Source organism: Caldimonas caldifontis, assembly GCF_002930615.1.
Classification (GTDB): Bacteria; Pseudomonadota; Gammaproteobacteria; order Burkholderiales; family Burkholderiaceae_C; genus Caldimonas; species Caldimonas caldifontis.
Genome location: NZ_PSNX01000001.1, coordinates 56,199 through 112,505 on the forward strand (window position 1 = coordinate 56,199; position 56,307 = coordinate 112,505).

Consider the following 56,307-nt stretch of genomic DNA (forward strand, 5'->3'; position numbering starts at 1 on the left):
CATCGACCGCGACGCCTTCGACCGCTTCACCGCGCAGCGCCCCAGCTGGCACTACGAGATCGTCGCGCCCGGCTTCAAGTACAACCTCACCGACATCGCCGCCGCCCTGGGGCTGCACCAGCTGAAACGCGCCGATGCCTTCCAGCAGCGCCGCGAGGCCCTGGCCGCGCGCTACGACGCCGCCCTGGCCGGCCTGCCGGTGATCCTGCCCCCCCGGGCCCCGGCCGGTGAGCGTCATGCCTGGCATTTGTACGTGCTGCGCCTGCACGACGATGCGCCGATCGGGCGCGACGCCCTGATCGAGCGGCTCTACGCCGCGGGCATCGGCTGCAGCGTGCACTACATCCCGCTGCACCTGCACCCCTACTGGCGCGAGCGCTACGATCTGCGCCCCGAGCGCTTCCCGCACAGCCAGCACGCCTTCGAGACCCTGCTCAGCCTGCCGCTGTACACCCGCATGTGCGAGGCCGACGTCGATCGCGTGGTGGCCGCCCTGCACGAGGCGCTCGGGGCGTGAGCATGCTCAAGCGCCTGTTCGACGTCACCGCGGCCCTGCTGGGCCTGGTGTTGCTGTCGCCGCTGCTGCTGGCCCTGGCGCTGTGGGTCAAGCTCGATTCTCCCGGGCCGGTCTTCTTCCGCCAGGAACGTGTGGGCCGTGGCGGGCGGCTCTTTCGCATCCACAAGTTCCGCACCATGGTGCATGAGCCTGGGGCGACGGGGCTGCCCCTCACGGTGGGTCAGGACGCCCGCATCACGCGCGCCGGCCAGGTCCTGCGCCGCCACAAGCTCGACGAACTGCCCCAGCTGCTCGACGTGCTGATCGGCGACATGAGCCTGGTGGGACCGCGTCCCGAGGTGCCGCGCTACGTGGCGCACTATCCGGATCACCTGCGCAAGAAGCTCCTGTCGGTGCGCCCTGGCCTCACCGACCCGGCCTCGCTCGCCCACCTCGACGAAGGCGAACGCCTGGGCCGCTCCAGCGACCCCGAACGCACCTATGTCGAAGAGATCCTGCCCGCCAAGCTGCGCCAGGCCGAGCACTACGTGGATCATGCTTCGCTGGCCCTGGACCTGCGCGTGCTGTGGCGCACCCTGCGCGCCCTCACGGTGAGGCGTTGAGCATGGACACCCGCGTCTGGCTCGCCATCGAACAAGGCCTCGCACGTGTGCGGCCCCACCGGCAGGGGCTGTCGCTCGCGATCGATGCCGTGGTGATCGCCGCGGCCTGGAATCTCACCTACCTCTTCCGCCTGGGCTTCGAACGCTGGATCAGCGCACGTGCCGATTACGACCCCTGGGTGATGGCGGGTGTGATCGGCCTGTACCTGCTGGCTCTCGTGCTGATGCGTGTGCCCCAGGCGATGTGGCGCTTTGCCGGCTTCGCCGAGGTGCGCCGCCTGGCCTGGGCCTGCGTTGGTGCGGGGCTTGTTGCGGCGGTGGTGGTGCTGATGGCGGGCTGGAGCAAGATCCCGCGCTCGGTGCTGGCCCTGCATCCCCTCGTGACGCTGATGGGCCTGATCGCGGTGCGCATCGCCTACCGCATGTTCTATGAGCACCTGCGCGAGCGTCTGTCGCTGGGCGGCCAGGCGCCGCGCCGGGCGCTGGTGCTGGGCGCCGGCCAGGCCGCGCGGTTGCTGCTGGCGGGCATCCAGCACCAGGGCTATGTGGTGCTGGGCCTGCTCGATGACGATCCGGCCAAGCAGGGTGCCCGACTCGGCGGTGTGCCGGTGTTGGGGCCGCTGGCGAGCCTGAACGAGCACGCCGCCCGCCTGGGCGCCACCCATGTCATTGTGGCGATGCCATCGCTGCGCCTGCCGCAGCGCCGCCGCGTCATCGAACTGGCCAGCGGCAGCGGACTGCCAGTGCTCACCGTGCCGACGATGCAGGAGCTCATCGAGGGTTCACAGGTGGGCCGGGTGCGCGAGATCGAGCCCGAAGACCTGCTGGGCCGTGAGCCTGTGCAGCTCGACGAGGCCGGCATCGCCGAGGCCCTGTCCGGTGCCACGGTGCTTGTCACCGGCGCCGGCGGCAGCATCGGCTCCGAGTTGTGCCGGCGCATTGCCCACTACGGCCCGTCACGCCTGGTGCTCCTGGAGCAGAACGAGTACGCGCTCTATGCGATCGAACAGGAGCTCGGCCAACGCTTCCCGCACATCCCGCTGGTGCGCCTGCTCGGCGACGTGCGCGATGCTGCGCAGTTGCGCCGCAGCGTCCTGGCCTGGCGACCCCAGATCGTCTTCCATGCGGCGGCCTACAAGCATGTGCCCCTCACCGAGGAGCACAACGCCTGGGCGGCCCTGCGCAACAACACCCTGGGCACGCTCAATGCCGCCCGCGCCGCCGCCGAGGCTGGCGCAGCGCGCTTCGTGCTCATCTCCACTGACAAGGCCGTCAATCCCACCAATGTGATGGGCGCCACCAAGCGCGCGGCGGAGATGGTGCTCTCCCAGCTTGCCGCCCAGGGGCATGCCACCCGCTTCATGGCCGTGCGCTTCGGCAACGTGCTGGGCTCCAGCGGCTCAGTGGTGCCTAAATTCCAGGCCCAGATCGCCCGGGGCGGGCCGGTCACCGTCACTCATCCGGAGATCACCCGCTACTTCATGACCATCCCCGAGGCCGCGCGTCTGGTCATCCAGGCGGCGGTGATCGGCGAATCGGGCCAGGTTTTCGTGCTCGACATGGGCGAGCCGGTGCGCATTGCCCAGCTCGCGCAGGACCTGATCCGTCTGTCGGGCCACAGCCTGGACGAGATTCCCATCGTCTACACCGGCCTGCGTCCCGGCGAGAAGCTCTACGAAGAACTGCTGGCCGACGCCGACACCACGCTGCCCACACGGTTCGAGCGCCTGCGCATCGCCCGTCTGGGCCGGCGTGACGACGCAGCCTGGGTGGCTGACCTGGCCCGCTCGGTGGAACTGCTGGCCGAAGGCGACGACCGCGAAGTGCGGGCCTGGCTCAGGCGTCACGTGCCCGAATACCAGCCTGCCGGCATGTGCACGCCAAGCGTCGATCCGGGGTCTTGTCAAGTCCCGAGGGCCGGCGTGCCGCCGCGTGGCGGATAATCGGGTTCATGACCGACCCTTCCACCGGAACCGCCGAGCCTGGCCAGTTCTCGCTTCTGCCCCTCGACCCGCTGCTCCAGAAAGCCATCGCGGACCAGGGCTACACCCGCATGACGCCCATCCAGGCCAAGGCGATCCCCATCGTCCTGTCCGGCCGCGATGTCATGGGCGCGGCCCAGACCGGCACCGGCAAGACGGCCGCCTTCTCGCTGCCGCTCTTGCAGAAGATGCTGCGCCACCAGAACGCGAGCATGTCGCCGGCCCGCCACCCCGTGCGGGCCCTGGTGCTGGCGCCCACGCGCGAACTTGCCGACCAGGTGGCCAACAACGTCAAGGCCTACGCCCGCCACACGCAGCTGCGTGTGGCCTGTGTCTTCGGTGGCATCGACATGAAGCCTCAGGAGGCCGAGCTCAAGGCCGGCGTCGAGGTGCTGATCGCCACACCCGGCCGCCTGCTCGACCACATCCAGGCCAAGAACTGCAACCTCAACCAGGTGGAGTACGTGGTGCTCGACGAGGCCGATCGCATGCTCGACATCGGCTTTTTGCCCGACCTGCAACGCATCCTGAGCTACCTGCCCAAGCAGCGCCAGACCCTGCTGTTCTCGGCCACCTTTTCGCCCGAAATCAAGAAGCTCGCTCAGAGTTACCTGCAGAATCCGGAGCTGGTGGAGGTGGCTCGCCCCAACGCCACGGCCACCACGGTGGAGCAGCGCTTCTACAGCGTCGATGACGACGACAAGCGCCGCGCCGTGCGCCAGTTGCTGCGCGAGCGCGCCATCACCCAGGCCATCGTCTTCGTGAATTCCAAGCTCGGGGCAGCCCGTCTGGCCCGCTCGCTCGAGCGCGACGGCCTGAAGACCACCGCCCTGCACGGCGACAAGTCCCAGGACGAGCGCCTCAAGGCCCTGGACGCCTTCAAGCGCGGCGAGGTCGAGCTGCTCGTGGCCACCGATGTGGCCGCACGCGGCTTGGACATCGCCGATCTGCCGGCTGTCTTCAACTTCGACATCCCCTTCAATGCCGAAGACTATGTGCACCGCATCGGCCGCACGGGCCGCGCCGGAGCATCGGGGCTGGCGATGTCCTTCGTGTCGCGCAGCGACCAGCGCCTCGTGGCCGAGCTCGAGAAGTTGCTCAAGAAGAAGATCGAGATCGAGCCGTTGGATCTGGAAGATGATCGTCCGCGCCGGCCCCGTCGTCGTGACGACGAAGACACCCCGGCGGCCGCTGCTCTCCGGGACGTCGCACCGCCCCGCCATGTGCCGTCGCGCGCAGCGCCGAACGATCCCATCTTCAGCAAACCCTACGAACCACCGGCCGCCGCCAACGAGCCTCCCGCCTGGGAGCGCGAACGCAGTGCCGCGCCCGTGCCCAGCCCGAAATCGCTCTCGGCCTACATCCGGCCCAAGCGCAAGGTGGCCACGCTGCTGGGCGGCACTGGCGGCAAGAAGCCCACGCCCTGAGGTCGTTCAACCGGCCAGCCACGCGAAGACCGCGGGTCGGTCGGCGGGCGGGCGCTGCCCGGCGCGGCCCTGTCCCGCGCGCCACTGCGCCACCGGTGCGCTGTGGTTCCAGCCCGTAGCCAGGGTGAGACCGCAAGCCACCGACAGCTGAGTCGTCGGCTGCAGGTGCTGCAGCAGCGCCTGGAAAAGGGCGGCATTGCGGTAGGGCGTCTCGATCACGAGCTGGGTTTGCCCCAGCCTGCGCGACAGGCCTTCCAGTTCGCGGATGCGTGCAGCCCGTGCGGCCTCGTCCACCGGCAGGTAACCCACGAAGGCAAAGCTTTGCCCGTTCATGCCGCTGGCCGCCAGTGCCAGCAACAAGGCTGACGGGCCGACCATGGGGACGACCGTCAGTCCCAGCGCATGGGCGCGGCGCACCAGCTCGGCGCCCGGATCGGCCACTGCCGGCATGCCGGCTTCCGACATCAAACCCACGTCCAGTCCCTGAAGCGCGGGCTGCAGCAGGGCATCGGGCAGGGCCGGCGCCGCTCCTCGCTGCCCCTTCGGTGCGCGAGGCAGTTCCTGGATCTGCAGCGATTGCAGCGGCTGGGCAAGTGGCACCACCGCCTGCACCCGCTTGAGGAAGGCGCGTGCGGTCTTGGCGTTTTCCACCACCCAGTGCGTCAGGCGGGCGGCCGCCTGCAGCGTGCCCATGGGCAGCACCTCGCGCAAGTCGGGCGCTTCGCCGGCCGTGTCCAGGGTCCCGAAGTCCAGCGGGGTGGGCACCAGCCACAGGGTGCCGGGCGTCGGTGCGCTCATGCCGCGCTCCCCAGCACCGGCACACCGGCCGCACGCAGCAGCTCACAGGTGCGGATCAGCGGCAGCCCGACCAATGCGGTGGGGTCGTCACTCTCCACCGATTGCAACAAAGCGATGCCCAGGCCTTCGACCTTCGCGCTGCCAGCGCAGTCGTAGGGCTGCTCGATCGACAGGTAGGCCGCGATCTCCGCTTCGCTCAAGGGGCGAAAACGCACCGTCACCGGCACCAGCACGGCCCGCTCGAAGCCGGTGGCCCGGCACACCACGGCCACCCCGGTGTGAAAGACCACGCGGCGCCCACTCATCTGGCGCAACTGGGCCCTGGCGCGCTCCGCGGTTCCGGGCTTGCCCAGTGGCTGGCCGTCCAGATCGGCCACCTGGTCCGAACCGATCACCACCGCCTCGGGGTGGCGCGCGGCCACCTCGTGGGCCTTGGTGAGTGACAGCCGCAGCGCCAGGGTGGCCGGCAGTTCATGGGGGCGAGGGGTTTCATCGACTTCGGGAGGGACGGCCTCGAAAGGCAGGTGCAGACGCTGCAGCAACTCGCGCCGGTAGGCCGAGGTCGAGCCGAGGATCAGAGGGCGGGGCAGGGCAGTCAGGGGCATGATCGGCATTGTCTCTCGCCCTCGGGCTACACTGCTCCCATGCGTGCCGCCAAGCCATTCGATCCCTTGCATCTCGATGTCGAGCGTTTCGCACGTGAGAGTGGCGCACTCCAAGGGGCTTGGCCGCTGGAGGCCTTCGAGCGTCTGACCGACAGCCAGGCCGAGCGCCAGGCTCCGGCGGGACGGCAAGTCCAGTGGCAGGCCGGGGGGCAGCGTTTCGAACGTGTCGGCGCTCCGGCCGAGGTGTGGCTGCATCTCGGTGCCCACGCCACCGTGCGCCTGGTGTGCCAGCGTTGCCTGCAGGCCATGGACGTGCCGCTGGAGATCGATCGCAGCTTCCGCTTCGTGCGCCACGAAAACGAGGCGGCCGAGCTCGACGCGCAAGTGGACGAGGACGTCCTTGTGCTCAGTCGCAGCCTCGACCTGCAGGAGCTGGTGGAGGACGAACTTCTGCTGGCCCTGCCGCTGGTCCCACGGCACGAGAATTGCCGGCATCCCGCGGCCGGGCTGGCCGAGACGCCGGCCGCGGACGAGGCCGTGGCCGAGCGGCCCCACCCCTTCGCCGCGCTGGCGGCCCTCAAGCGTGATCTCACCTGAGCACTGGCGGGGCTGATTCCGGCCGTGCTAGAATCGCGGGTTTTCCAAGGAGCGAGCCATGGCCGTTCAACAGAACAAGAAGTCGCCTTCCAAGCGTGGGATGCACCGTTCGCACAATGCCCTGACCACTCCGGGCACCGCGATCGAGCCCACCACGGGCGAAGTCCATCTGCGTCATCACATCAGCCCCAACGGCTTCTACCGCGGGCGCAAGGTCCTGAAGACCAAGGCAGACGCCTGAGTTCCTCGGGAGTCATGGCGGTGCCCGACGCTGCGCGCGCCATGGTGCGCTTGGCTGTCGATTGCATGGGCGGCGATCACGGTCCGTCCGTCACGCTGCCGGCCTGCCAGGCTTTTCTGGAGGCGCATCCGCACGCCGAACTGATCCTCGTCGGTCGCGCCGAGGCGCTCGCGCCTGCGCGCGGCTGGCCGCGCTGCACACTCGTCGAGGCCAGCGAGGTCGTGGAAATGGACGACCCCGTCGAGGTGGCGCTGCGCCGCAAGAAGGACTCGTCCATGCGCGTGGCCATCAGCCAGGTCAAGCCGGGCGAGGGCGGGCAGGCCGCCGCGGATGCCTGTGTGTCGGCCGGCAACACCGGCGCGCTGATGGCGGTGTCGCGCTACGTGCTCAAGACACTCCAGGGCATCGACCGCCCGGCCATCGCCACGGTAATGCCCAATCAGAAGGACGGCTACACCACGGTGCTCGATCTGGGCGCCAACGTCGATTGCGAGCCCGAACATCTGCTGCAGTTCGCGCTGATGGGCAGCGCCCTGGTGAGTGCGGTGGAGGGCAAGGCCCAGCCTAGCGTGGGTCTGCTCAACATCGGCGAGGAAGCCATCAAGGGCAGCGAAACCATCAAAAAGGCGGGTGAACTGCTGCGATCGGCGGCCAACGATGGTCATCTGAACTTCTACGGCAACGTGGAAGGCAACGACATCTTCACCGGCCGCACCGACATCGTCGTGTGTGACGGCTTCGTGGGCAACGTGGCCTTGAAAACCGCCGAAGGCCTGGCCTCGATGCTCTCCAGCTTCATCAAGCAGGAGTTCACCCGCAACATCTTCACCAAACTGGCGGCCATCGTCGCGCTTCCGGTGTTAAATCACTTCAAGAAGCGAGTCGATCACCGTCGCTACAACGGTGCGGCCCTGCTCGGCCTGCGTGGCCTGGTGTTCAAGAGCCACGGCTCGGCCGACGCCTTCGCGTTCGAGCAGGCCCTGAATCGGGCGTATGATGCGGCCCGAAACCGGTTGCTCGACCGGGTGCACGATCGGATCGTCGAAACCCTGCAGGCCCTGCCGTCCACGGACGAGGCTGCAGCGCCGGGGCCGGTCGCCAAGACGGCATGACCCTTTCTTCTCAACGCTATTCCCGCATCACCGGCACCGGCAGCTACCTGCCGCCGCGCCGTGTGAGCAATGCCGAGTTCGCCGCCGACCTGGCGGCTCAAGGCATCGAGACCTCGGACGAGTGGATCGTCGAACGCACTGGCATCCGTGCCCGCCATTTCGCCGCGCCCGAGGTCACCTCCAGCGACCTGGCCCTGCAGGCCGCGCGGCATGCGCTGGAAGCCGCCGGGCGCTCGGCTGCCGATGTCGACCTCATCATCGTCGCCACGTCCACGCCGGACATGGTCTTCCCGTCCACCGCTTGCCTGTTGCAGCACAAACTGGGTGTGGCGGGTTGCCCGGCCTTTGACGTGCAGGCCGTGTGCTCGGGCTTCGTCTACGCCCTCAGCGTGGCCGATGCCATGATCAAGGCAGGGTCTGCGCATTGCGCCCTGGTCGTGGGGGCGGAGGTCTTTTCCCGCATCCTCGACTTCAAGGACCGCACCACCTGCGTGCTTTTTGGCGACGGCGCCGGTGCCGTGGTGCTGGAAGCCAGCGATCAACCGGGCATCCTGGCCACCGAATTGCATGCCGACGGCAGTCACGCCGGAGTGTTGTGCACGCCGGGCACCGTCAGCGGCGGTCAGGTGCTGGGTGATCCCTTGCTGAAGATGGACGGCCAGGCGGTGTTCAAACTGGCCGTCAAGGTCCTGGACGAGGTGGCCCGCGCCGTGCTCGAAAAGGCGGGTCGCAAGGACACCGACATCGACTGGCTGATCCCGCACCAGGCCAACATCCGCATCATGCAGGGCACGGCCAAGAAGTTGAAGCTGCCGGCGGACAAGCTGGTGGTCACTGTGGACGAGCACGGCAACACCTCGGCGGCGTCTATTCCGCTCGCGCTGGACCACGCCGTGCGTCAGGGGCGCATCCGCCGCGGCGACACCCTCATGCTCGAAGGGGTGGGTGGGGGCTTCACCTGGGGCGCCGTGCTCCTGGATTTCTGAGCGCACCGCATCTGCACGCTGCGCCTGCCGCCTATATTGGATACAGGAACCTCGAACCTCATGAGCGCTTTTGCCTTTGTGTTTCCCGGTCAGGGCTCCCAGGCCGTGGGCATGCTCAATGCCTGGGGCGATCACGCCGCCGTGCGCCAGACGCTGGAAGAGGCCAGCGCGGCCCTGGGTGAGGATGTCGCCCGACTGATCGCCGACGGGCCCAAGGAGGCCCTGGACCTCACCACCAACACTCAGCCCGTGATGCTGGTGGCGGGCATCGCCTGCTACCGCGCCTGGCGGGCCGAAGGCGGCGCCGCACCGGCCCTGCTGGCCGGGCATTCGCTGGGGGAGTACACCGCTCTGGTGGCGGCTGGTGCCCTGAGCCTGGCCGAGGCCCTGCCGCTGGTGCGCTTCCGCGCCCAGGCGATGCAGGAGGCGGTGCCGGTGGGCACGGGCGGCATGGCTGCCATCCTGGGGATGGACGCCGACGACGTGCGTCGTCACTGCGCTGAAGTGGCCGCAGCCAGCGGCCAGGTGGTCGAGGCCGTGAACTTCAACGATCCCAAGCAGACCGTGATCGCCGGCAGCAAGACCGGCGTCGAGAAGGCCTGTGAGGTGCTCAAGGCGGCGGGCGCCAAACGGGCCCTGCCGCTGCCCGTGTCGGCGCCCTTCCATTCCAGTCTGATGAAGCCCGCGGCCGAGCGCCTGCGCGAGCGTTTGGCCCAGGTCAGCCTGGCGGCCCCTCAGATTCCCGTGGTCAACAACATCGACGTGGCCGTGCAGACCGAGCCCGACGCCATCCGCGAAGCGCTGTACCGCCAGGCCTTCGGGCCGGTGCGCTGGGTCGAGTGCGTGCAGGCGCTGAGGGCGCGCGGGGCCACGCGCGTGGTCGAATGCGGTCCGGGCAAGGTGCTGGCCGGCATGGTCAAGCGCATCGATGCCGAGATGGCCAGCGCAGCGCTCTACGACCCGGCCACGCTGGCCGAAGTGAAGGAATTCCTCGCATGAACGATATCGCCTTCAAGGGCCAGGTCGCCCTGGTCACGGGCGCCACCCGCGGCATCGGTCGCGCCATCGCGCTCGAGCTGGCCCAGCAGGGGCTCAAGGTCATCGGCACCGCCACCACCGATGCGGGCGCGGCCACGATCTCCGAGACCCTCGCGGCCTTCCCGGGCTGCCGCGGAGAGAAGCTCGATGTGAATGACGCCGCCGGGGTCGAAGCCCTGGTCGACGCCATCGTGAAGGAGCACGGCGCGCTGCACGTGCTGGTCAACAACGCCGGCATCACCCGCGATACCTTGTCCATGCGCATGAAGGACGACGACTGGGACGCCGTGCTGGACACCAACCTCAAGGCGGTGTTCCGCCTGAGCCGCGCGGTGATCCGCCCGATGATGAAGCAGCGCTACGGCCGCATCGTCAGCATCACTTCCGTGGTGGGGGCCAGCGGCAACGCCGGCCAGGCCAACTACGCGGCGGCCAAGGCCGGCGTGGCCGGCATGACCCGTTCGCTGGCCCGGGAACTGGGCAGCCGGGGCATCACGGTGAACTGCGTGGCTCCGGGCTTCATCGAGACGGACATGACCCGGGCCTTGTCGGAGCAGCAGACCCAGTCCCTGATGAGCCAGATCCCTCTGGGCCGCCTGGGCCGCCCCGAGGACATCGCCCATGCCGTGGCCTACCTCGCGTCGCCGCAGGCCGGCTATGTGACGGGTGCGGAATTGCACGTCAACGGCGGCATGTTCATGCATTGAGAGAGGTCTTGAGGCGCTGCCAAGGCGGCGCCGACCGGTTCGAGCCCGTCCGGGACCCGGTCGTCAGGGTGCTTAGAGTTGTCACCCTAACGGTCGTAGAATCACGGGCTGTTTTGGAAAACCCTCCTGGAGGAGTCATGAGCGATATCGAAGCACGCGTCAAGAAGATCATTGCCGAGCAACTCGGCGTGGCGGAAGCGGAGGTCACCAACGAGAAGGCTTTCGTCGCCGATCTGGGCGCTGATTCGCTGGACACCGTGGAACTGGTGATGGCCCTGGAAGATGAATTCGGCATCGAGATCCCCGACGAGGAAGCCGAAAAGATCACCACGGTGCAGCTCGCCATCGACTACGCCCTGAAGCACCAGAAGGCCTGATCGGCCTGTCTGGGTTCCTGTTCGCACTTCCCCGTCTCACATGACCCGTCGCCGCGTCGTCATCACCGGCCTGGGGCTCGTCACCCCCGTGGGCAACACGGTGGCCGAGTCCTGGAGCAACCTGGTTGCCGGAAAGTCCGGCATCGACACCATCACCCGGTTCGATGCTTCGAACTTCGCCTGCCGTTTTGCCGGTGAGGTCAAAGGCTTCAGCATCGAGGATTACATCCCGGCTAAGGAAGCCCGCCACATGGACACCTTCATCCACTACGGTCTGGCAGCCTCGCTGCAGGCCGTGCGGGATGCGGGCCTGCCCATGGGTGAGGCCTTGAGCGAGGAGATGGCCGAGCGGATCGGCTGCATGGTGGGTTCGGGCATCGGCGGCCTGCCGATGATCGAGGAGACGCAACAGGAACTCAGCGCCCGCGGCCCGCGCCGCATCTCCCCCTTCTTCGTGCCGGCCTCGATCATCAACATGATCTCCGGCCACGTGTCGATCCAGTGCGGCTTCAAGGGCCCGAACCTGGCCATCGTCACGGCGTGCACCACCGGCCTGCACTGCATCGGCGAGGCCGGCCGGCTCATCGAGTACGGCGATGCCGACGTGATGATCGCGGGTGGGGCGGAGTCCACCGTATCCCCGCTGGGCATCGGCGGCTTTGCAGCGGCACGTGCACTGTCCACACGCAATGACGATCCCAAGACGGCCTCGCGCCCCTGGGACAAGGACCGTGACGGCTTCGTGCTGGGTGAGGGTGCCGGGGTGATGGTGCTCGAGGAGTATGAGCACGCCAGGAAGCGCGGCGCAAAGATCTACGCCGAGCTGGCGGGTTTCGGCATGAGCGCCGATGCCTTCCACATGACGGCGCCCAACGTGGACGGCCCGCGCCGCTCCATGCAGGCTGCGATGCGCAACGCGGGCGTCAACCCCGACCAGGTGCACTACCTCAACGCCCACGGCACGTCCACGCCCCTGGGCGACGTGAACGAGACCAATGCCATCAAGCTGGCCTTCGGCGAACACGCCAAGGGCCTGGTGGTGAACTCCACCAAGTCCATGACCGGCCATCTGCTGGGCGGGGCGGGCGGCATCGAGTCGGTGTTCACGGCACTGGCCGTGCACCATCAGGTGTCGCCGCCGACCATCAACATCTTCAACCAGGATCCCGAGTGTGACCTGGACTACTGCGCGAACGTCGCACGCGACATGAAGATCGACGTGGCGCTGAAGAACAACTTCGGGTTCGGCGGCACCAACGGCTCCTTGGTGTTCAAGCGCGTCTGAGCGCGGCCCGTCACGCCAGCCCAACACCCTCACCTCATGCGCCGCCGGGCTGCGCCTGCGCTTGCCGTGGAGGTCCGCCGGGATTCACTGTGGCGGACGGGGCTGGCCCTGCTGGCTTCGGTGTGGGCGTTGACCTGGGCCGCATGGATGGCGGGCCACCATGGCGTCTGGGTCGCCGTCGCGACGGGTCTGGCCTGCGCTGCAGCATCTTGGTGGCTGTTGAGGGGCCACCTGCCGGCCCGCCCGACACGGCTGCGCTGGGACGGCCAGTGCTGGCATTGGCGGACACGTGAAATGCGTCACGAAACGCGCGGGCGCGCCGAGGTTCACGTGGATCTGGGGAGCTGGATGCTGCTGCGTCTGATACCCACAGAGTCCACCTCGCGCCCACTCTGGTTGCCCGTGCAGCGACGCGGCCTGGAGCGTCACTGGCACGATCTTCGCTGTGCGGTATATTCGCCCACTCCCGATGCCGCCGCCCCGGCCGACCCCACCTCTTCGACCGCATGAGCGCTGACGCCGATACCCTGCTGATTGAGCGTGTCAAGCGCGGCGACCAGAAGGCTTTCGACCTCCTGGTGATCAAGTACCAGCGCAAGATCGAGCGTCTGATCGCCCGGATGGTGCGCGATACCGACCTGATCCAGGACATTGCGCAGGAAACCTTCATCCGGGCCTACCGCGCGCTGCCCCAGTTCCGCGGCGAGAGCGCCTTCTACACCTGGCTGTACCGGATCGCCGTGAACACGGCCAAGAAGAGCCTGGTGGAGCTGAAACGTGACCCGCTGGTCACGGAATCCGCCCGGCTGTCGGCCGACGAGGAAGACGAAACTTCCCGGGTGGAAAACGAACTAACCGACGGCGAAACCCCCGATGCCGTGCTGGCCAGCAAGGAAGTGGCCGCCACCGTGAACGCGGCCATCGAGGCCTTGTCCGACGATCTGCGCCAGGCCATCACCTTGCGCGAGATCGAAGGGTTGAGCTACGAGGAAATCGCCGAAGTCATGAACTGCCCGATCGGCACGGTGCGATCGCGAATTTTCAGAGCGCGCGAAGCCATTGCGCAGCGGCTGCGTCCCCTGCTGGACACGCCCGATGGCAAACGTTGGTGATCAGGAGTGTTGTGATGTCTGCGGAACGGAAGAACAGCAGGGACGATGACGCCGCCTCGCGTGAGCGCCTGTCGGCCATCCTGGATGGCGAGGCCACGCCGTCCCAGTTTGATGAATGGCTGGCGTCCCAACTGGACGAACCCGAAGAGCGAAGCCGGGCCTGCGAGGCCTGGCACGTCTATCACCTGATCGGTGACGTGATGCGATCCGACGATCTGGCCCGGAGTTCGCGCTCGGATGACTTCGTGGCCGGCGTGCGTGAGCGACTGCGTGCCGAGCCGGTGGTGGTTGCTCCCGCCCCGGTAAGCCCCCGTGCTGGCGCCGCGCGTCGCCCGTGGCGTACCCCGCTGGCCACCGCGGCCGGCGTGGTGGCGGTGGCCGGCGCGCTGATCGTGTTGCGTTTGGGCGATGCGGGCCTCGAAGGCGCTGCGCCGGCGGCCACGCTGGCCCAGCAGCCCGCACCTGAGGCCACTCTCGCGGCGGTCCCGCCGTCGCCTGCGACGGAGTTGCGGGTGGTGAATGGGGACCAGACCCTGATCCGCGATGCCCGCCTGGATGACTATCTGGCCGCGCACAAACAGTTCGGCGGAGGCTCTGCCCTGGGCTCGGCGCCTTCGATGTTCCTGCGCAATGCGGCGCATGAGGGGCCGGGTCGTTGAGGGTGAGCACGCGCATGCAGATCCGTCGTTGGCTGGCACCCTGGATGGGGGTCGGAATGCTGGCGCTGGCCGGCTGGAGCGCAGCGCAGGCGCCGGCTGCGGAAATGCCGCTGGACAAGGCTGAAGTTCGGTCGTGGCTGCTGCGCATCCATGATGCGGCCCAGACCCGTAACTTCCAGGGGATCTTCGTCGTCACGACTGCCGGGCAGATGTCCAGCGCCCGCATTGCACACTACGCGGAAGGCAGCGACCAGTACGAACGCATCGAAACACTGGATGGCCAGGCCCGCAGCGTGCTGCGCCACAACGATGTCGTGGCCACGCTCTGGCCGGACAGCCGCGCGGCACTCATCGAGCGTCGCGAAGCTTCCAACAGCTTCCCGCGCCTCATCGATCACGATGGCGACCGCATCGTCGAGCATTACGACGTGCGTCGCAAGGGCGTGGATCGGGTGGCAGGCCATGAGGCGCACCTGCTGCTGCTGACCCCTCGCGACGCCATGCGCTACGGCTATCGCCTGTGGTCCGAAAAAGTCTCAGGTCTGCTGCTGCGGGCCGATGTGCTCAACGCTGCTGGCGAAGTGATCGAGTCGTCAGCTTTCTCGGAGGTGTCCATCGGCGTGAAGCCGCAGCCGGACACGGTCACGCGGCCCCTCAAGCGCTTGAAGGGCTACCGTGTCGAGCGACCGGTGATGACCCCCACTTACTACGAAAACGAGGGCTGGACCTACCAGCGCGTGGTGCCCGGCTTTCGCCATGTGAGCTGCGTCAAGCGCAGTCACAACGCCGTTGATGGAGCCCAGGTCACCGAGAACGCTGATCGCAGCATGCTGCAGACCATCTTCTCGGACGGCCTTGCGCATGTCTCCATCTTCGTGGAACCCTTTGATGCTGCGAGGCATCGCAGGGAAGTGGTGATGAGCATGGGGGCCACCCACACGCTCATGAAGCGCCACGGCGCCTGGTGGGTCACGGCTGTCGGAGAGGTTCCGGCGGCGACGCTGCACGAGTTCGTGCGCGGGCTGGAACGCAAGAAGCCTCAATGAAGCCTTGCGCTGGGCCTGCGTGTGTCCGCACCCGCCACCCTACGATCTTGAGGTGAAAACATGAAGGCAATGATCGCGATGGACACGGGGATCCTTTTGCGCGCCCGACGCATGATGCTGGGCCTGCTGCTCGCAGGCATCGCCTGGACCTGGGCGGCGCCCCCTGTGCAGGCCCAGACCACGTCGCTGCCCGACTTCGCCGAACTGGCCGAGCGAGTGGGCCCGTCGGTCGTCAACATCCGCACCACCGAGCGCAGGGCGTCCGGCCCTGCAACCGCCGGTCCGCAGATGGACGAGGACATGCAGGAGTTCTTCCGCCGCTTCTTCGGTGTTCCGCTGCCCGGGACGCCCGGTGGACCGGGGCCGCGCGGTGGGCCTCGCCAGGGGCAGCCGGAAGAGACACCTCGCGGGGTGGGTTCGGGCTTCGTGATCAGCGGCGATGGTTTCGTGATGACCAACGCCCATGTGGTGGAAGGTGCTGATGAAGTCTATGTCACCCTGACCGACAAGCGTGAATTCAAGGCGCGCATCATCGGCAGCGACCGCCGCACCGACGTGGCGGTGGTCAAGATCGATGCGACCGGGCTGCCGGCCGTGCGCGTCGGTGATGTCAACCGTCTGCGCGTGGGTGAGTGGGTGATGGCGATCGGCTCGCCCTTTGGCCTGGAAAACACGGTGACCGCAGGCATCGTCAGTGCCAAGGCGCGCGACACCGGCGACTACCTGCCCTTCATCCAGACCGATGTGGCCATCAACCCGGGGAACTCCGGCGGCCCGCTGATCAATCTGCGTGGCGAGGTGGTGGGCATCAACTCGCAGATCTACAGCCGCTCGGGCGGCTTCATGGGCATCTCCTTCGCCATCCCGATCGACGAGGCCATGCGCGTGGCCGATCAACTGCGCACCACGGGCCGCGTGATCCGCGGTCGCATCGGGGTGCAGATCGACCAGATCACCAAGGACGTGGCCGAGTCCATCGGGCTGGGTCAGCCCACGGGTGCACTGGTGCGCAGCGTCGAAGCGAACGGCCCGGCAGCCAAGGCGGGCATCGAGGCCGGCGACATCATCACGCGTTTCGATGGGCGCGTGATCGACAAGGCCGGGGAACTGCCGCGCATCGTGGGCAACACCAAGCCGGGCAGCAAGGCGACGGTCCAGGTGTTCCGCCGAGGCAGCTACCGCGACCTGAGTGTGGTGGTGGGGGAGTTCGAGCCTGAGCCGCCGCGCCGCGTCTCCAGTGCCGAGCCGCGCAGCAGCACCCCGTCCGGTGCTGCCCAGAGCCTCGGGCTGACCGTGGCCAACCTTTCAGAAGCCCAGAAGACCGAGTTCGGACTCAAAGGGGGCGTGCGGATCGAGGCGGTCGATGGCCCCGCGGCACGCGCCGGCCTGCGTGAAGGCGACATCATCCTGGCCATCGCCAACACCGAGGTGGCGGACGTGCGTCAGTTCGAAGCGGTGGTGACGAAGCTGGACAAGGCGCGCCCCTTCAATGTCTTTTTCCGTCGCGGGGAGTGGGCGCACTATACGATGATCCGTCCGGCGCGATGAGGGTGGCCTGATCGAGCAGGAAGATGGACCCGGCATCCGACAAGGGTGCCGGGTTTTTTCACATGGCAGGATTTCATGACGGGTCGGCTTCGCAAGTTGTTCACCGAGCTCTGTTGATAACCTGTGAGTGGTGTTTGTCAGTGCAGACTGACTTTTTGCCGACGCGAAGGATTGGGGTCCTGGGCCGGTAGAATCCGAAGCGGTTCGACGTGCTTTAGTTCCGACTGCAGAAAGAACCCCTGCCGACCCGAAACTGTCCCCAACTCGTCCACAAGATTCTGTGGATAACATGTTGATGGTTTGGTTGTTGGCCCCGTGCAACGTGCGCCATGACACGGCTGGCGCGGTTTCCAAGGGGGTGGATTTGGCTACAATGAAAGCCCAACAAAGCAGTTGCCAAGCCTTTTGTTGGAAGGCGCGTCGCCGATTCGACGCGCCTTTTTTTTGTTGGCTCTTCCGCTGTATCTGACGCATGGCGGCTCATTGGCGGGCCGCACATCCCGGGTTCCATGAAGCACATCCGCAACTTCTCCATCATTGCTCACATCGACCACGGCAAGTCCACGCTGGCCGATCGCATCATTCAGCGCTGCGGGGGGCTGAGCGATCGTGAGATGGAGGCGCAGGTGCTCGACTCGATGGACATCGAGAAGGAGCGCGGCATCACGATCAAGGCGCAGACAGCGGCCTTGCAGTACCAGGCCAGCGATGGGCAGATCTACAACCTCAACCTGATCGACACGCCCGGGCACGTCGACTTCTCCTACGAGGTCAGCCGCTCCCTGTCGGCCTGCGAAGGCGCCTTGCTGGTGGTCGATGCCAGCCAGGGGGTGGAAGCGCAGACGGTGGCCAACTGCTACACCGCGCTCGACCTGGGCGTCGAGGTGATCCCCGTGCTGAACAAGATGGACCTGCCGCAGGCCGATCCTGAGCGGGCAAAGGAGGAGATCGAGGACGTCATCGGCATCGATGCGTCGGACGCGATCCCCTGTTCGGCCAAGACCGGCATGGGGGTGGACGAGATTCTCGAGGCGGTGGTCCAGCGCATGCCGCCGCCGCGGGGGCAGCCCGACGGACCGCTGCGCGCGATGATCATCGACGCCTGGTTCGACAACTACGTGGGCGTGGTGATGCTGGTGCGGGTGGTCGATGGCAGCCTGAAGCGGGGCGAGCGCATCCGTCTGATGGCCACCAATGCGGTGTATCCGGTGGACCATCTCGGCGTCTTCACGCCCAAGTCAGTGGACCGGCCCGAGCTGAACGCAGGCGAGGTGGGCTTCGTGATCTGCGGCATCAAGGAGCTCGAGGCGGCCAAGGTGGGCGACACGATCACGGTCGAGAAGAAGCAGCCCAACAACGCCGGTCCGGCGAGCGAGCCGCTGCCGGGCTTCAAGCAGATCCAGCCGCAGGTGTTCGCCGGGTTGTACCCGAGCGAGTCGAGCGAGTACGACCAGTTGCGCGATGCGCTGGAGAAGCTCAAGCTCAACGACAGTTCCCTGCGCTTCGAGCCCGAGGTGTCGCAGGCGCTGGGCTTTGGTTTCCGCTGCGGCTTCCTGGGCCTGCTGCACATGGAGATCGTGCAGGAGCGCCTGGAGCGCGAGTTCGACCAGGATCTCGTGACCACGGCACCGAGCGTGGTCTATCAGGTGGAGCTCAACGACGGCACGGTGCTCGACGTGGAGAACCCCTCGAAGATGCCCGACGCTGGCCGCATCCGCGAGATCCGCGAGCCCATCGTCACGGTGCACCTGTACATGCCCCAGGAGTACGTGGGGCCGGTGATGACCCTGGCCAACCAGAAGCGCGGTGTGCAGCTGAACATGGCCTACCACGGGCGGCAGGTCATGCTCACCTACGACATGCCGCTGGCCGAGATCGTGCTCGACTTCTTCGACAAGCTCAAGTCCATTTCACGCGGCTATGCCTCGATGGACTATGAGTTCAAGGAGTACCGCCCTGCCGATGTGGTGAAGGTGGACTTGCTGATCAACGGCGACCGGGTCGATGCCTTGTCCATCATCGTGCACCGCTCCCAGGCCCAGTACCGCGGGCGGGCCGTGGCGGCCAAGATGCGTGAGCAGATCCCGCGCCAGATGTACGACGTGGCCATCCAGGCGGCGATCGGAGCCAACATCATCGCGCGCGAGAACATCAAGGCGCTGCGCAAGAACGTGCTGGCAAAATGCTACGGCGGTGACATCAGCCGCAAGCGCAAGCTGCTGGAAAAACAGAAGGCCGGCAAGAAGCGCATGAAGCAGATCGGCACGGTCGAGGTGCCGCAGGAGGCCTTCCTGGCCATCCTGCAGGTTGACGACTGAACGAACATCAATCGGCGGGAGAATCCTTTGTCACTGCTCACTGCAGTCCTGTACGCCTGCCTGGGGGTGTACCTCGGGGGCTGGTATCTCGGTCAATGGCACGGCAACTTCTCGCTCGTGCTGTTCTTGCTGACCATCGTCACGCTGGCCTATTGGCTGGCCGAGCGCTTTCACTTCAAGCCGCAGCGCGAGCGAGCCGCCGCACAGTTGGCCGAGCAGGATGCCCAGCGTCGCGCGGCACTTGCGGGCCAAGGCATTGCCCAGGTGGACGGCAACGTCGAGGAAGCCCGACAGAAGCTGCTGATGCAACCCTGGTGGCTGGACTGGACGGCAGGGCTCTTCCCGGTCATCTGTGCGGTCTTCCTGGTGCGCTCCTTCCTCTTCGAGCCCTTCAAGATCCCCTCAGGCTCGATGGTGCCCACGCTGCTGGTGGGCGATCTCATCCTGGTCAACAAGTACCACTATGGTGTGCGACTGCCGGTGATCAACACCAAGGTGATCGACAACCATTCGCCCCAGCGCGGCGACGTGATGGTCTTTCGCTACCCCCTGGACCCCCGCATTGACTACATCAAACGGGTGGTGGGGCTGCCGGGCGACGAGGTGGCCTACCTCAACAAGCGCCTGAGCATCAACGGGCAGCCCGTTTCGATGGAATCGCTGGGCGACTACTACGACGAGGACAGTCGTCGCTATGCCCAGCTCTACACCGAAAAGCTCGGTGACGTGGAGCACCGGGTGCTCACCAACAAGGAAGTTCCGCCCTTCATGCTGGCCATCGACAGCTTCCCCTTCCGCGACCAGTGCCGCTACAACGCAGAAGGTGTGGTGTGCACGGTGCCCGAGGGGCATTACTTCATGATGGGCGACAACCGTGACAATTCTCAGGATTCCCGCTACTGGGGCTTCGTGCCCGAGCAGAACATTGTCGGCAAGGCCTTTTTGATCTGGATGAATTTCGGTAATCTCGGCCGGATTGGCACCTTCTTCCAGTGACCCTTCGGCCCTCCAGAACATCGTCATCACACCGAGGAGCAGCTCGATGACCCTTTCCCTGCGGCAGCGCCAGCGTGGCGTGACCCTGATCGGCCTGTTGTTCTGGGCTGTCGTGATCGGCTTTGTCGCGCTGGTGGGTATGCGCGTCTTTCCCACGCTGAACGAGTACTGGACCATCCAGCGCACCATCAACAAGGTGGCCCAGGAAGGGGGCACGACCGTTCCCGAGATCCGCGCGGCCTTTGATCGCCAGAAGGACATCGAGTACTCGATCACCTCGATCAGCGGCAAGGATCTGGAGATCACCAAGGTCAATGAGAAGGTCGTGGTCAGCTTCGCCTACGACAAGGAAGTCCCGCTGTTCGAGCCGGTCTACCTGCTCATCAAGTACCGCGGCACCTCGCGTTGACACCCATGACTGACGGGATCCCGGCCCCGTGAGCGATCCGCTGGATGCCCTGCAACGGCGCCTGGGCCACCGCTTTGCCAACCCGGCGCTGCTGCGCAGCGCTCTGACGCACCGCAGCTTCGGCGCCGACCACAACGAACGACTGGAATTCCTGGGCGACGCCGTGCTGGGGCTGGCCATCTCCAGCCTGCTTTACGAGCGGATGGGTCGAAGCGACGAAGGCGACCTGTCGCGAGTGCGCGCTCACCTGGTGCGTCAGGACTCCCTGCACCGCATGGCCCTGATGCTGGAACTGCCGGGCTGCATGCGCCTGGGGGAGGGCGAAGCACGCAGCGGCGGCGCGCAAAGGCCCTCCATCCTGGCTGATGCCTTCGAAGCGGTGGTGGGGGCCATCTACCTTGACGCCGGGTTCGAGCGGGCTTGTGCCCTGGTGCATCGCCTGTTCGAGCCCGTGCTGGCCCGGGGTGACGTCCAAGGAGCGGCCAAGGACGCCAAGACCGAACTCCAGGAATGGCTGCAGGCCCGCCGCTTGCCGGTGCCGGCCTATGCCATCGTGGAAACGCGGGGACAGGCCCATCGCCAGGAATTTGTCGTACGCTGCACGGTGGCAGCGCTGCAGGTGGAGCGGGTGGGCGAAGGGGCATCGAGGCGTGCTGCCGAACAGGTCGCTGCCCAGGCCGTGCTGGCTCACCTGAAGTCCCTGGCGACCTGAATGTGGAACGGCGGCCCGCCCGTCGATACAACGTGAAACTCGAAGACCTGAACCAGCCTCCCGCCACCCCCGTGCCCGGCCAGCGTTGCGGCCTGGTGGCCATCGTCGGGCGGCCCAACGTGGGCAAGTCCACCCTGCTCAATGCCTTGGTCGGGCAGAAGGTGAGCATCACCTCGCGCAAGGCCCAGACCACGCGCCACCGCATCACGGGCATCCGCACCCTGGAGGACACGCAGTACATCTTCGTGGACACGCCGGGCTTCCAGACCCGGCACAGCAATGCCCTGAACCGCAACCTCAATCGCACGGTGCTGTCGTCGGTGGCCGATGTGGACGTGGTGCTCTTCGTGGTCGAGGCGGGCCGCTATGGCATGGACGACGCCAAGGTGCTGGCCTTGTTGCCCGAGGGCAAGCCCGTCATCCTGGTGGCCAACAAGCTGGACAAGCTGGTGCGACGTGCCGAGCTGGCGCCCTGGCTCAAGAGCATGCAGGAGCGCCACCCCTTTGCCGAGTTCGTACCCATGACGGCCAAGCGGCCCGAGGAGGTCAGGCGCCTGCTCGAGATCGTGCGGCCCTACCTGCCCGAGCAGGGCTGGTGGTACGACGAGGACACCCTGACCGATCGCAGCGAGCGCTTCCTCGTGAGCGAGATGATCCGCGAGAAGCTCTTCCGACTCACCGGCGACGAACTGCCTTACACCTCCACGGTGGTGATCGACAAGTATGAGGAGCAAGGTCGACTGCGCCGTATCGCGGCGACCATCATCGTCGAGCGCGACGCGCACAAGGGCATGGTGATCGGCGATGGCGGCGAGCGCCTCAAGCGCATTGGCACCGAAGCCCGCCAGGAGCTCGAAAAGCTGCTGGATGCGAAGATCTTCCTCGAACTGTGGGTGAAGGTGCGTTCGGGCTGGGCCGACGACGAGGAGCGGCTGCGCTCCTACGGCTACGAGTAGACCCCTCGCCGATCATGGCCACCGGCAAGTCGGGCGGGCGGCGGCATGCGCACCGCGTCACGGGCGAAAGCGCCTACGTGCTGCACCGCTACGACTGGAGCGAGTCCAGCCTGATCCTGGATCTCTTCACCCGCCACCACGGCCGGGTGGCGGTGGTGGCCAAGGGGGCCAAGCGTCCCTATTCGCAGCTGCGCCCGGTGCTGCTGCCGTTCCAGCGTCTGGTGGTGGCCTACAGCAGCCGTGACGAGGAGGGTGCCGAGGTGCACACCCTCAAGACGGCCGACTGGGCCGGGGGGGCGCCGATGCTGGGCGGCGCCGCGCTGCTGACAGGCTTCTACCTCAACGAACTGCTCATGAAGCTGCTGGCGCGCAGCGACCCGCACCCGACCTTGTTCGATCACTATGCCGCCACGCTGCCGGTGCTGACAGCGGGTGATGACGCCGGCGTTCAGGCTGCCCTGAGGGCCTTCGAACTGGTGCTGCTGCGCGACATGGGCGTCTTGCCGGAGCTCGGCGTGGACACGGTGACGTTGCAGGCCGTGCGCGAGGAAGGGCGTTATGCCCTGCATGCCGAGGCCGGGGTGGTGGAGGTGGCCACTGGCGAAGGTGGGTTGCGAGGGGCCTGGCTGCGGGAGGCCGAAAGGGCCCTGGAGGCCTCGGCGCAGCCTGAAGGCCTGGCGGGCCTGCAGCAGGTGTGCCGCCAGGCTTTGTCCGACCTCAAGCCGGCGCTGCGGGGCCTGCTTCACTATCATCTGGGCACGCCTGTGCTGCGCACCCGCCAGCTCCTGATGGAACTCCAGCAATCATGATCTTCTCCGGTCTCCCGAATGCGCCTTTGCTGGGCGTGAACATCGACCACGTGGCCACGCTGCGCAATGCGCGCGGCGGCCGCTTTCCGGACCCGGTGGCAGCGGCCGAGCTGGCGGTCGAGGCCGGGGCCGACATCATCACCTTCCACCTGCGCGAGGATCGGCGCCACATCCGCGATGACGACGTGCACCGGCTGAAGGCCGTCTTGCACGTGCCGCTGAACTTCGAGGCGGCCGTGACCGACGAGATGCTGGGCCTGATCGAACAGACCCGACCGGAGCACGTCTGCCTGGTGCCCGAGCGCCGCCAGGAGGTCACCACGGAAGGCGGCCTGGACGTGGTGGGGCAGTTCGGCCGTGTGCAGGAGGCCTGTGCGCGCCTGGCGGCGGCCGGTTGCCGTGTCTCACTCTTCATCGGCGCCGACCCGGCCCAGATCGAAGCCAGTGCACGAGCCGGTGCACCGTGCATCGAGATCCACACCGGCGCCTATGCCGAGGCCTGGTGGGCCCAGGAGGCAGGCGCCATGCAGGCCGAGCTCAAGCGCATCGAGCAGGGCCTGCGTCTGGGGCGGTCACTCGGGCTGCAGACCAACGCCGGGCACGGCCTGGCCGTGTGGGACCGGCCGCCACCGCATCCCGGGCCCAGCAGCACGGCAGCCATCGCTGCGCTGCCCGACGTGGCCGAGCTGCACATCGGCCATGCGCTGATCGGCCATGCCGTCTTCGTGGGGCTGCGCCAGGCCATCGCCGATTTCAAGGCCGAGGCCGTGCGGGCGAGGCAGCGCGCGTGATCTACGGCATCGGCACCGACATCTGTGACATCCGCCGCATCGAGGCAGCGTTGCAGCGCCATGGAGAACGCTTTGCGCTCAGGGTGCTGGGCCCGCACGAGATCGAGGTCTTTCGTCAGCGCCGTGCCAAGGTGCCGGCGCGTGGCGTGCGCTACCTGGCCACGCGCTTCTCGGCCAAGGAGGCCTTCTCCAAGGCCATCGGCCTGGGCCTGCGCCTGCCGATGACCTGGCGCGCCTGCGAGATCGTCAAGGCACCGAGTGGCAAACCCGAGATCCGCCTGCATGGCGAACTGGCCACCTGGTTCGAGGCCCGCAGCCTGCGGGCCCATGTGAGCGTGACCGATGAAACCGACTATGCCGCCAGTTTCGTGGTGGTGGAAACCAAGGAATGAGATGAGCCTGCTTCCCGAGCACGCCCCGGTGGTCCTCGACATCGCCGGCACCGCGCTGGACGACAACGACCGTCGCCGCCTGCAGCACCCGCTGACGGGTGGTCTGATCCTGTTTGCGCGCAACTGGGCCGACCGCCGCCAGCTCGTCGAGCTGACTGCGGAGGTGAAATCGCTGCGCCCCGATGTGCTGATCTGCGTGGACCACGAGGGCGGGCGTGTGCAGCGCTTCCGCACCGATGGCTTCACCCACCTGCCGCCGATGCGCCGCCTGGGCGAGCTGTGGATGGACGATGCCCTGCGCGCCACCGATGCGGCCACGGCCTGTGGCTACGTGCTGGCCTCGGAGCTGCGCGCCTGTGGCGTGGACTTCAGCTTCACGCCGGTGCTCGACCTCGACCATGGCCCCAGCGGCGTGATCGGCGACCGGGCTTTCCATCGCGATGCGCGCGTGGCCACCCTGCTGGCCAAGAGCGTGATGCATGGCCTGCTGCTGGCGGGCATGCAGGCCTGCGGCAAGCACTTCCCTGGCCATGGTTACGTGGCGGCCGATTCGCATGTGGACGTTCCCGTGGACCGCCGCTCGCTCAAGGCGATCCTGGCCGACGATGCCAGGCCCTATGAGTGGCTGAGCACCTCGCTGGCCTCGGTGATGCCGGCCCACGTGATCTATCCCAAGGTCGATGCCTTGCCGGCGGGCTTTTCCAGCCGCTGGCTGCAGGACATCCTGCGCGGTCAGCTGGGTTTCACCGGCGCGATCTTCAGCGACGACCTCAGCATGCAGGGCGCCAGCGTGATGGGCGACGCCGTGCAGGGGGCGGTGGCCGCCCTGCAGGCGGGCTGCGATCTGGTGCTGTTGTGCAACCAGTCGGTGGTGGACGGCGGCGCGCCGCTGGACGCCCTGCTGGACGGCCTGTGGGCGGCACGTGAGCAGGGCCGCTGGGAGCCCCAGGCCGACAGCGAAGCACGTCGCGTCGATCTGCTGCCCCAGGCCGCCCCGATGGCCTGGGACGACCTGATGCACCACGCGCCCTACCAGCAGGCGCTGTCGCGCCTGCCCTGAGTCATCGGCTCATTGCTGTTGCTGCTGGGCCGCCTGGGCCGCCGGGACTGTCCTGGCGGCCTCGAAAGGCAGCACGACCTGCGCGAGATCCTTGCGGGTTTCGACCAGCACCAGCGGGCCGTCGTCCAGTGCCACCACGGGCTTGCGCTCACGTGGCACATGGATGGGCTGGGGCGTGCTGGCGATCAGCTCCTGGGCGGCGCGCACCTTGTCTGCGTCTGAGTGCACCCACTCCAGGCCGGCAGAAGCGGCCAGCGCGCTGAGGCTGGACAGCGGCAGCTCATAGTGCGGCACCACCACCGGCTGGGGACGCACGGCGGCAGCCGCCGGGGCCTCTGCAGGAACTGCTTCCATTGCCGTGTCAGTCGGTGGCGCCACCGCGGCGTCAGCCTCGGTTGCTTCCACAGCCTCCTCGGTGCCTTCCTGGGGGCGACGCTCACGGCGGTAGCGGTCGCGGCCGCCGCGGCCGCGCCGACTTTCCCCTTCAGGCGCGTCGCCGGTGCGGACGCCTTCAGGCGAGACCTGGGCTTGCGCGGATTCGGCCGGGGCCTCGGTCTGCGTTGCGGCCTCGGGGCTCACGCTGTCCTGGTCGGACGCCAGGCCCTCCACACCGCCTTCGCGCTCGCGGCGGCCACGGCCCCCGCGGCGACGGCGGCGACCCCCTTCACGGACGGTTTCCGCAGGCGCATCTCCCGGGTCCTGGGGCACGGTATCGACGAAGGCGGTGTCTTCCACCGCTTCGGAGACCGCTGCAGCCATGACGGCATCGCGTTCAGGACGCGGGGCGTTGCGCCGGCCGTCGGGGCGGCCTTCACCGCGCGGCTCCCCGCGGCCCTCGCGGCGGTTCTCGGCGCGCGGCGCGCCCTCACCGACTTCGGCACGCGCTTCAGCGCCGCGTCCACGGCCCTCGCCGCGCCCTTCGGCGCGAGCGTCAGCACGGGCTTCGCTGCGGCCCTCGCCGCGATTGTCGCCACGCCCTTCACCACGTCCCTCACCACGCCCACCGCGGCCTTCGCGACGGTTCTCGCCACGCTCCCCACGTTCCCCATTGCGTCCGCCACGGCGGCCGTCGCCTCGACGGCCCTCACCGCGCTCGACTTTGCTTTCCTTGGAGGCGGGTTTCGACGCTCCAGGGGCAGCCACCGGCGCTGGCGCCTCGGGGCTGCCGGTGAAGAGCTTCTTGAGCCAGCCGAAGAAGCCGCCGCTGGCCGGCACCGGCGCAGTCACCGGCGGGGCGGCCACAGGCGCGGCGGCCGGCGCGGTCTCGGGCTTGGGCGCGGCCACCGGGGCCGGGGTCTCGGGCAGGATGCCCTTGATCACCGGCTCCTGCTTGGACCGCCCCTTTTCGTTCGCGTCCCGGCGACGGGTGATGCCCACCTCCTCGTCCGGCTCCTCGATCATCGTGTAGCTGGCCTGCAGGTTCTCCAGACGCGGATCGTCGTGGCGCAGGCGCTCGAGCTTGTAGTTGGGCGTCTCCAGGTGCTTGTTGGGCACCAGCAGCACGGTCACGCGCTGCTTGAGTTCGATCTTGGTGATCTCGGTGCGCTTCTCGTTGAGCAGGAAGCTGGTCACCTCCACCGGCACCTGCACGTGCACGGCGGCGGTGTTCTCCTTCATCGACTCCTCCTGCACCATGCGCAGGATCTGCAGGGCCGAGGATTCGGTGTCGCGGATGTGGCCCGTGCCGTTGCAGCGCGGGCAGGTGATGTGGCTGCCCTCACTCAGGGCCGGACGCAGGCGCTGGCGGCTGAGTTCGAGCAGGCCGAACTTGCTGATGGAGCTGAACTGCACGCGGGCGCGGTCCTGGCGCAGGGCATCGCGCAGGCGGGTCTCGACCTCACGGCGGTTCTTGGACTCCTCCATGTCGATGAAGTCCACGACGATCAGGCCGCCCAGGTCGCGCAGGCGCATCTGGCGGGCAATCTCATCAGCCGCTTCGAGGTTGGTGCGGGTGGCGGTTTCCTCGATGTCGCTGCCACGCGTGGAGCGGGCCGAGTTGACGTCGATGGACACCAGCGCCTCGGTGTGGTCGATCACGATGGCGCCACCCGAGGGCAGGTTCACGGTGCGCGAGAAGGCCGTCTCGATCTGGTGCTCGATCTGGAAGCGGCTGAACAGGGGCGCGTCGTCACGGTAGCGCTTCACGCGATTGGCCGTCTCGGGCATCACGTGGTTCATGAACTGGCTGGCCTGCTCGTAGATATCGTCGGTGTCGATCAGGATCTCGCCGATGTCCGCAGTGAAGTAGTCGCGGATGGCGCGGATGACGAGCGAAGACTCCTGGTAGATCAGGAAGGCGCCCTTGCCGGCTTTGGCTGCCTCGTCGATGGCAGCCCACAGCTTGAGCATGTAGTTGAGATCCCACTGCAGCTCGGCCACACTGCGGCCGATGCCGGCGGTGCGGGCGATCAGGCTCATCCCCTTGGGATAGTCGAGCTGGTCGAGGTTCTCTTTCAGCTCCTCCCGGTCTTCGCCCTCGATGCGGCGCGAGACGCCGCCGCCGCGCGGGTTGTTGGGCATCAGCACCAGGTAGCGGCCGGCCAGCGAGATGAAGGTGGTGAGCGCCGCCCCCTTGTTGCCGCGCTCTTCCTTTTCCACCTGGACCAGCAGTTCCTGGCCTTCCTTGATGACGTCCGAGATCTTGGCGTTGCGGACATCGGCGCCTTCCTTGAAGTACTGGCGCGAGATTTCCTTGAAGGGCAGGAAGCCGTGGCGGTCTTCGCCGTAGTCGACGAAGCAGGCTTCCAGCGAGGGTTCGACGCGGGTGACGACGGCCTTGTAAATGTTGCCCTTGCGCTGTTCGCGTCCTTCGATCTCGGTCTCGAAATCGAGCAGCTTCTGGCCGTCGACGATGGCCAGGCGACGCTCTTCCTGCTGCGTCGCGTTGATCAGCATGCGTTTCATGTGCACTCCTTCGCCCACCCGGCTGCAAGACGCGGGCGGACACAGCTTCATGCCATTGCCGGCCTCGGGGCCGGTCAGTTGGCTCAACGATGCATGAGGAACGCGAGCAGGAACCGGAAGGAATCGCCCTGGACGGCCGGCACGACGGAGAACTCCGTCGGGTCAGCCGCGTTGGCGCATGCGAGGAGTGAACGGAAACGCGGGCGCAAAGAGCAAAGCCGTTGAATGGCTGGCCTCGGAAGGCGACCTCCGATGCCGCTGCCTGCACGACAGCGGCAAGCAAGCCGATGTGGCGCATGGGGGGCAGGCGGGAGGGCTGGGAGGCATCGTCCGCATGGGATCACTGAACGCGGGCTGCAGGTGGTGCTTCCAAGATCGGGGCGCTTTGGCGCCGGGTTGTCTCGCAAGCGGTGCCGGCCTGCAGCCGGAAAACCTTGTTGTTGGGTTCTTGATTCTGCGTTGGCTCTGACGCAGGACGGGACGTGCTGTTGGCTCACCTTGGGAGACAACCCGCCGCCACGGGCCTGCGCTGCATCAACTCTTGGGGCCGGTTGCCTGCACAAACTGCCTGTACAGAGCCGCCGGCCGACCCGCTCACGTGCCGGTGTTTGAGAGCCTCTGACCTGTCTCGCGGGTGGCGAGGGGTAAACTCTTGCAAATCAAACACTTACAACGCAAACGTGGTGCAACAGATTATAGGGGCGAAACGGCCCGCAGCGCGCAAGGTGGCTGCGGCGGCGCCCGAAGTGCGTCACGTCGTGGTGGATGAGGCATCGGCCGGCCAGCGCCTGGACAACTTTCTGAGCAAGACGCTCAAGGGGGCACCGAAGTCCTTGATCTACCGCATCGTGCGCAGTGGCGAGGTGCGGGTGAACAAGGGGCGGGCCTCGGCGGACACCCGACTGGCGATGGGAGACGAGGTGCGTCTTCCGCCGGTGCGGGTCAGCGAAAAGAGTGAGTCCACGCTCACGCCGGCCCGTGAGTTCCCGGTGCTGTACGAAGACGACCATCTGCTGGCGGTGGACAAACCGGCCGGCGTGGCCGTGCATGGGGGCAGCGGCGTGAGCTTCGGGGTGATCGAGCAGCTGCGCCGCGCGCGCCCGCTGGCGAAGATGCTGGAACTCGTGCACCGGCTGGACAAGGAGACCTCCGGCATCCTGTTGATCGCCAAGAAGCGCAGCGCCCTCACCGCGCTGCAGGACCAGTTTCGCAGCCGCGAGACCGGCAAGACCTACGCGGCCTTGGTGATCGGCGCCTGGCCGGCCGGCAAGAAAGTCATCGACGTGCCGCTGCACAAGTTCCTCACCGGCGAAGGCGAGCGCCGCGTGCGCGCCGTGTCGCCAGCGGCCGAGGAAGGGCGGCGCTCCATCACGCTGGTGAAGGTGGCGCAGGCCTATGCCGGCTACACCTTGCTGGATGTGACCATCAAGACCGGCCGCACCCACCAGATCCGCGTGCACCTGGCCCATGAGGGCCACCCCATCGTTGGCGATGACAAGTACGGCGATTTCGCGGTGAACCGGGCGTTTGCGCGTGGCGAAGCCCTTGCAGGCCACCGCTTCGACCGCATGTTCCTGCATGCGCGCCGCCTGCGCTTTGACCACCCTGCCACCGGGGAGTCCATCGAGCTCGAATCGCCCTTGCCGCGCGACTGCGCAGAATTGCTCCAACACCTATGAGCCAGCGTCCCCGCCAGTTCGACCTGATCGTCTTTGATTGGGATGGCACCCTCTTCGATTCCACGGCCCTCATCGCGCGCTGCATCCAGGCGGCCTGTGCCGACCTGGGCCTGCCGGTGCCCAGTGAACGCGAGGCGGCCTATGTGATCGGCCTGGGCCTGCACGATGCCTTGCAGCATGTGGTGCCGGGCCTGCCGCCCGAGCGCTACCCCGAGCTGGGCCTGCGCTACCGGCACCACTACTTCGCCCGGCAGCACGAGCTGGTGCTGTTCGAGGGCAGCCTGGCCATGCTGCACGCGCTCAAGGCGCGCCATCACTGGCTGGCCGTGGCCACGGGCAAGTCGCGCCGGGGCCTGGACGAAGCCTTGCGCACGGTGCAGTTGCAGGGCCTTTTCGATGGCACGCGCACGGCCGACGAGACGGCCTCCAAGCCGCATCCACGCATGCTGCAGGAACTGATGCGCGAGTTCGGCGTGGACCCCGAACGCACGCTCATGATCGGCGACACCACACACGACCTTCAGCTGGCAGCCAATGCCGGCACGGCCAGCGTGGCGGTGAGCTATGGCGCCCATGACACTGAACCGCTGCGGGCCTTCGATCCGCGCTTCGTCGCCGGCTCGGTGGCCGAGCTGCGCCAATGGCTGGAGACGCACGCATGACGGGCATCGAGCTGTGCGCCTCGAGCGAGCTGGCCGAGCGCGGCAAGGCCGTGCTTTTCGACGTGCTGCTGTGGAACGAGAGTGTGCGCGCGTTTGCCCTGCGCTTCGAGGGCCGCGCCGTGGCCTATGTGAACCGCTGCGCCCATGTGCCCACCGAGATGGACTGGCAACCCGGCGAGTTCCTGGACGACAGCCGCGAGTGGATCATCTGTTCCATCCACGGTGCCATCTACGACCCGCGCACCGGCGAATGCCTGGGGGGGCCCTGCCTGCGCTCGCGCCTGATCGAGGTGCCGGTGATGGAACGCGACGGCAAGGTCTATTGGTATCCGAGTGATGACGTGCAGCCGGCCTTTGCCGACTGAGCACCGACAACAAACCCTTGAGGCACAACCCCATGGAATCTGAACTCCCGACGTCTCCGCAAGCCGCGCAGAGTGCCAGCGACCAGGCCATCGCGCGTCTGGCCGAGGCCTACCTGACCGACCGGCGCCGCGAGCGCCGCTGGCGCATCTTCTTCCGTCTGGCATGGCTGCTGCTGGCGGTGACGCTGGTGGTGATGATCTACCGGCAGGGGCTGGAATCCTCCGCCCCGAGCGCTGCGCACACAGCGCTCATCGACGTGCGTGGCGAGATCGCGATGGATGTCGAAGCCAGCGCCGAGAACATCATCTCGGCGCTGCGCAACGCTTTCGGGGACAGCGGTGCTCGGGCCGTGGTGCTGCGCATCAACTCGCCGGGCGGCAGTCCGGTGCAGGCCGGCATGATCAACGACGAGATCGAGCGACTGCGCCTGGCCCACGACAAGCCGGTGTACGCCGTGTGCGAGGAGATGTGCGCCTCGGCGGCCTTCTACATCGCTGCAGCGGCGGACGAGGTCTTCGTCGACAAGGCCTCGCTGGTGGGCTCCATCGGCGTCTTGATGGACGGCTTTGGCTTCACCGGTCTGATGGACAAGCTGGGTGTGGAGCGCCGACTGATGACGGCCGGTGAGAATAAAGGCTTTCTCGATCCCTTCTCGCCGCAGACCGAACAGCACAAGGCCTATGCCCAGGCCATGCTCAACCAGATCCACCAGCAGTTCATCGCCGAGGTGCGCGAGGGCCGGGGCGAACGCCTGAGCAAGGACGACGAGGTCTATTCGGGCCTGATCTGGAGCGGCCAGCAGGCCATCGACCTGGGCCTGGCCGACCGCTATGGCAGCCTCGACTACGTGGCCAGAGAGGTCGTGAAGGCCGAGGAAATCATCGACTACACGCCGCGCCAGAACGTGGCCGAACGCCTGGCCAAACGCTTCGGCGCGGCCGTGGGCGAGGGCATGGTGGCGGCGTTGCGCGGCGTGGGCACGCTGCGCTGAAGAGCGCGCGGGCTCAGGCCTTCAACAGGCCCTTCGTTTCGATGAAGTCGATGACCCGGTCGAGGCCCTCGCGGGTCTTGAGGTTGGTCATCACCCAGGCCCGGTGGGGACGCATGCGTGCGGTGTCGGCGGCCATGACGTCCAGGTTGGCACCCACGTAGGGCGCCAGGTCGGTCTTGTTGATCACGAAGAGGTCGCTCTTGGTGATGCCGGGGCCGCCCTTGCGCGGGATCTTCTCGCCCGCGGCCACGTCGATCACGTAGATCGTGAGGTCGGACAGCTCCGGGCTGAAGGTGGCAGCCAGGTTGTCGCCGCCGGACTCGATGAAGACGATGTCGGCGTCGGGGAACTTCGCCAGCATGCGGTCCACCGCCTCAAGGTTGATGGATGCGTCTTCGCGGATGGCCGTGTGCGGACAGCCACCGGTCTCCACGCCCATGATGCGCTCGGGCTCCAGCGCACCGGCCACCGTGAGCAGGCGCTGGTCTTCCTTGGTGTAGATGTCGTTGGTGACCACCACGAGGTCGTAGCGCTCACGCATTGTCTTGCACAGCATCTCGACGAGGGTGGTCTTGCCCGAACCCACAGGCCCGCCCACGCCCACGCGCAGGGGGGGAAGCTTCTTGGTGCGGCCAGGGATGGCGTGCAGGGAGGTGCTCATGATCGGAAGAGTCGCGAGTATTGGTGTTCGTGCTGGGCCGACAGGATCGCCAGCCGCGGGGTGAAGGCCAGGCGATGGTCGTCGTCCAGCGCAAGGGCGTTGGCCACGACGCTGGGAATTTCAGCGGCGAGGCGGGCGAGGATGCGCTGGCCCGCACTCTGGCCCAGGGGCACGGCCTTGAGCGCGGCCTGCACCATGTTCTCGGCCCAGCCGAAACCGAAGGACAGCAGAGCCTGCTCGGGCGTGGCGCCGGCCTGGGCGGCGGCCAGGGCAAACGCCACCGGATAGGTGGGGGCCGGCGAGAACGCGGCCAGCACGGCGACGCGCTCGTCGCTCGCGCGGTTCTTCAGCCACTCCACCAGGGAACGGCCCATCTGTTCGGTCTGCTGGCGCAGCTCGGCGGACTCGCGCGTGTGGCGCACCCAGTCGTTCAGGGCGGTGAGGCGGGCGACGTCGTGGGCCTGCCAGGCGGGCACCGCCTGGGCCACCACGGCGGCATCGGCCCGTCCGACCACGAGATGCAGTTGATCGACAAGCCAGTCACTCGCCTGGGCTTCGTTCGTGACGAGGCCGCTGTCCACCGCCGCTTCCAGCCCTTCCGAGTAGCTGAAGCCACCCACGGGCAGGGCCGGTGAGGCCAGCCACATCAGCTGCAGCCAGGTGGCGGAGGCCGACATCTCAGGGGTGAGGATGGCCACAGCCGGGACCGTGGACGTGGCCATGGTGGTCATGCGCGTCGTGCTCATGGGCGTGTCCGTGACCGTGGCCATGACCACCCGCGGCATAGGCCCCGCTTTCCGGCTCGAAAGGGGCCTGCACCTCGGTCACGATGAGGTGCATCTGGCGCAGCATGTCGGCCAGCACGTGGTCGGGTTCGAGCTGCAGATGATCGGCCCGCAGTTCGAGCTGTACGTGGCGGTTGCCCAGGTGGTAGGCGGCACGCAGCAGGTCGAAGGGCGAGCCGTGCTCGGCGCAGGCGGTCACACGCAGCACCGGCTGGGGCGCGGCCTCGACGCGGATCAGCGAGCCGTCCTCGGCCACGAGCACGTCACCGCCGCGCACGACCGTGCCGCGCGGCAGGAACACGCCCAGGGCACGGCCCTGGCTGTCGGTGGCATCGAAGCGGCTTTTCTGGCGCACGTCCCAGTCGAGTGCCACGGTGGCGGCCCGCTTCAGCAGCACGGCGGCCAGGCCCTGGCCCTGGGGAAGGAGTTTGTTGACGGTCAGCATGCCCGCGATGGTACGCCTGCGAGGGGTCAGAACAGGAAGTAGCGCTGCGCCATCGGCAGCACGGTGGCCGGCTCGCAGGTGAGCAGCTGGCCGTCGGCACGGACGTGGTAGGTCTGCGGGTCGATCTGCATGCGCGGGGCGTAGGCGTTGTGCACCATGTCGGCCTTCTTCACGCTGCGGCAGCCCTTCACGGCGGACACCTCCTTGCGCAGGCCATAGCGTTCGGCGGCGCCGGCCGCCAGCGCCGACTGGCTGAGGAAGGTGAGCGAGGTGGCCGACAGGGCTCCACCGAAGCTGCCGAACATGGGACGGTAGTGCACCGGCTGCGGCGTGGGGATGGAGGCGTTGGGGTCGCCCATCGCGGCCGCGGCGATGAAACCACCCTTGAGGATGAGCGAGGGCTTCACGCCGAAGAAGGCAGGCTTCCACAACACGAGGTCGGCCCACTTGCCCACCTCGATGCTGCCCACTTCGTGCGCGATGCCATGCGCCAGCGCCGGATTGATGGTGAGCTTGGCGAGGTAGCGCTTGACGCGGGCATTGTCATGCCGGGCGGTGTCACCGGGTAGGGCGCCGCGCTGCTGCTTCATCTTGTGCGCGGTCTGCCAAGTGCGGATGATGACCTCGCCCACGCGGCCCATGGCCTGGCTGTCGGACGAGAACATGCTGATCGCGCCCAGGTCGTGCAGGATGTCTTCGGCCGCGATGGTCTCGCGGCGGATGCGGCTCTCGGCAAAGGCCAGGTCCTCGGCGATGGAGGCGTCGAGGTGGTGGCACACCATGAGCATGTCCAGGTGCTCGTCGATGGTGTTGACGGTGAAGGGCCGCGTGGGGTTGGTGGAGGAGGGCAGCACGTTGGCTTCACCCACCACCTTGAGGATGTCAGGGGCATGCCCGCCACCCGCGCCTTCGGTGTGGAAAGTGTGGATGGTGCGGCCCTTGAAGGCGGCAATGGTGTCCTCGACGAAGCCGCTTTCGTTGAGCGTGTCGGTGTGGATGGCGACCTGGATGTCACCGTTTTCGGCCACGCTCAGGCAGTTGTCGATGGCCGCCGGTGTGCTACCCCAGTCCTCGTGCAGTTTCAGGCCGATGGCGCCGGCTTCCACCTGCTGTTGCAGCGCCTCGGGCCGGCTGGCGTTGCCCTTGCCGAAGAAACCCAGGTTCATCGGGAAGGCCTCGGCGGCCTGCAGCATGCGCTTGATGTTCTCGGGGCCGGGCGTGCAGGTGGTGGCGAAGGTGCCGGTGGCCGGGCCGGTGCCGCCACCGATCATCGTGGTGATGCCCGAGGTGAGGGCTTCCTCGATCTGCTGCGGACAGATCCAGTGGATGTGGGTGTCGATGCCGCCGGGTGTGACGATCATGCCTTCGGCGGCGATGATCTCGGTGCCCGGGCCGATGACGATGTCCACGCCCGGCTGAACGTCGGGGTTGCCGGCCTTGCCGATGGCGGCGATGCGCGAACCCTTGATGCCGATGTCAGCCTTGACGATGCCCCAGTGGTCGACGATGAGCGCATTGGTCAGCACGCAGTCCATCGCGTCCATCGCGCCAGGGCCGTTGACCCGTTGGCTCTGGCCCATGCCGTCGCGGATGGTCTTGCCGCCACCGAACTTCACTTCCTCGCCGTAGCCACCGGCGGCCAGGGTGTGGTCCTTCTCCACCTCGATGACGAGGTCGGTGTCGGCCAGGCGCACGCGGTCGCCCACGGTCGGTCCGAACATCTCGGCATAGGCACGTCGCTGGATCGTGGCCATCACAGGCTTCCTTGCACGAGGCCGCGAAAGCCATAGACGACGCGGCCGCCAGCGTAGTCCACCAGTTCCACGGTGCGTTGCTGGCCGGGCTCGAAGCGCACGGCGGTGCCCGAGGCGATGTTCAGCCGCATGCCGCGCGCGGCGCTGCGGTCGAACTGCAGCGCGCCGTTGGTTTCGGCAAAGTGATAGTGCGAACCGACCTGGATGGGGCGGTCGGCGGTGTTCTGCACCACCAGCGTGAGCGTGTGCCGGCCCGGGTTCAGGGCATGGTCGGGGCCGTCGGTGAGGAGTTCGCCAGGGATCATCACTTTCTCCCGGACAGCCACCAGGCCAGTCCGATCACCACGGCCAGCGCGATGTAGCCGAACACGTCGGTGGCATGCCAGTGATGGGCGCCGGGCAGGTGGTGCCCTTCATGGGCCAGCGCGGGCAGCGAGGGCAGGGCCAGCAGGAGGAGGATGAAGGGCTTCGCGCTCATGAATGTGGACCTCGGAATGAAACAGGGATCGCACCGATGCAGTGCATGGATCAGGATCATGCGATGGGTTGGTGCACCGTCACCAACTTGGTGCCATCGGGGAAGGTGGCCTCGACCTGGATGTCGGGAATCATCTCGGGCACTCCGTCCATCACGTCGGCGCGGGTGAGCACGGTCTTGCCCTCGCTCATCAGGGCAGCCACCGACTTGCCGTCGCGGGCTCCTTCCATGATGGCAGCCGTGATCAGGGCCACGGCCTCGGGGTAGTTGAGCTTGAGGCCGCGGGCCTTGCGCCGCTCGGCCAGCAGGGCGGCCGTGAAGATCAGCAGCTTGTCTTTTTCGCGCGGGGTCAGTTCCATGCGGCCCCTCTTGCACGATGAATGCCAGCCCTTGTGGCGGGCTGGTGCGATTCTTGTACGCAGCCCTCGGCCATGGACCTCGGTGCCCCCCCTTCTGCTCACCCACCCTCCGCCTCGGGGGCGGTCCAGCGCGTCATCAAGATCCGGCGCGACTACAACGAATGGGTCGCGCGCGAGACCCTGGAGGACTACGCGCTGCGCTTCACGCCGCGGTCGTTCCGGAAGTGGTCGGAGTGGCGGGTGGCCCACACGGCCTTCGGGGCGGCCTCCTTCCTGATCCTGGAGGCCGTGGGGGCCACGCTGCTGGTGCAGTACGGTTTCATCAACGCCGCGCTGGCCATCCTGGTCACCGGGCTGGTCATCTTCCTGGCCGGTCTGCCCATCAGCGTCTATGCCGCGCGCCACGGCGTGGACATGGACCTGCTCACGCGCGGCGCGGGCTTCGGCTACATCGGCTCCACGCTCACCTCGCTGATCTACGCGAGCTTCACCTTCATCTTCTTTGCGCTCGAGGCCGCGGTGATGGCCTATGCGCTGGAACTGGCCTTCGGGCTGCCGCCGACCTGGGGCTACCTGGTGTGTTCGCTCGTGGTGATCCCCATGGTGACCCACGGCGTGACCATCATCAGCCGCTTGCAGGTGTGGACCCAGCCCTTGTGGCTGGTGATGCTGGTGCTGCCCTACTTCTACGTGTTCCATCACAACCCGGGGCTGCTGTCCGGGCTCGCGTCCTATGCGGGTGAGGACGGCCGCGGCGGGCAGTTCCAGTGGCTGGCCTTCGGCGCGGCCACCACGGTGGGCATTGCGCTCATCACGCAGATGGGCGAGCAGGTGGACTACCTGCGCTTCATGCCCGAGAAGACGCGCGCCAACCGCTGGCGCTGGTGGGGTGGGCTGCTGCTGGGGGGGCCCGGCTGGGTGGTGCTGGGCGTGGTGAAGATGCTGGGCGGGGCGCTGCTCGCCTACCTGGCGCTGTCCCACATGGTGCCGGCCGAGCGGGCGGTGGACCCCAACCAGATGTACCTCGCGGCCTACGAGTACGTGTTTGCCGACTATGGCTGGGCCGTGGCGGCCACGGCGCTCTTCGTGGTGGTGTCGCAACTCAAGATCAACGTGACGAACGCCTACGCGGGTTCGCTGGCCTGGTCGAACTTCTTCTCGCGCCTGACGCACAGCCACCCCGGGCGGGTGGTGTGGGTGGTCTTCAACACCCTGATCGCGTTGATGCTCATGGAGCTCAATGTCTTCCAGGCCCTGGGCGGGGTGCTGGGGCTGTACTCGAACATCGCCATCTCCTGGATCATGGCCGTGGTGGCCGACCTGGTGATCAACAAGCCGCTGGGCTTGTCGCCCAAGGGCATCGAGTTCAAGCGTGCGCACCTGTACGACGTGAACCCGGTGGGCGTGGGCGCGATGATTGCGGCCTCCGTGCTGTCGATCACCGCCCACCTGGGCTTCTTCGGCGAGATGGCCCAGGCCTTCTCGGCCCTGATCGCACTGGTGACGGCGGTGGTGGTGTCGCCGCTGATCGCCTGGGCCACGAAGGGGCGCTACTACATCGCCCGGCGCGACAGCCTGCCTCCGGTCGACCTCGGAGTTGAAGGCGGGTACAGCCGCCTGCGCCCCGTCACCCGCTGCGTGATCTGCGAGCGCGAGTACGAGCGCGAGGACATGGCGCAGTGTCCGGCCTACCAGGGGGCCATCTGTTCCTTGTGCTGTACGCTGGATGCGCGCTGCAACGATCTGTGCAAGCCACAGGCGCGGGTGTCGGCGCAATGGTCGGCGGCACTGCGCCGGCTCCTGCCCCGTCGTGCGGCGCCCTACATCCAGACGGGCCTGGCGCAATACCTGCTGCTGATGACGGTGATCGTGCCGGTGCTGGCCGCGCTCTTTGGCCTGCTCTACCACCAGGAGATGCGTGCCCTGGGGGAACAGGCGGCGGCGCTGGGCCCGTCGCTCAGGCTCACCTTCCTGAAGGCCTATGCCGCCTTGTTGCTGGTGTCGGGCATCGTGGCCTGGTGGCTGGTGCTGGCGCACCGCAGTCGCGTGGTGGCGCAGGAGGAGTCGAACCGCCAGACCGAGGCGCTCATGCGCGAGATCGAATCGCATCGCCGCACCGACGAGGCCCTGCAGCAGGCCAAGCACCAGGCCGAGCTGGCCAACCAGGCCAAGAGCCGCTACATCACCACCATCAGCCATGAGTTGCGCACACCGCTCAACAGCATCCTCGGCTATGCGCAGCTGCTCGACGAGGACGAGGCCATGCCCGCGCATCGCAAGCAGGCGGTGCGAGTGATCCGCCGCGGGGGCGATCACCTGCTGTCGCTGATCGAAGGCACGCTCGACCTGGCACGCATCGAGGGTGGCAAGCTGGCCCTGGATACGAAGCCCATGCGCTTTCGCGACAGCATGCTCGAGATCGCGCGACTGTTCGAACTGCAGGCCGCCGGCAAGGGCATCGCCTTCCGCCACGAATTCGATGCGGGGGTGCCCGAGGCCGTGCGGGCCGACGAAAAGCGACTGCGCCAGATCCTGATCAATGTGCTGGGCAACGCAGTGAAGTTCACCCCGCGCGGGCAGGTGGTGTTCCGCCTGCAGTACGCGAGGGAGATGGCACGCTTCGAGATCGAGGATTCCGGGCCCGGCATGACGGCCGACGAACTGTCGCGCATCTTCGAGCCCTTCGAACGCGGATCGGCGGCGGGCGGCGCATCCGTGGGTGGCACCGGGCTCGGCCTGACGATCGCGAAGATGCTCACCGACCTGATGGGTGGCGAGATGACGGTGAGCAGCACACCAGGCGTGGGCACCTGCTTTTCCATCCGGCTCTTTCTGCCGGAGCTGCGCGCCACGGTGATCGAGGCCGAGATGCCGCGCGTGCCACGCACGGGCTATCGTGGGCCCCGCAGGCGCATCCTCGTGGTGGACAACGAGGAGGTCGACCGCGGACTGCTGGCCAGCGTGTTGCAACCGTTGGGCTTCGAGATCCACCAGGCAGCCTCCGGGCACGAGTGCCTGGCGATGCTGCACCAGATCCGTCCGGACGCGATCTTCATGGACCTGGCCATGCCAGGCATCGATGGATGGGAGACCCTGCGCCGCATCCAGCGCGAAGGCCTGAGCACGGCGCCCGTGGCCATCGTCTCGGCCAATGCCTTCGACAAGGGGCTGGACAACGATGTGGGCATCACGCCGCAGGACTTCCTCGTCAAGCCGGTGAGGGTGGCCGAACTGCTCGACTGGCTGGGGGCGCGTCTGGCCCTGGAGTGGCTCTCGACCGACCCCGGGATGCTGGTGGCCCCGGCCCCCGTCCCCGACACGAGGGCGTTGCCATCGCCGCACTGGCTGCGCAGCCTCGCGAGCCAGGTGGAGCTCGGCTACTACCGCGGCATCGTTCGCGTGCTCGACCAGATCGAGGCCGAACAGCCGGATTGCGCGGCGTTCCTGGCCCGCCTGCGAGGCCTGGCGCGCGAATTCCAGTTCGATACCATGAACCGCCTCATCCAGGACGCCCTTGATGAACCCCGCCTTGCCTGAACTTGCGCCACCCGATGCCGTGGTTCTCGTGGTGGACGACGTACCCGACAACGTGGCCGTGCTGCACGATGCGCTGGACGAATCGGGCTACACCGTGCTGGTGGCCACCCATGGTGAAGGCGCGCTGCAGCGTGCCGCCCAGGCCCAGCCTGACATCGTGCTGCTGGATGCCGTGATGCCGGGCATGGACGGCTTCGAGGTGGCACGGCGCCTGAAGGCCGAGGCATCCACCGCGGGCATCCCCATCATCTTCATGACCGGTCTCACCGAAACCGAGCACGTGGTGGCGGCTTTCCAGGCGGGCGGGGTCGATTACGTGACCAAGCCGGTGCGCACACGCGAGGTCATCGCGCGCATCGCCACCCACCTGCAGGGTGCCCGCCACGCGCGCCAGGCGCGCCAGGCGCTGGATGTGTTCGGTCATGCCACGCTGGCCGTTCGCTTGTCCGATGGGCGCATCACCTGGCAGACCCCGCTGGCGCGCCAGTACCTCGAGGCCTATCGCGGTGGCATGGACGGATTCCTGGATCCCGAATTGACCGATTGGGTGCGCCAGCAGGCCGAGCAGGCCCGTGCAGCCCACGAGCCTGCCAGCCGCGTTCTTGTGCAAGGCACACGTCGCCTGACGCTGGCGCTGCATCACCCCACCGGCGACGGCGAGTGGTTCCTGGTGCTGCGCGAGGCCAACGACGCCGTGATGCTCGAAGCCCTGATGGCGGCCTTCCGGCTCACCACCCGCGAGGCCGAGGTGCTGTACTGGGTGGTGCAAGGCAAGACCAACCGCGACATCGGCGACATCCTGGGCGCCAGCCCCGCCACGGTGAAGAAGCACCTCGAACATGTCTTCGAGAAGCTCGGGGTGGAGACCCGCACGGCTGCGGCCGGGGTCGCCACCGGCCGGGTGCCGCAGTTGCGGCACCGCTAGGGTAGGCTCTCCGGATCAGCCCAGCACGGCCACGTGACCCTCCCGCGGGTCGATGCGGCCGTGAACCAGCGCCTCGATGAGGTCCTGCGTGGCCGGGAAGCCGGCATGCTCCCTCACCGTCATCCAGGGCCGGTCCGGGTCGCTGACGCGCTGGATGAAGGCCCGCTGCGAGGCATTGAAGCGTCGCGTGACCTCGGCTGCGCCCCAGTCGGCATTGCGCTTCTTGATCTGGTAGGGCGCGAAGTAGGGCTGAGGTGCCGGACCTGGCAGTGAGCCGGTTGAAAGCTCGAGGTGGTCGTGTGACTGGGCCGATCCGGCGTAGCAGCTGTGCATCAGGGTGCCACGCAAGTGCTCATGCACGCGGCGGCGCAGGGTGTTGTCGCCGGCGAAGTCCACATACACGGTGGGCACGGTCGGGTCGAGCGTCTCGAGAGCGCCGTACGACAGGGACTGCTGGTAGCAGCCAAGACTCTCGACAAAGCCGATGTTGCTGCCGGAGGTGAGACCCACGCGATGCGGATGGGCCAGATGCCCCAGCGCAAAGGCGGTGCCGTAGGCGGTCTTGCTCGAGGCGCTGGAGAACACGAGCTGTCGCGCGCCGAAGAAGTCGTTGTCCTCAAGGAAGTCGGCCAGCATGTACGACGTGATGTACAGGGGGCGCAGCAGCATCTGGTAGTTCTCGTCATCAGCACGGTAGGCCGCATCGGTGCTCGTGCGCTGATACTGGTTGTAGGCCGATGTCAGCGCGAGTCGGTGCGGCGCACCGTCATAGAAGCCGCGCTCGCTCACGCGTACAGGCTGCATCACGACATGGCTGGCAACGGGCCAGAAGCCATAGAAGCGCTCGCCCACCGCCAGACCCTCGACCGTGGTGGCCACCACTTCGGCAAAGCCCCAGGCTGGCATGTGCCCCCAGCCCTCGGCCTGCGTGGGGTAGAAGTCCCAATAGCGCAGGTGAGGCACCTCGCCGAAGGCAGCGTAGGTGATATTGTTCGAGGTCACCGCCAACCGGTCGATCTTCAGCAGGGCTTCGCCGGGCTGCAGGCCAGGCAGGGGCAGGGTGACGAGGCGGGTGTGGTGCAGGGCGCGCTTGTCGCTTTGCAGTTGTGTCAGGGTGGGCATCGGGGTCTCCTCCAGGATCGCAAGACGGATGAGAAAGACTGTAGGTCGCCAGATGGGCAGACGGGTTCGGATTCGTCAGCCATGAGCACACCCTCCATCTCCCCCAAGGCCAAGCCGCTGAAGCGGCCCACGCAGGCGCGTGCCAGGGTCACCGTCCAGGCCATCTTCGACGCCTTTGTTCGGATTTGGCAGCGCGATGGCTGGGAACGCCTGACCACCCGTGCAGTGGCGTTGGAAGCGGGCATCGCGGTGGGGACGCTGTACGACTACTTTCCCAGCAAGCAAGCCCTGCAATCGGGCTACGTGCGTCATTGCATCGAGCAGCTGATTGCCGTGGTGCAAGCGCAGGCCGTGCAAGCTTCCGCGCTGCCCTGGGACGAGCGGCTGCGCCGGCTGGTGCGCCTGCTTTGTGGGGTCGAGCGCGATGCCCAGGCCTGGTTCCACCCCGACATGCTGGCGCTGGAGCACGAGGTGGCCGAACTCAAGCACCAGCGGCGTGCCCATGAGGAACTGTCGGCGCTGTGGCAGCACGTGTTCGATGCCTGCACTGATCTGCCGTGCCGGCCGTCGGCCGAGAGGGTGCAGGCCCTGCATCTGGCGGTGTGGGGCGGCCGCCGCTATGCGTTGCTGCTGCGCATGGACGAGGTCGAGATGTCGCGCTGGGCGGCGGAGATGGAAAACCTGTGCCTGTGTGCGGTGCGGTCGTGGCAGGATGATGGCACCCGCTTGCCGTAAGCTTCGAACCCCGCCTTCCAGGAGATGCCTTCATGGCCTACATGCTGCTGATCGTCGAACCCACGGAACAACGGGCCACCCGTACGGAGGCCGAGGGCCGCGCACTCTATGAGCGCATGCTGCGCTTCGGCGACGGCCTGCGCGAACAAGGCCTGCTGGTGGCGACCGAATCGCTCAAGTCTCAGCACGATGCGGTGCGGGTGAGCCGTGCGGGCGGCAAGACCCGGGTCGTGGATGGCCCCTTTGCTGAGGTCAAGGAGATGGTCGGCGGCTTCTTCCTGCTCAACTGCCAGACCCGGGAGGAGGCTGTGGCCATCGCCGCCGAGTGCCCGGCGGCCGAGTGGTGCACGGTCGAGGTTCGGCAACTCGCCCCTTGTTACGAATAGCGCCGGTCGAAAACGGCCACTGAAGTTCGTCGTGGTGACGCGGGCCCGAGGTGGCCCCCGTCCAGGAGAACCGACATGGGCCACACGAATCCGGTGAGCACGACCCTCGCCAAGGCATGCGATGAACCACGCGATCCAAAGCGCGATTGAGGCAGTCTGGCGCAGCGAAGCGGCCAGGATCATTGCCTGCGTGGCACGGATGGTGCGCGATGTCGGCCTTGCGGAAGACCTGGCCCAGGAGGCGCTGGTCGCGGCCCTCGAGCATTGGCCGGGCACGGGTGTTCCCCACAAGCCTGGCGCCTGGCTCATGACCACGGCCAAGAACCGGGCGCTGGACCATCTGCGCCGACACAAGATGCTGGTGGCCAAGCACGAGCAGATCGGGCACGAGCTCGATGCCCAGGAGGCCCTGATCGTGCCCGACTTTGTCGATGCCCTGGACGAGGTGCGCGCCGACCAGATCGGGGACGATCTGCTGCGCCTGATCTTCACCGCCTGCCACCCCGTGCTGTCTGCCGAGGCCCGTGTGGCCCTGACGCTGAAGATGCTCGGGGGTCTGAGCACGCCTGAGATCGCACGGGCCTTCCTCGTGAGCGAATCCACACTGGCCCAGCGCATCGTGCGAGCCAAGCGCACCCTGTCCGAAGCCAAGGTGCCGTTCGAGTTGCCGCGCGGTGACGCCCTGGCCGAACGCCTGGCCTCGGTGCTGGAAGTGATCTACCTCATCTTCAATGAAGGCTACGCCGCCACCGAAGGCGTCGATTGGGTTCGGCAGGACCTGTGCCAGGAAGCGTTGCGTCTGGGTCGCGTGCTCGCGGGTCTGGCGCCGGACGAACCCGAGGTGCATGGCCTGCTGGCGCTGATGGAATTGCAGGCCTCCCGCCTGCCCGCGCGAGTGGATGCCCAGGGCCGTGCGGTGCTGCTGAACGACCAGGATCGCCGCCTCTGGGATCCCTTGTCCATCCGCCGTGGCCTGGAGTCGCTGGGGCGGGTGCGGGCTCTGGGCGGTGAGCGGGGACCCTATGCCTTGCAGGCCGCCATTGCAGCCTGTCATGCGCAGGCGCAGCGTCCGGAGGATACCGACTGGCGGCGTATTGCAGGCCTGTACGAGGTCCTGGCCGAGGTGCAGCCATCGCCCGTGGTCGAACTCAACCGGGCGGTCGCGGTGAGCATGGCGGACGGGCCGCAGGCGGGCCTGGCGCTGGTGGACCGCCTGCAACGCTCCGACCAGACCCTGCAGGCCTATCACTGGCTGCCCAGCGTGCGGGGGGATCTGCTGGCGCGCCTGGGCCGCAATGATGAAGCGCGGCAGGCCTTCGAAGACGCAGCCGCGCTGGCCCGCAACGAGCGCGAGCGAGACTTGTTGCTGGCACGGGCCCGCAGCACGCAGGCGCGCGACCGACGCTGAGAGGCAGACTCCTTCTTGCGCTGGTCCGGCCCACCGGTCCAGCTGCGGGCGCAAGCCATGCGCGCCTCACGCAGCCTACGCCATGTGGCGTATTTGCGCGGGAGCGCTCCCTGCCTAAGCTGCGGCTGTCTCTTTCACACAGCCCTGCCATCGCAAAGGAGCGCCTGCCATGTCCACCTCCCGCCGCCATTTCAACCAGGCCCTGGGTGCCATCGCCCTGGGCGTGGCCGCCATCGGCCTGCCTGCCCATGCCCAGTCCGACACCATCAAGGTCGGCATCCTGCATTCGCTGTCGGGCACCATGGCCATCTCGGAAACCGTCCTGAAGGACGTGGCCCTGATGACGATCGAGCAGATCAACGCCAAGGGCGGCGTGTTGGGCAAGAAGCTCGAGCCGGTGGTGGTCGACCCGGCCTCGAACTGGCCGCTCTTCGCCGAGCGGGCCCGTCAGCTCATCACCCAGGACAAGGTGGCCGTGGTCTTCGGCTGCTGGACCAGCGTATCGCGCAAGTCGGTGCTGCCGGTCTTCGAGGAGCTCAACAGCCTGCTCTTCTACCCCGTGCAGTACGAAGGCGAGGAGCTCAGCAAGAACGTGTTCTACACGGGCGCAGCGCCCAACCAGCAGGCCATTCCCGCGGTGGAATATCTGATGAGCAAGGACGGCGGTTCGGCCAAGCGCTTCGTGCTGCTTGGCACCGACTACGTCTATCCGCGCACCACCAACAAGATCCTGCGTGCCTTCCTGAAGTCCAAGGGCATCCCCGACAGCGACATCATGGAGGAGTACACCCCCTTCGGCCACAGCGACTACCAGACCATCATCGCCAACATCAAGAAGTTCGCGAGTGCCGGCAAGAAGACGGCGGTGGTGTCCACCATCAACGGTGACTCCAACGTACCTTTCTACCGGGAACTGGGCAACCAGGGCCTCAAGGCGACCGACGTGCCGGTGGTGGCCTTCTCGGTGGGCGAGGAAGAACTGCGCGGCGTGGACACCAAGCCGCTGGTGGGTCATCTGGCCGCCTGGAACTACTTCATGTCCATCAAGAACCCGACCAACGATGCCTTCATCAAGGCCTGGTCGGACTACGCCAAGGCCAAGAACATCCCGGGCCACAAGGACCGTCCGCTGACCAACGACCCGATGGAAGCCACTTACATCGGCATCCACATGTGGAAGCAGGCGGTCGAGAAGGCCAAGAGCACCGACACCGACAAGGTGATTGCCGCGATGGCCGGCCAGACCTTCCCGGCACCGGGCGGCTTCATGTCCAAGATGGACGAGAAGAACCACCACCTGCACAAGCCGGTGTTCATCGGCGAAGTGAAGGCCGACGGCCAGTTCAACGTGGTGTGGAAGACCAAGGGCCCCGTCAAGGCCCAGCCCTGGAGCCCCTTCATCCCCGAGAACAAGGGCAAGAAGGACGAGCCCGAAAAGAAGTAAGCCAGGGCTTTCGAGGACGCACGAGTGAGTTCCACGACACGATGGGGGATCCGCCTCGCCCTGGCCGTCCTGGCCTGGGTGCTGGCGGGGCCGGCGGCGGCCCTGAGCCCCGAGCAGATCCGGGCCCTGGCCCTGGGTGACAACGACGAGCGCATCGAGGCGCTCAGCGAGGCGGCCGCCACGGGCGACCCTGCGCTGGGTCCTTACATCGAGGCCTTGCTGGCCGATGAGGTGCGCACCGTCGGCGATGACCAGGTCTTCATCGTGCGTGGCAACGAGGTGCGCAACGCCCTCACCGGCGAGCCGGCCCCCCTGCCCGACAACGCCGAGGAGGTGGTCAACAGCAACCGCATCCGCCGGGCGCTGCAGGCGGCCCTGGCCGCGCTCAAGCTCTTTTCGGACGATGCGGCCGTGCGCAGCCAGGCCATCGCGCAGATGCAGCGCGAGACGCTGGATGAGGAGCAGCTCCCGGTGATCGAGAAGGTGCTGGAGCGCGAGACCGACGACAGCCTGCGCGAGCGCCTGCTGGCCCTGCGGGCCACCGCGTTGGTCACGGCTGAAGACCCTGCCTTGCGGCTGGAGGCGGCGGTGCTGCTGGGCCGCAGCAACCAGCCCACCGTGCGCGCGCTGCTGCGCGAGCGGCTGGCGCAGGACGGCGACAGCTTCACCGAGCCCGACGCGCAGGTGCGCGCAGCGCTGAAGAAGTCGCTGTCAGCCGTGGACAACCGTCTGGCCTGGGGCGAGCGCGCCGGCGTGCTGTTCAGCGGCATCAGCCTGGGCAGCATCCTGCTGCTGGTGGCGCTCGGCCTGGCCATCACCTACGGCCTGATGGGCGTGATCAACATGGCCCACGGCGAGATGATGATGATCGGGGCCTATGCCACCTATGTGGTGCAGAACCTCTTCCGCACGCATCTGCCGGGCTGGTTTGATTGGTATGTGCTGGCAGCCGTGCCGGTGGCTTTCCTCGCCTCGGCACTGGTGGGTGCCGTGCTCGAGCGCAGTGTCATCCGCTGGCTCTACGGCCGCCCGCTGGAGACCCTGCTGGCCACCTGGGGCATCAGCCTCATCCTCATCCAGGCGGTGCGCTCGCTCTTCGGCGCGCAGAACGTGCAGGTGGACAACCCGACCTGGCTGAGCGGTGGTGTGGCGCTCATGCCCAACCTCACACTGCCCTACAACCGCATGGCGATCATCGTGTTTGCCTCGCTGGTGGTGGTCGGCGTCGCGCTGCTGATTGCCCGTACGCGCCTGGGCTTGTTCGTGCGGGGGGTGACCCAGAACCGGCCCATGGCCGCCTGCATGGGGGTGAACACGGCGCGCATCGACACCTATGCCTTTGCGCTGGGCGCGGGCATCGCCGGCCTGGCGGGCTGCGCGCTGTCTCAGGTGGGGAACGTGGGGCCCGACCTGGGCCAGAGCTACATCGTCGACTCCTTCCTGGTGGTGGTCACAGGCGGGGTGGGTCAGCTGGCCGGCACGGTGTACGCCGCCATGGGCCTGGGCGTCATCAACAAGCTGCTGGAAGGCTGGCAGGGCGCGGTACTGGCCAAGATCATGGTGCTGCTGCTCATCGTGGCCTTCATCCAGAAGCGTCCACAAGGGTTGTTCGCGATGAAGGGAAGGAGCGCCGAGGCATGACAGCCGTACTGAACGCGGGCGCTGCGCGTGTCGATCTCGTGCCGCGCCGGGGCTTGCTGCTGGGCCCCAAAGGGTGGGCGGCCGTGCTCGCAGCGGCCCTGAGCGTGGGCGTGCTGGGGCCCTTGCTCAACCTCGCGGTGCCGGCCGACAGCGCCTGGCACCTGAGCGACTACCACGTGAGCCTCCTCGGCAAGATCATGTGCTATGCCATCTGTGCGCTGGCGATGGACCTGATCTGGGGTTACACCGGCATCCTGTCGCTGGGCCATGGTCTCTTCTTTGCGCTGGGGGGCTATGTGATGGGCATGTACCTCATGCGCCAGATCGGCACCGATGGCCACTACAAGTCGGAGCTGCCCGACTTCATGGTCTTCCTGGACTGGAAGGAGCTGCCCTGGCACTGGGCCCTGAGCGACTCCTTCGTGGCCACCCTCGTGCTCATCGTGGCCGTGCCGGGCCTGCTGGCCTTCGTGTTCGGGTATTTCGCCTTCCGATCGCGCATCAAGGGGGTGTACTTCTCGATCATCACGCAGGCGATGACGTTTGCGGCCATGCTGCTCTTCTTCCGCAACGAGACCGGCTTTGGCGGGAACAACGGCTTCACCGACTTCAAGCGCATCCTGGACATCCCCATCGCCACCTCCGGGATGCGGGTGACGCTGTTCTCGCTGACGGGCTTCACGCTGATCGGCTTCTTCCTGCTGGGACGCTGGATCGTGAACAGCAAGTACGGCCGCGTGCTGCAGGCCGTGCGCGACGCCGAGTCGCGCGTGATGTTCACCGGCTACAACCCGCTGGGCTACAAGCTGTCGATCTGGACGCTGTCGGCCATGATGTGCGGTGTGGCCGGCGCCCTGTACGTGCCCCAGGTGGGCATCATCAACCCGAGTGAGATGTCGCCGGCGGCCAGCATCGAGATCGCCATCTGGACGGCCGTGGGTGGGCGTGCCACGCTGATCGGCCCCATCGTCGGTGCCTTCTTCGTGAACGGGGCCAAGAGCTGGTTCACCGTGGCCTTCCCGGAGTTCTGGCTCTACTTCCTCGGGGCCCTGTTCATCGCGGTGACGCTGTTCCTGCCCCAGGGCATCGTGGGCCTGCTGCGAGGGCGTCGCAAGAACCCGGAGGACCGCGCATGACCCCCGACCTGATGGAAGCAGGCGCCCGCATCCGGGAAGAGCACGTGCGGCGTTCGCGCAGCCCCATCGAGGGCTCGGGTGGGCGCGATGCCAGCTATGGCCGCGTGGTGCGAGAAGGCGAGGTGGACCTGACCCACGGCACCATCCTGTACCTGGACGACATCACCGTCAGCTTCGATGGCTTCCGCGCCCTCAACCAGCTCTCGCTGAACATTGCCGCGGGTGAGCTGCGGTGCATCATCGGCCCGAACGGTGCCGGCAAGACCACGATGATGGACGTCATCACGGGCAAGACGCGCCCGGATGCCGGCCGGGCCTTCTTCGGCTCCACCATCGACCTGCTGCGCCTGCGCGAAAGCGAGATCGCCACCATCGGCATTGGCCGCAAGTTCCAGAAGCCCACGGTCTACGAGCACCTGAGCGTCTTCGAGAACCTGGAACTCGCCCTGCGCGCCGACCGCGGCGTGCGGGCCTCGATGCTCTTTCGCCTGTCGGGTGAGCAGATCGACCGCATCGCCGAGATCCTGACGCTCATCCACCTGCGAGACCAGGCCCAGCGTACGGCGGGGCTGCTCTCGCACGGCCAGAAGCAATGGCTGGAAATCGGCATGCTGCTGATGCAGGATCCCAAGCTGCTGCTGCTCGACGAGCCCGTGGCCGGCATGACCGACGAGGAGACCGAGCGCACCGCTGAGCTTTTCCTGTCGCTGGAAGGGAGTCATTCACTGGTGGTGGTCGAGCACGACATGAAGTTCATCCACGACCTCACGCGTGACAACCCGGCCAAGAAGGTGACGGTGCTGCACGAAGGCCATGTGCTGGCCGAAGGGTCGCTGGCGCAGGTCCAGGCCAACGAGCAGGTCGTTGAAGTCTATCTGGGGCGCTAGCATGCTGAAGGTCGAAGGCATCCACCAGTACTACGGCGGCTCGCACATCCTGCGCAACGTCGGCTTCGAGGCCCGTGCGGGCGAAGTCACCGTCATCCTGGGCCGCAACGGCGTGGGCAAGACCACGCTCCTGAAAAGCCTGATGGGCGTGGTGCCGGTCAAGGCGGGAACGATTTCCCTGGATGGCCAGACCATCACGCGCGACACCCCCTACGAGCGGGTGCGCAAGGGCATGGGCTACGTCCCCCAGGGCCGCGAGATCTTCGGGCGCCTCACGGTGGAAGAGAACCTGCGCATGGGCCTGGCCTACAAGAGCGCGCGCACGCCCATCCCGCCGCAGCTCTTCGAGCTGTTTCCGGTGCTCAGGCAGATGCTGCACCGCCGCGGCGGTGATCTCTCGGGGGGGCAGCAGCAGCAACTCGCCATTGCGCGTGCGCTGGCCGCGGGTCCCAAGCTGCTGATCCTGGACGAACCCACCGAAGGCATCCAGCCGTCCATCATCAAGGACATCGGCCGCGTGATCCGCCAGCTGGCCGACACCGGCATGGAGGGCCACCCGCCCATGGCCATCGTGCTGGTCGAGCAGTACTACGACTTCGCTGCCGAGCTGGCCGACCACTACCTGGTGATGGAGCGCGGCGAAGTGGTGATGCAGGGCCGAGGCACCAGCATGGAGGCCGACGGCGTGCGCCGGCGCCTGTCCATCTAGGCCTGGCGCAGTCGCGCCAGTTCTTCGGGGCTGAAGGTCGCGCGCAGCTGGACGTCATTGGCGCCACCTTGTACGTTGTGGCGCGCCAGTCCTTGCTCGCGGGTGCCTGGCAGGTTATAGAACGCTCGCCCGAAAGGGACGATCTGGCGGATGGGAATGCCATGTCGCCAGGCAGTGGCCGTGAGCCAGATGTCATCGTTGCGTGGGCAGCAGTCCTCGAAGGCGTAGCCGCACTCCCGGAGGACGTTCTGCATAGACACTGGATAAAGCACGCCGGAAACTCCCGTGAGGAAATTTCGTTGGTGGGGGCTTGTGCCTCTGCAGGCAGGCCACTGGGCGTAGGGCTTGAGCGCACCTGATGCGTCGAAGTCGATCCGGTGGGCGCGAAAGCACACGATCTGATCTGGCGTTGCGTCGTGCGCCTCGACGAGCGAAGCGAGCCAATAGCGCGGGTAAAGCACATCGTCGTCGGCAGTGATGAGCGGACGGTCCGGCTCGGGGTGGGACAGCACCTGGGGGAGGTATTTGGTGTGAGGCCCGACATCGCGTGTGCCGCGAACTTCCAGTCCCCGCCTGACGAGCCGTTGCAGGCTCGGTGGCAAGCCTTTGCGAAGCAGTCCGTCATCGATCCACAGCACGATGCGTGACGGCTTGCGTGCGCCTTCGCCGATCGACTCGATGGTGTAGTGCACCCACGGGAGCCGATCGCCGTAGCTGGTGAGCGATACCACGGGCCCTGCCGGGTCCAGCAAGGGGGCATCGGCCTGTCGATTGAGCCTGTCCAGGCGCTGCATCCAGAACGGGCGGATCAGCCGCTTGAAGGTGCGCGAGAGTCGGCGTCGGGCGCGCTCGCGCAAGCGGGGCCACAGGGGGTCGGTGTCGCGCGGATCGGGGGGCACGGGGTTCGGATTCATGGGTTTCGAGGTGGGCCGGTGGGCAGTGTAGTGCGCCCATCCTGGAATCCTTTTGGTGATGGTTCATTTAAACCGAAACGCAACTTGTGGTACAAATGAACCAAATCAGGAAGACATGCCCCACGTCCCCATGACGCCCCAGGATGTGCTTGCTGCGCTGGAGCAGCGATTCCCCGATCTGAGTCCCGAACTTCAGCGCGCCGCACGCTGGGTGCAGCAGCATTCGGCCGCTTTGGGCCTGCAGTCGATGCGGACCAGCGCGCGCGAGGCTGGCGTTGCTCCCACCACGATGGCCAGGCTCGCGCAGGCGCTGGGCTTTCAAGGCTTCGAGGCTTTGAGGCAGCCGTTCAGGCAGGCCTTGGCGCAGGCCGCAGTGCATGACGGCAGCTTCTCTGCACGCGCGCGGGCGCTGCAGCGTGGCGGCAGCTCCGTCGAGCGGCTCCAGGAGGCTCAGGGCGCCAATGTGCAGTCCTGGGTCCACCTCAACACGACGCTGGCGCTGGATGAAGCAGCAGACCGGATCCTCTCGGGCAACCAGGTGCTCTTCCTGGGGCTGCGGGCGAGCCATGGCATTGCTCATCATCTACATTACACCAGCCAACTGCTGCGCGACAGGGTCAGACTGGCGCATGACGGGGCCGGTGCCATGGAAGATCAGGTGGCGGATCTGCGCCCTGGTGATCTCCTGGTGGCGGTGAGTCAGGCGCCCTACACGCGACGCACCGTCGAGTTGGCGCAGCATGCCCACGATGCGGGCGTGCCGGTGCTGGCATTGACCGACCATGCCTGGTCGCCGCTGGCAAGACTCGCCCGACAGACCCTGCTGTTCACAGCGGACTCGCCCTCCTTTTTCCAGTCGATGACCGGTGCGCAGGCCTTGGCCGAGGCATTGGTGTCGCGCATGGTCACCCGCGGCGGCGCGGACGTGCTCGACCGACTGGCCCAGCGGCAAGCCCAGCTTCAGGTGCAGCGAACCTATTGGGAAAAACCCCTCCGGAAAGCCCCGACATGACACCCCAGACCACTCACGTCTTCCACCGCCATCTCCATACCACGCTGCCCGTGGCCGTCTCGGGCCGGGGCGTGACGATCACCGACAGCCAGGGGCGGCAGTACATCGATGCCTCGGGTGGTGCCGCGGTGTCCTGCCTGGGCCACGGGCACCCCGACGTGCTGGCGGCCATGCATGCGCAGATCGACCGCATTGCCTATGCCCACACGAGCTTCTTCACCACTGAAGTGGCCGAGGCTCTGGCCGACGACCTGATCGCCCATGCGCCGACCGGCATGAGCCATGCCTACTTCGTCTCAGGCGGCTCGGAGGCAGTCGAGGCGGCATTGAAGATGGCGCGCCAGTACTTCGTCGAAATCGGGCAACCGCAGCGCAGTCATTTCATTGCCCGGCGCCAGAGCTACCACGGCAACACGCTGGGGGCCCTGGCCGTGGGCGGCAATCAGTGGCGGCGGGCTCAGTTTGCGCCGTTGCTGATGGACGTGACCCATGTCTCGCCCTGCTACGAGTACCGCGACCGACGCCCTGATGAAACGGCCGAACAGTATGGCCAGCGTCTGGTGCTGGAGCTGGCGCAGGCCATCGATCGCCTGGGCGGCGAGAACGTCATCGCCTTCGTGGCCGAGACGGTGGTCGGCGCCACCGCGGGCGCGCTGACGCCGGTGCCGGGCTACCTGAAGGGCGTGCGCGATCTGTGTGACCGTCATGGCATCCTGCTCATCCTCGATGAAGTGATGTGCGGCATGGGGCGCACTGGGACCCTGCACGCCTGCGAGCAGGAGGGGGTGGTGCCCGACCTCATGACCATTGCCAAGGGACTGGGTGGCGGCTACCAGCCCATCGGGGCGGTGCTGGCGCAAAAGCGCATCGTCGATACCTTCGCCAAGGGCAGCGGGCTCTTTCAGCACGGCCACACCTATCTGGGGCACGCCGTGGCCTGTGCGGCCGCGCTGGCCGTGCAGCAGGTGATCCGCCGTGATGACCTGCTTGCCGCCTGCCGCCGCCAGGGCGAAGGCCTGGCGAATCGATTGCAGCAGCGACTGGGCGAGCACCCGCATGTGGGCGACCTGCGCGGGCGCGGGCTGTTCCGCGGCATCGAGCTGGTGCGTGACCGGGCGACCAAGACACCGTTCGATCCGGCGCTCCGGCTGCATGCGCGGATCAAGCGCGAAGCCATGACGCGCGGTCTCATGGTGTACCCCATGGGCGGCACGATCGACGGCCAGCAGGGGGATCACGTGCTGCTGGCCCCACCGTTCACGGTGAGTGAGGCCGACCTGGACGCCATCGTGGACCGGCTGGCCCAGGCCATCGATGCGGCCCTGGCATCAACGCATGCATGACATGCACGGGCCGTGGGGGTTTCCGGGGGGTGGCACTGCGCCGTGTTGGTGCTACCGTCTGGCACGAAGCCTGCGTGCCGGGATTTCCCGTACGCGGTATCCGATATCGCACATGTGCAAGAGGTTGCGGTAAGCTGCCGCCCTTTCGCATTCCCTCAACTCCACAGGAGGTCGAAGTGAACCATCTTTCCCAAGTCAAGCCCCTGCGCAAGCTGCTGGCGGCAGCCGCCCTGGTGTCGCTGTCGCTGCCGTTCGGCTCGGCCGTTGCCCAACCCAAGTTCATGACCATCGGGACCGGCGGGGTCACCGGCGTGTATTACGCGGCCGGCGGTGCCATCTGCCGCCTGGTGAACAAGGACCGCGCCAAGCATGGCATCCGCTGCTCGGTGGAGTCCACCGGCGGGTCCGTGGTGAACATCAACACCATCCGCGCTGGCGAGCTGGACTTCGGCGTGACGCAATCCGACTGGCAGTACCACGCAGTCAAGGGCACCAAGGTGTTCGAGAAGGACGGTGCCTACGGTGACCTGCGCGCCGTGTTCTCGCTGCATCCTGAGCCCTTCACCGTGGTGGCACGCAAGGAGCTGAACGCGACCAAGTTCGAAGACCTGAAGGGCAAGCGCTTCAACGTGGGCAACCCCGGTTCGGGCACGCGTGCATCGATCGACGAACTGCTCGGTGCCATGGGGTGGAAGGTCAGTGATTTCTCGCTGGCCGCCGAGCTGCGTCCCGACGAGCATGGCCCGGCGCTGTGCGACAACAAGATCGACGGCTTCTTCTACGGCGTGGGGCATCCTTCGGCCAACATCCAGGACCCGACCACCACCTGCGGCGCCAAGCTGGTCCCGCTGACCGGTCCGGCGGTGGACAAGCTGGTGGCCCAGTACCCCTTCTACGCCAAGGTGGAGATCCCGGGGGGCCTGTATGCCGGCAACCCCAACCCCACGCCCACCTACGGTGTGCTGGCCACCTTCGTGACTTCGGCCAAGGTGCCCGAAGCCACGGTGTATGAGCTGGTGAAGGCCGTGTTCGAGAACTTCGACGAGTTCAAGAAGCTGCACCCGGCACTGGCCAACCTGGACCAGAAGCGCATGGTCAAGGATGGCCTGTCGGCCCCGCTGCACCCCGGTGCTGTCAAGTACTACAAGGAAAAGGGCCTGATGTGATCGCCCACGCACATCGAGCCCGGCGGTGGAGTCCGCCCGCCGGGACGATGTAGCATCTCGAACAAGGGCCCCGCGACCCGGGGCCCTTTTTCTATGAATGCACCCCTTGCCGCCGATCGCTGGCGGGGGGCGCGAAGATACCGCCCCTGACTCAGAAGGTGGAAGCCTCATGTTCGGAAAGAAGAAGGATCAGGCCACGAGCGTGGATGTGCAGCAGCTCGTGAGCGACACCGACACCGGTGGCCGCAACCCCGGCCCCTGGATGAAGAAGATGCTGCTCGTGGTGGCCGTGGCCTGGTCGCTGTTCCAGTTGTGGATCGCCTCCCCGCTGCCGTTCACCTTGGGTGTGTTCGTGCTCAACGACACCGAGTCCCGGGCCATCCACCTGGCCTTCGCGGTCTTCCTGGCCTTCATGGCCTACCCGGCCTTCAAGCGCTCTCCCCGTGCCTATGTTCCGGTGACGGACTGGATCTTTGCGCTGGTCGGGGCCTTCTGCGCAGCCTACCTGTTCCTCTTCTACCGGGAACTCGCCCAGCGTCCGGGCCAGCCCACCTCGATGGATGTCTACACGGCAGCCCTCGGTGTCATCCTCCTGCTCGAGGCCACGCGGCGGGTGCTGGGGCTGCCCATGGTCATTGTGGCGGTCGTCTTCCTCGCGTATACCTTCGGCGGGCCCTACATGCCCGACATGATCGCCCACCGCGGTGCGTCGCTGAACCGCGCGGCCTCGCACTACTGGCTCACCACCGAAGGGGTCTTCGGCATTGCGCTGGGTGTGTCCAGCGGTTTCATCTTCCTCTTCGTGCTCTTCGGCTCCCTGCTGGACAAGGCAGGAGCGGGCAACTACTTCATCAAGTCGGCCTTTGCGCTGCTGGGCCACATGCGCGGGGGCCCGGCCAAGGCGGCGGTGGTGTCCTCGGCGGCCACCGGCATCATCTCGGGCTCGTCGATCGCCAACGTGGTGACCACCGGCACCTTCACGATTCCGCTGATGAAACGCGTGGGCTACCGGCCCGATCAGGCCGGTGCAGTGGAGGTCTCCAGCTCGGTCAACGGCCAGATCATGCCGCCGGTCATGGGTGCGGCGGCCTTCCTGATGGTCGAGTATGTCGGCATTCCCTACACCCAGGTGATCAAGCATGCCTTTCTGCCGGCGCTGATCTCCTACATCGCGCTGTTCTACATCGTCCACCTCGAAGCGCTGAAGGGGGGCATGGTCGGCCTGCCGCGACGCGGTGGCGGCACGGCAATGCAGCGTCTCGTCTCCTTCGGCATGACGGTCGCGGGCTTCATCGTGCTGTCGGGCCTCGTGTACTGGGGCATCGGCTGGATGAAGGGCGCCTTTGGCGATGGGGCCATCTGGGTCGTCGGCCTGGGCGTGCTGGCCGCCTACATCGGCTTGCTGTGGTTCGGCACCCGTCAGCCCGAGCTGGAGCTGGACGATCCGAACGCCCCGGTGTTCGAGCTGCCCGAGACCGGACCCACGCTCAAGTCCGGGCTGCACTACCTGCTGCCGGTGGTGGTGCTCATCTGGTGCCTGATGGTCGAGCAGCTGTCGCCAGGGCTGTCGGCCTTCTGGGCGACGATGTTCATGATCTTCATCCTGCTCACGCAGCGTCCCATCCAGGCCGCCTTCCGCCAGCGCGGCGACCTGATGGGCGCCGCGAAGCAGGGGGTGGCTGATCTCGTCGACGGGCTGGCCACGGGTGCACGCAACATGATCGGCATCGGTGTGGCCACGGCGGCCGCAGGCCTCATCGTGGGCACGGTGTCCCT

General features: G+C 67.1%; 55 protein-coding genes (2 of these 55 running past the window's edge). 43 read left to right on the top strand and 12 right to left on the bottom strand.

The window, feature by feature from the left end:
• The 4 genes in view from C1704_RS00270 to C1704_RS00285 are tightly spaced (at most 8 nt apart) and all read left to right on the top strand, a layout consistent with a single transcriptional unit that may run on beyond the window.
• On the top strand, positions 1-517 hold the 3' portion of the coding sequence (locus C1704_RS00270) for a DegT/DnrJ/EryC1/StrS family aminotransferase (RefSeq protein ID WP_104299842.1). 653 nt of this gene lie to the left of the window's left edge; 517 of the gene's 1,170 nt are visible here — the last part of the coding sequence; its start codon lies off the left edge, out of view; it ends in the stop codon at positions 515-517.
• Between the two features lie 2 nt (positions 518-519).
• A complete protein-coding gene (locus C1704_RS00275; RefSeq protein ID WP_104299843.1) occupies positions 520-1,119 on the top strand; it encodes a sugar transferase in 600 nt (199 codons plus the stop codon).
• Positions 1,120-1,121: 2 nt separating this feature from the next.
• The gene (locus C1704_RS00280) at positions 1,122-3,062 is read left to right on the top strand and encodes a polysaccharide biosynthesis protein (RefSeq protein ID WP_245876335.1); all 1,941 of its coding nucleotides are present in this window, start codon (positions 1,122-1,124) and stop codon (positions 3,060-3,062) included.
• Positions 3,063-3,070: 8 nt separating this feature from the next.
• The gene (locus tag C1704_RS00285; protein ID WP_104299845.1) at positions 3,071-4,528 is read left to right on the top strand and encodes a DEAD/DEAH box helicase; all 1,458 of its coding nucleotides are present in this window, start codon (positions 3,071-3,073) and stop codon (positions 4,526-4,528) included.
• Between the two features lie 6 nt (positions 4,529-4,534).
• Here C1704_RS00285 and C1704_RS00290 read toward each other — a convergent pair whose 3' ends face one another.
• Positions 4,535-5,326, bottom strand: coding sequence for an SAM-dependent methyltransferase (locus tag C1704_RS00290; RefSeq protein ID WP_104299847.1), 792 nt, complete (start codon positions 5,324-5,326; stop codon positions 4,535-4,537).
• Positions 5,323-5,931 (bottom strand): Maf family protein, encoded by a 609-nt coding sequence (locus C1704_RS00295; RefSeq protein WP_272867973.1) that lies wholly within the window; start codon positions 5,929-5,931, stop codon positions 5,323-5,325. The genes C1704_RS00290 and C1704_RS00295 overlap by 4 nt, the downstream gene beginning before the upstream one ends.
• Positions 5,932-5,970: 39 nt before the next feature.
• On the opposite strand from C1704_RS00295, the gene C1704_RS00300 reads away from it, so the two are divergent.
• The 21 genes from C1704_RS00300 to nagZ all read left to right on the top strand — a co-directional run bounded on the left by C1704_RS00300 (position 5,971) and on the right by nagZ (position 25,082).
• Positions 5,971-6,528, top strand: coding sequence for a YceD family protein (locus C1704_RS00300; protein ID WP_104299851.1), 558 nt, complete (start codon positions 5,971-5,973; stop codon positions 6,526-6,528).
• A 58-nt stretch (positions 6,529-6,586) separates the two neighbouring features.
• Positions 6,587-6,769, top strand: a complete 183-nt coding sequence (rpmF, locus tag C1704_RS00305; protein ID WP_104299853.1) for a 50S ribosomal protein L32 — start codon at positions 6,587-6,589, stop codon at positions 6,767-6,769.
• A 41-nt stretch (positions 6,770-6,810) separates the two neighbouring features.
• On the top strand, positions 6,811-7,881 hold the full coding sequence (plsX, locus tag C1704_RS00310) for a phosphate acyltransferase PlsX (protein WP_104300325.1): 1,071 nt from the start codon (positions 6,811-6,813) through the stop codon (positions 7,879-7,881).
• Positions 7,878-8,867 carry a beta-ketoacyl-ACP synthase III gene (locus C1704_RS00315; RefSeq protein ID WP_104299855.1) on the top strand — a complete coding sequence of 330 codons (990 nt, stop codon included), beginning with the start codon at positions 7,878-7,880 and terminating at the stop codon, positions 8,865-8,867. Before plsX ends, C1704_RS00315 begins: the two co-directional genes overlap by 4 nt.
• Positions 8,868-8,927: 60 nt before the next feature.
• Entirely contained in the window at positions 8,928-9,866 is a 939-nt protein-coding gene (gene fabD, locus C1704_RS00320; RefSeq protein ID WP_104299857.1) for an ACP S-malonyltransferase, read from the top strand.
• Complete coding sequence (fabG, locus tag C1704_RS00325) at positions 9,863-10,612, top strand: 3-oxoacyl-ACP reductase FabG (RefSeq protein ID WP_104299859.1); 750 nt, start codon at positions 9,863-9,865, stop codon at positions 10,610-10,612. Before fabD ends, fabG begins: the two co-directional genes overlap by 4 nt.
• Before the next feature lie 137 nt (positions 10,613-10,749).
• Positions 10,750-10,989 carry an acyl carrier protein gene (acpP, locus tag C1704_RS00330; protein ID WP_104299861.1) on the top strand — a complete coding sequence of 80 codons (240 nt, stop codon included), beginning with the start codon at positions 10,750-10,752 and terminating at the stop codon, positions 10,987-10,989.
• Between the two features lie 40 nt (positions 10,990-11,029).
• Positions 11,030-12,274, top strand: a complete 1,245-nt coding sequence (fabF, locus tag C1704_RS00335) for a beta-ketoacyl-ACP synthase II (protein WP_104299863.1) — start codon at positions 11,030-11,032, stop codon at positions 12,272-12,274.
• A gap of 506 nt (positions 12,275-12,780) precedes the next feature.
• A complete protein-coding gene (gene rpoE, locus C1704_RS00340; protein ID WP_104299865.1) occupies positions 12,781-13,386 on the top strand; it encodes an RNA polymerase sigma factor RpoE in 606 nt (201 codons plus the stop codon).
• A gap of 14 nt (positions 13,387-13,400) precedes the next feature.
• A complete protein-coding gene (locus tag C1704_RS00345) occupies positions 13,401-14,045 on the top strand; it encodes a sigma-E factor negative regulatory protein (RefSeq protein WP_245876336.1) in 645 nt (214 codons plus the stop codon).
• 14 nt (positions 14,046-14,059) lie between these two features.
• The gene (locus tag C1704_RS00350; RefSeq protein ID WP_245876337.1) at positions 14,060-15,091 is read left to right on the top strand and encodes a MucB/RseB C-terminal domain-containing protein; all 1,032 of its coding nucleotides are present in this window, start codon (positions 14,060-14,062) and stop codon (positions 15,089-15,091) included.
• Positions 15,092-15,160: 69 nt separating this feature from the next.
• Complete coding sequence (locus tag C1704_RS00355) at positions 15,161-16,639, top strand: DegQ family serine endoprotease (protein ID WP_104299867.1); 1,479 nt, start codon at positions 15,161-15,163, stop codon at positions 16,637-16,639.
• Between the two features lie 509 nt (positions 16,640-17,148).
• Positions 17,149-18,957, top strand: a complete 1,809-nt coding sequence (lepA, locus tag C1704_RS00360; protein ID WP_104299869.1) for a translation elongation factor 4 — start codon at positions 17,149-17,151, stop codon at positions 18,955-18,957.
• 27 nt (positions 18,958-18,984) lie between these two features.
• On the top strand, positions 18,985-19,953 hold the full coding sequence (gene lepB, locus C1704_RS00365; RefSeq protein ID WP_104299871.1) for a signal peptidase I: 969 nt from the start codon (positions 18,985-18,987) through the stop codon (positions 19,951-19,953).
• A gap of 46 nt (positions 19,954-19,999) precedes the next feature.
• Positions 20,000-20,362 (top strand): DUF4845 domain-containing protein, encoded by a 363-nt coding sequence (locus tag C1704_RS00370; protein ID WP_104299873.1) that lies wholly within the window; start codon positions 20,000-20,002, stop codon positions 20,360-20,362.
• Between the two features lie 28 nt (positions 20,363-20,390).
• Complete coding sequence (gene rnc, locus C1704_RS00375; protein WP_104299875.1) at positions 20,391-21,074, top strand: ribonuclease III; 684 nt, start codon at positions 20,391-20,393, stop codon at positions 21,072-21,074.
• A gap of 32 nt (positions 21,075-21,106) precedes the next feature.
• The gene (era, locus tag C1704_RS00380) at positions 21,107-22,030 is read left to right on the top strand and encodes a GTPase Era (protein ID WP_211286769.1); all 924 of its coding nucleotides are present in this window, start codon (positions 21,107-21,109) and stop codon (positions 22,028-22,030) included.
• A 14-nt stretch (positions 22,031-22,044) separates the two neighbouring features.
• Complete coding sequence (recO, locus tag C1704_RS00385) at positions 22,045-22,839, top strand: DNA repair protein RecO (RefSeq protein ID WP_104299877.1); 795 nt, start codon at positions 22,045-22,047, stop codon at positions 22,837-22,839.
• Positions 22,836-23,630: a pyridoxine 5'-phosphate synthase gene (locus tag C1704_RS00390; protein ID WP_104299879.1), complete on the top strand. Its 795-nt coding sequence runs from the start codon at positions 22,836-22,838 to the stop codon at positions 23,628-23,630. Before recO ends, C1704_RS00390 begins: the two co-directional genes overlap by 4 nt.
• Entirely contained in the window at positions 23,627-24,022 is a 396-nt protein-coding gene (acpS, locus tag C1704_RS00395; RefSeq protein ID WP_104299881.1) for a holo-ACP synthase, read from the top strand. Before C1704_RS00390 ends, acpS begins: the two co-directional genes overlap by 4 nt.
• A 1-nt stretch (position 24,023) precedes the next feature.
• The gene (gene nagZ / locus C1704_RS00400) at positions 24,024-25,082 is read left to right on the top strand and encodes a beta-N-acetylhexosaminidase (RefSeq protein ID WP_104299883.1); all 1,059 of its coding nucleotides are present in this window, start codon (positions 24,024-24,026) and stop codon (positions 25,080-25,082) included.
• Positions 25,083-25,091: 9 nt separating this feature from the next.
• On the opposite strand, the gene C1704_RS00405 is transcribed toward nagZ, so the two are convergent.
• Positions 25,092-27,986 (bottom strand): Rne/Rng family ribonuclease, encoded by a 2,895-nt coding sequence (locus tag C1704_RS00405; RefSeq protein ID WP_104299884.1) that lies wholly within the window; start codon positions 27,984-27,986, stop codon positions 25,092-25,094.
• Between the two features lie 683 nt (positions 27,987-28,669).
• On the opposite strand from C1704_RS00405, the gene C1704_RS00410 reads away from it, so the two are divergent.
• From C1704_RS00410 to C1704_RS00425, 4 genes are read left to right on the top strand one after another with little or no spacing between them, the layout of a single operon-like run.
• Positions 28,670-29,665, top strand: a complete 996-nt coding sequence (locus C1704_RS00410; protein WP_104300333.1) for an RluA family pseudouridine synthase — start codon at positions 28,670-28,672, stop codon at positions 29,663-29,665.
• Entirely contained in the window at positions 29,662-30,327 is a 666-nt protein-coding gene (locus tag C1704_RS00415; RefSeq protein WP_104299886.1) for an HAD family hydrolase, read from the top strand. The genes C1704_RS00410 and C1704_RS00415 overlap by 4 nt, the downstream gene beginning before the upstream one ends.
• Complete coding sequence (locus C1704_RS00420) at positions 30,324-30,692, top strand: Rieske (2Fe-2S) protein (protein ID WP_211286770.1); 369 nt, start codon at positions 30,324-30,326, stop codon at positions 30,690-30,692. Before C1704_RS00415 ends, C1704_RS00420 begins: the two co-directional genes overlap by 4 nt.
• Before the next feature lie 32 nt (positions 30,693-30,724).
• Entirely contained in the window at positions 30,725-31,684 is a 960-nt protein-coding gene (locus C1704_RS00425; RefSeq protein ID WP_104299889.1) for a S49 family peptidase, read from the top strand.
• Between the two features lie 13 nt (positions 31,685-31,697).
• Here C1704_RS00425 and ureG read toward each other — a convergent pair whose 3' ends face one another.
• Genes ureG through C1704_RS00460 form a run of 7 tightly spaced genes read right to left on the bottom strand, consistent with a single transcriptional unit; the run spans position 31,698 to position 36,166 of the window.
• Positions 31,698-32,345, bottom strand: a complete 648-nt coding sequence (gene ureG, locus C1704_RS00430; protein WP_104299891.1) for an urease accessory protein UreG — start codon at positions 32,343-32,345, stop codon at positions 31,698-31,700.
• Positions 32,342-33,067 (bottom strand): urease accessory protein UreF, encoded by a 726-nt coding sequence (locus tag C1704_RS00435; RefSeq protein ID WP_104300335.1) that lies wholly within the window; start codon positions 33,065-33,067, stop codon positions 32,342-32,344. Before C1704_RS00435 ends, ureG begins: the two co-directional genes overlap by 4 nt.
• Positions 33,024-33,575, bottom strand: coding sequence for an urease accessory protein UreE (gene ureE, locus C1704_RS00440; RefSeq protein WP_104299893.1), 552 nt, complete (start codon positions 33,573-33,575; stop codon positions 33,024-33,026). Before ureE ends, C1704_RS00435 begins: the two co-directional genes overlap by 44 nt.
• 26 nt (positions 33,576-33,601) lie before the next feature.
• On the bottom strand, positions 33,602-35,329 hold the full coding sequence (gene ureC / locus C1704_RS00445; RefSeq protein ID WP_104299895.1) for an urease subunit alpha: 1,728 nt from the start codon (positions 35,327-35,329) through the stop codon (positions 33,602-33,604).
• Positions 35,329-35,634, bottom strand: coding sequence for an urease subunit beta (locus C1704_RS00450; RefSeq protein ID WP_104299897.1), 306 nt, complete (start codon positions 35,632-35,634; stop codon positions 35,329-35,331). Before C1704_RS00450 ends, ureC begins: the two co-directional genes overlap by 1 nt.
• On the bottom strand, positions 35,634-35,807 hold the full coding sequence (locus C1704_RS17530; protein ID WP_170064589.1) for a hypothetical protein: 174 nt from the start codon (positions 35,805-35,807) through the stop codon (positions 35,634-35,636). Before C1704_RS17530 ends, C1704_RS00450 begins: the two co-directional genes overlap by 1 nt.
• 56 nt (positions 35,808-35,863) lie before the next feature.
• Complete coding sequence (locus C1704_RS00460; protein WP_104299901.1) at positions 35,864-36,166, bottom strand: urease subunit gamma; 303 nt, start codon at positions 36,164-36,166, stop codon at positions 35,864-35,866.
• Between the two features lie 72 nt (positions 36,167-36,238).
• Between C1704_RS00460 and C1704_RS00465 the strand changes: the two genes are divergently transcribed.
• Together C1704_RS00465 and C1704_RS00470 are read left to right on the top strand one after the other, a co-directional pair.
• Positions 36,239-39,703 carry a hybrid sensor histidine kinase/response regulator gene (locus C1704_RS00465; RefSeq protein WP_104299903.1) on the top strand — a complete coding sequence of 1,155 codons (3,465 nt, stop codon included), beginning with the start codon at positions 36,239-36,241 and terminating at the stop codon, positions 39,701-39,703.
• Positions 39,684-40,628 (top strand): response regulator transcription factor, encoded by a 945-nt coding sequence (locus C1704_RS00470; RefSeq protein WP_104299905.1) that lies wholly within the window; start codon positions 39,684-39,686, stop codon positions 40,626-40,628. Before C1704_RS00465 ends, C1704_RS00470 begins: the two co-directional genes overlap by 20 nt.
• A gap of 15 nt (positions 40,629-40,643) precedes the next feature.
• On the opposite strand, the gene C1704_RS00475 is transcribed toward C1704_RS00470, so the two are convergent.
• On the bottom strand, positions 40,644-41,750 hold the full coding sequence (locus tag C1704_RS00475; RefSeq protein ID WP_104299907.1) for a DUF2855 family protein: 1,107 nt from the start codon (positions 41,748-41,750) through the stop codon (positions 40,644-40,646).
• An 81-nt stretch (positions 41,751-41,831) separates the two neighbouring features.
• Between C1704_RS00475 and C1704_RS00480 the strand changes: the two genes are divergently transcribed.
• The 8 genes from C1704_RS00480 to urtE all read left to right on the top strand — a co-directional run bounded on the left by C1704_RS00480 (position 41,832) and on the right by urtE (position 50,096).
• Positions 41,832-42,485 carry a TetR/AcrR family transcriptional regulator gene (locus tag C1704_RS00480; protein WP_104299909.1) on the top strand — a complete coding sequence of 218 codons (654 nt, stop codon included), beginning with the start codon at positions 41,832-41,834 and terminating at the stop codon, positions 42,483-42,485.
• Between the two features lie 32 nt (positions 42,486-42,517).
• The gene (locus tag C1704_RS00485; RefSeq protein ID WP_104299910.1) at positions 42,518-42,871 is read left to right on the top strand and encodes a YciI family protein; all 354 of its coding nucleotides are present in this window, start codon (positions 42,518-42,520) and stop codon (positions 42,869-42,871) included.
• Positions 42,872-42,992: 121 nt separating this feature from the next.
• On the top strand, positions 42,993-44,279 hold the full coding sequence (locus C1704_RS00490; protein WP_104299912.1) for an RNA polymerase sigma factor: 1,287 nt from the start codon (positions 42,993-42,995) through the stop codon (positions 44,277-44,279).
• A gap of 169 nt (positions 44,280-44,448) precedes the next feature.
• Positions 44,449-45,723 carry an urea ABC transporter substrate-binding protein gene (gene urtA / locus C1704_RS00495; RefSeq protein ID WP_104299914.1) on the top strand — a complete coding sequence of 425 codons (1,275 nt, stop codon included), beginning with the start codon at positions 44,449-44,451 and terminating at the stop codon, positions 45,721-45,723.
• 24 nt (positions 45,724-45,747) lie between these two features.
• Entirely contained in the window at positions 45,748-47,364 is a 1,617-nt protein-coding gene (gene urtB / locus C1704_RS00500) for an urea ABC transporter permease subunit UrtB (RefSeq protein ID WP_245876338.1), read from the top strand.
• A complete protein-coding gene (gene urtC, locus C1704_RS00505; RefSeq protein ID WP_104299916.1) occupies positions 47,361-48,500 on the top strand; it encodes an urea ABC transporter permease subunit UrtC in 1,140 nt (379 codons plus the stop codon). Before urtB ends, urtC begins: the two co-directional genes overlap by 4 nt.
• Entirely contained in the window at positions 48,497-49,387 is an 891-nt protein-coding gene (gene urtD, locus C1704_RS00510; RefSeq protein WP_104299918.1) for an urea ABC transporter ATP-binding protein UrtD, read from the top strand. Before urtC ends, urtD begins: the two co-directional genes overlap by 4 nt.
• Position 49,388: 1 nt before the next feature.
• Positions 49,389-50,096: an urea ABC transporter ATP-binding subunit UrtE gene (gene urtE, locus C1704_RS00515; protein WP_104299921.1), complete on the top strand. Its 708-nt coding sequence runs from the start codon at positions 49,389-49,391 to the stop codon at positions 50,094-50,096.
• On the opposite strand, the gene C1704_RS00520 is transcribed toward urtE, so the two are convergent.
• Positions 50,093-51,010: a glycosyltransferase family 2 protein gene (locus C1704_RS00520; protein WP_146076010.1), complete on the bottom strand. Its 918-nt coding sequence runs from the start codon at positions 51,008-51,010 to the stop codon at positions 50,093-50,095. The two genes, urtE and C1704_RS00520, sit on opposite strands and share 4 nt — an antisense overlap.
• A 145-nt stretch (positions 51,011-51,155) precedes the next feature.
• Here C1704_RS00520 and C1704_RS00525 point away from each other — a divergent pair, with 145 nt between their 5' ends.
• The 4 genes from C1704_RS00525 to C1704_RS00540 all read left to right on the top strand — a co-directional run.
• Positions 51,156-52,022 (top strand): MurR/RpiR family transcriptional regulator, encoded by an 867-nt coding sequence (locus C1704_RS00525; RefSeq protein WP_170064590.1) that lies wholly within the window; start codon positions 51,156-51,158, stop codon positions 52,020-52,022.
• Positions 52,019-53,365, top strand: coding sequence for an aspartate aminotransferase family protein (locus C1704_RS00530; RefSeq protein ID WP_104299927.1), 1,347 nt, complete (start codon positions 52,019-52,021; stop codon positions 53,363-53,365). Before C1704_RS00525 ends, C1704_RS00530 begins: the two co-directional genes overlap by 4 nt.
• A 176-nt stretch (positions 53,366-53,541) precedes the next feature.
• Entirely contained in the window at positions 53,542-54,531 is a 990-nt protein-coding gene (locus tag C1704_RS00535) for a TAXI family TRAP transporter solute-binding subunit (protein ID WP_211286776.1), read from the top strand.
• Between the two features lie 169 nt (positions 54,532-54,700).
• Positions 54,701-56,307, top strand: the 5' portion of a protein-coding gene (locus tag C1704_RS00540) for a TRAP transporter permease (protein ID WP_104299929.1). The gene runs 1,003 nt beyond the window's last position; only the first 1,607 of its 2,610 coding nucleotides appear in the window; the start codon lies at positions 54,701-54,703; the stop codon falls past the right edge of the window.

Coding starts and splice junctions, on each gene's coding strand:
- C1704_RS00275 (WP_104299843.1), top strand. CDS start 520: ATGCTCAAGCGCCTGTTCGACGTCACCGCGGCCCTGCTGGGCCTGGTG.
- C1704_RS00280 (WP_245876335.1), top strand. CDS start 1,122: ATGGACACCCGCGTCTGGCTCGCCATCGAACAAGGCCTCGCACGTGTG.
- C1704_RS00285 (WP_104299845.1), top strand. CDS start 3,071: ATGACCGACCCTTCCACCGGAACCGCCGAGCCTGGCCAGTTCTCGCTT.
- C1704_RS00290 (WP_104299847.1), bottom strand. CDS start 5,326: ATGAGCGCACCGACGCCCGGCACCCTGTGGCTGGTGCCCACCCCGCTG.
- C1704_RS00295 (WP_272867973.1), bottom strand. CDS start 5,931: ATGCCCCTGACTGCCCTGCCCCGCCCTCTGATCCTCGGCTCGACCTCG.
- C1704_RS00300 (WP_104299851.1), top strand. CDS start 5,971: ATGCGTGCCGCCAAGCCATTCGATCCCTTGCATCTCGATGTCGAGCGT.
- rpmF (WP_104299853.1), top strand. CDS start 6,587: ATGGCCGTTCAACAGAACAAGAAGTCGCCTTCCAAGCGTGGGATGCAC.
- plsX (WP_104300325.1), top strand. CDS start 6,811: ATGGTGCGCTTGGCTGTCGATTGCATGGGCGGCGATCACGGTCCGTCC.
- C1704_RS00315 (WP_104299855.1), top strand. CDS start 7,878: ATGACCCTTTCTTCTCAACGCTATTCCCGCATCACCGGCACCGGCAGC.
- fabD (WP_104299857.1), top strand. CDS start 8,928: ATGAGCGCTTTTGCCTTTGTGTTTCCCGGTCAGGGCTCCCAGGCCGTG.
- fabG (WP_104299859.1), top strand. CDS start 9,863: ATGAACGATATCGCCTTCAAGGGCCAGGTCGCCCTGGTCACGGGCGCC.
- acpP (WP_104299861.1), top strand. CDS start 10,750: ATGAGCGATATCGAAGCACGCGTCAAGAAGATCATTGCCGAGCAACTC.
- fabF (WP_104299863.1), top strand. CDS start 11,030: ATGACCCGTCGCCGCGTCGTCATCACCGGCCTGGGGCTCGTCACCCCC.
- rpoE (WP_104299865.1), top strand. CDS start 12,781: ATGAGCGCTGACGCCGATACCCTGCTGATTGAGCGTGTCAAGCGCGGC.
- C1704_RS00345 (WP_245876336.1), top strand. CDS start 13,401: ATGTCTGCGGAACGGAAGAACAGCAGGGACGATGACGCCGCCTCGCGT.
- C1704_RS00350 (WP_245876337.1), top strand. CDS start 14,060: ATGCAGATCCGTCGTTGGCTGGCACCCTGGATGGGGGTCGGAATGCTG.
- C1704_RS00355 (WP_104299867.1), top strand. CDS start 15,161: ATGATCGCGATGGACACGGGGATCCTTTTGCGCGCCCGACGCATGATG.
- lepA (WP_104299869.1), top strand. CDS start 17,149: ATGAAGCACATCCGCAACTTCTCCATCATTGCTCACATCGACCACGGC.
- C1704_RS00370 (WP_104299873.1), top strand. CDS start 20,000: ATGACCCTTTCCCTGCGGCAGCGCCAGCGTGGCGTGACCCTGATCGGC.
- recO (WP_104299877.1), top strand. CDS start 22,045: ATGGCCACCGGCAAGTCGGGCGGGCGGCGGCATGCGCACCGCGTCACG.
- C1704_RS00390 (WP_104299879.1), top strand. CDS start 22,836: ATGATCTTCTCCGGTCTCCCGAATGCGCCTTTGCTGGGCGTGAACATC.
- nagZ (WP_104299883.1), top strand. CDS start 24,024: ATGAGCCTGCTTCCCGAGCACGCCCCGGTGGTCCTCGACATCGCCGGC.
- C1704_RS00405 (WP_104299884.1), bottom strand. CDS start 27,986: ATGAAACGCATGCTGATCAACGCGACGCAGCAGGAAGAGCGTCGCCTG.
- C1704_RS00415 (WP_104299886.1), top strand. CDS start 29,662: ATGAGCCAGCGTCCCCGCCAGTTCGACCTGATCGTCTTTGATTGGGAT.
- C1704_RS00420 (WP_211286770.1), top strand. CDS start 30,324: ATGACGGGCATCGAGCTGTGCGCCTCGAGCGAGCTGGCCGAGCGCGGC.
- C1704_RS00425 (WP_104299889.1), top strand. CDS start 30,725: ATGGAATCTGAACTCCCGACGTCTCCGCAAGCCGCGCAGAGTGCCAGC.
- ureG (WP_104299891.1), bottom strand. CDS start 32,345: ATGAGCACCTCCCTGCACGCCATCCCTGGCCGCACCAAGAAGCTTCCC.
- C1704_RS00435 (WP_104300335.1), bottom strand. CDS start 33,067: ATGGCCACGTCCACGGTCCCGGCTGTGGCCATCCTCACCCCTGAGATG.
- ureE (WP_104299893.1), bottom strand. CDS start 33,575: ATGCTGACCGTCAACAAACTCCTTCCCCAGGGCCAGGGCCTGGCCGCC.
- ureC (WP_104299895.1), bottom strand. CDS start 35,329: ATGGCCACGATCCAGCGACGTGCCTATGCCGAGATGTTCGGACCGACC.
- C1704_RS00450 (WP_104299897.1), bottom strand. CDS start 35,634: ATGATCCCTGGCGAACTCCTCACCGACGGCCCCGACCATGCCCTGAAC.
- C1704_RS17530 (WP_170064589.1), bottom strand. CDS start 35,807: ATGAGCGCGAAGCCCTTCATCCTCCTCCTGCTGGCCCTGCCCTCGCTG.
- C1704_RS00460 (WP_104299901.1), bottom strand. CDS start 36,166: ATGGAACTGACCCCGCGCGAAAAAGACAAGCTGCTGATCTTCACGGCC.
- C1704_RS00465 (WP_104299903.1), top strand. CDS start 36,239: ATGGACCTCGGTGCCCCCCCTTCTGCTCACCCACCCTCCGCCTCGGGG.
- C1704_RS00470 (WP_104299905.1), top strand. CDS start 39,684: ATGAACCCCGCCTTGCCTGAACTTGCGCCACCCGATGCCGTGGTTCTC.
- C1704_RS00475 (WP_104299907.1), bottom strand. CDS start 41,750: ATGCCCACCCTGACACAACTGCAAAGCGACAAGCGCGCCCTGCACCAC.
- C1704_RS00480 (WP_104299909.1), top strand. CDS start 41,832: ATGAGCACACCCTCCATCTCCCCCAAGGCCAAGCCGCTGAAGCGGCCC.
- C1704_RS00485 (WP_104299910.1), top strand. CDS start 42,518: ATGGCCTACATGCTGCTGATCGTCGAACCCACGGAACAACGGGCCACC.
- C1704_RS00490 (WP_104299912.1), top strand. CDS start 42,993: ATGAACCACGCGATCCAAAGCGCGATTGAGGCAGTCTGGCGCAGCGAA.
- urtA (WP_104299914.1), top strand. CDS start 44,449: ATGTCCACCTCCCGCCGCCATTTCAACCAGGCCCTGGGTGCCATCGCC.
- urtC (WP_104299916.1), top strand. CDS start 47,361: ATGACAGCCGTACTGAACGCGGGCGCTGCGCGTGTCGATCTCGTGCCG.
- urtD (WP_104299918.1), top strand. CDS start 48,497: ATGACCCCCGACCTGATGGAAGCAGGCGCCCGCATCCGGGAAGAGCAC.
- urtE (WP_104299921.1), top strand. CDS start 49,389: ATGCTGAAGGTCGAAGGCATCCACCAGTACTACGGCGGCTCGCACATC.
- C1704_RS00520 (WP_146076010.1), bottom strand. CDS start 51,010: ATGAATCCGAACCCCGTGCCCCCCGATCCGCGCGACACCGACCCCCTG.
- C1704_RS00530 (WP_104299927.1), top strand. CDS start 52,019: ATGACACCCCAGACCACTCACGTCTTCCACCGCCATCTCCATACCACG.